Here is a 56,986-nt window from a genome sequence, read left to right as displayed (position 1 = left end):
GCGAGCTCGGCGGTGAGCGTGACCTGCTCGCCGGCGGTGATCTCGACGCCGAGTACGCGGTCGGGATGGCTGACCCAGGTCCGCCGGGTCACCGGGACGTCGCCGATCAGGAAGCGCTCGGTCAGCTCGGCGGTGTCGAGGTCGAGGTCGCGGCCGGTCGCCACCGCCTCGGCGGGCAGGCGCACGAAGACCTCGGCGAACGGCAGAAACTCCTGCGAGTACGGGCCCTCGAAGGTCTTCATGAGGTCAGTCGCGTCGGTGAGGCGGTCCTCGGCGATCGCCCGCCGGGCCTGGGCGAGCCGAGCCGGGCCGGCGCCGCCGCGGACGAGATCGGCCAGTGCCTTGTCCGGACCGGCCGGCTCGCCGGACCAGCCGAAGGCGTCGTTGATCTGGTAGCGGCCGTGCGCTCCGCCGTAGGCGCTCACGCCCATCAGCCCGTTGCCGAGGGGCGTGGACTCGGACCAGTCGCCGGCCGGCTCGGGCCAGTGCAGGACCAGGTGCTCTTCGCTGGATTCCACCGCCCGATCTTAAAAGTTATTTATTCACGACGTCAAAAAATCAGGGGCGAAGTCTTGTGCGCGGCGCTCGGCTTGTGTTTATTAACACAGGAAAAAATCATGACCGTTGCGCGCGCGCTAAGGAGCGATGTTGAGATCGATCAGCAAGCGACGGCGTCTGGCCGTTGCCGCCGGGGCCGTCGCGGCCACGCTGGCCCTCCCGGCCGTAGCCGCCTCGGCGGCCGACCCCGGCCCCGGAGCGACCAGCACCGAGAGCAGCCTGCCGGCGCCCGCGAAGCGCAAGCCGGCCACCGCGGAGGCGCCCGCCCAGCCGGCGCCCGCGCCGGCCGCGGGCGCCACGCCGGACCCGTGGGCGGTCAGCCCGTACATGGGCTGGAGCAGCTACAGCATGCAGGTCTACTCGAACGACGGCGCGAAGTGGATCAACGCGGATCAGCTCATCGCGCAGTCCGACGCCATGCACGCCAAGCTTCAGAAGTACGGCTACAAGTACATCAACGTCGACTCCGGCTGGAACAAGGGGTTCGACGGCAACGGCCGGCCCACGCCCGACGCCACGCTGTACCCGGACGGACTACAGGCGGTCATCGACCACGTGCACGCCAACGGCCAGAAGTTCGGGCTCTACACCATTCCCGGCATCTCCCCGGAGGTGTACGAGGCGAACCTTCCGATCGCCGGCGCGCCGGGCTGCACCACGCACGACATCGTGCAGCAGCCGATCGTCTCGGCCGACTACTGGAAGCTGAACTACAAGCTCGACTTCACCAACCCGTGCGCGGAGAAGTGGGTCGACTCAGTCGGCGACCTCTTCGGGTCCTGGGGTGTCGACTTCCTCAAGTTCGACAGCGTCACGCCCGGGTCCGGCGTCGGCGACCTCTCGCTCGACGCCCGCGACGACGTGGCGGCCTGGTCGAAGACCCTGAAGGAGAACCACATCTGGTTCGAGCTCTCCTGGGACCTCGACCGCAAGTATGCGAGCCTGTGGCGCGAGAAGGCCAACGGCTGGCGCATCGAGTGGGACGTCGAGGCGTACGCCCCCGGTGTTGCCCTGACGCAGTGGGAGAACATCGCCCGGCTCTTCCCGAAGGCCGAGGCGTGGTGGCCCTACACCGGCAACGGCGGCTACGGCGACATGGATTCGCTGAACGTCGGCAACGGCCAGATGGACGGCATGACCAAGGACGAGCGCCGCACGGCCACCACACTGTGGGCGATGCAGGCGGCGCCGATGTACACCGGCAACGACCTCACTCGCCTCGACGCGTACGGCCTGAGCCTGCTCACCAACCCCGAGATCATCGCGATCAACCAGGCCGCCACCCCGGCCCGGCCCGTCTCGACCTCGACCGACAAGCAGGTCTGGTACTCCCGTCAGCCGGACGGCAGCTACGCCGTCGCGCTCTACAACCTCGGCCGCACCGACGCCAACGTCACCGTCAACTGGTCCGACCTCGGCCTGACCGGCGCGGCGACCGTCCGCGATCTGTGGGACCGCAAGAACCTCGGGCCGGCCACCGGCTCCTTCACGGCCGAGGTGCCGATCCACGGCACGCGGGTGTTCAAGATTGCTCCGCAGCGCGGCGGGACCGTCGCGCTCAACGACAACGACAAGGGCGTCGACTACACCGGCGACTGGGCGGTCAGCGGCGGCAAGGAGCTCGCCGCCAGCTCGCAGCCGCTGGCGCTGACGCTCGCCCCCGGCGGCGGGACGCAGCCGCCGGCGACCGGGGACACCAGCGTGGTCACGCTGAACGACACCGACCCGGCCATCAAGTACCAGGGGTCATGGAACCTGAGCAGCGGCCGCGGTCTCGGCGACCACCAGGACGACGTGCACTGGAGCTGGAACGTCGGCGACTCCATCGAGCACACCTTCACCGGCACCGGCATCGCCTACCTCACCGAGACGAACGTCGACGAGGGTGACGTCGACATCTACCTCGACGGTGTTCTGCAGAAGACCGTGAGCCTGCACAGCGACACCCGGCAGGTCCAGCAGAAGGTGTTCGAGGCCCAGGGCCTGCCCAGCGGCGTCCACACCTTCAAGGCGGTGCTCAAGGCGGGTCAGTTCATGCTGGTCGACCGGCTCGACGTCACCCGGCAGAACCTGATCTCGCCGATCGCGGCCGTGGTCGACTCGTCGGCGCCGGCCGACCTGGCCGTCACCGTGCTGCGTGACCCGCGGGAGCTCACCGGCGTCGCCCGCAACGGCGTCGCGCTGCGCAGCGGCCAGGACTACACGGTCGCCGGCTCGAAGGTCACCCTCACGAAGGCCTACCTCGCGTCGCTCGGCGCCGGCCCAGTACAGCTGGACTTCACCTTCCGCGGCGACCGGTTCAACGACGTGCACTGGACGGGCACGAACGGCGCCGCCGTGTCGTACTCGTTCACCGGCGCCGAGGTGAGCTGGCTGACCGCGACCGGTCCGGATCAGGGGCTGGTCGACGTCTACCTCGACGGCAAGAAGGTCAAGACCGTCGACACCCGTACGGATGCCCGGCTGACTCAGCAGAGCGTTTTCAGCTCTGGGAAGCTGACGAACAAGAAGCACACGATCCGGCTCGTGAAGGCCACCGGCGACGTCATGCGTAACGACGTCATCCGTTACACGGTGGGCTGAGCCCGGCGCGGACCGAGCAGGGAGCGGGTGGCGGTGGCAGCCGCCCCCCGCGCCCAGTCCGCGAACGAATGCGGCCGCACGACCAAGCGCACGCGCTCGGCCGATCCGAAGACGTGCTCGTGGTAGGCGGCGTCGAGGGAGCGGCGGTAGAGGTCGAAGTCGGACACGGCCTCGCCGCCGATGATGACCAGCTCCGGCCCGACCAGGTTGACCAGGCTGGCCACGGCCAGGCCGATCACCCGCCCGGCCTCGTCGAACGCCCGTGTCGCGGCCGCGTCGCCCCGGCGGGCCAGGGCGACGACCGCTTCCAGGTCGAGCTCGCGGCCGTGCTCGGTGGCGACCGCGGCGACGATGGCACTCGTCGCGGCGACCGCCTCGACGCAGCCGCGCCGGCCGCACGAGCATCGGCGGTCGGGCGGGGCCAGCGGCAGGTGGCCCAGCTCGCCCATCACGCCGTGCGCGCCGTTCACGACGTCGCCGTTGAGGTGCAGCCCGGCCCCGATGCCGCGGCCGATGGTGACGATCGCGAACGAGTTGGTGCCGAGGCCGACCCCGAACATGTGCTCGCCGACTGCGAGGGCCCGGACGTCGTTCTCGATCACGACCTCGATGCCGAGCCGGGCCGACAGCTCCTCGCCCAGCGCCACGTCACGCCAGCCGAGCTGAGCCGACTCGCGTAGGACGCCGGTCGCGCTGTGGACGTCGCCGGAGAGGGTCACGCCGACCCGGGCCAGCCGCCCGGCCCGGTCGCCGAGCATCTCCGCGAGCTCCCGGTACAGCTTGTCGATCGCGTCGATCACGTCGGCCGGGCTCGGGGAGGCCGGCACGGCCCGGGTGGAGGCCAGGACGGTGGTGGTGAGGTCGGTCGCGACGCCGATGATCTCGTCCCGGTTGATCTTGATTCCGGCCACGAGCAGGGCGTCGGGGATCATCGCGACCGGGTTCGACGGCCGGCCGGGCAGGCCGTTGCGCCCGGAGTCGAGGCTGCCGTCCACGAGCCCGACCCGCACCAGCGGCGTGATCGCTTTGGTGACGGCCGCGAGGGAGACGTCGGCCAGCTGCGCGATGCCCGGACGGTTGATCGGGCTGCGCGTCAGCACCGTGGTCAGCACTCGGGTCGTGGCGTCGGACGACGTCCGAAGCATCTCGATGCGCTCGCGCGCCTTGTCGTCCATGGGATCGGGCCTCCTCCGACTGCTCAAACTAGCGGTCTGGGTGCGGCTTGCGTCATCGGCCACCTTGATGATTAATTTACAGCGTCAAAAATCCGAGACCGGGAGTACGCATGTCCGACGGCAACGCCACCGTGCTGGCCCTGAACGCCGCCGGGGTCTCGTTCGTGCTGGACACCGCCGGCCCCACACCCTCCGTGCTGCACTGGGGCGCCGGCCTGGGGATGGCCGACGGCCTGCGCGCCACTGCGGGCGCCGCGCTCTTGAACAGCTCGCCCGACGCGCCCCGCCGCTTCGGGGTGTGGCCGGGAGAGCACGAGAACTGGGCCGGCACTCCGGCCCAAGCCGGTCACGCCGCCGGTGAAGCCAGCACGCCGCGCCCCCGGATCGTGGGCGTCCACCACGACATCGCTGAGCACGGCGGCGTCATCGCCGTCGAGATGGTCGACGAGATCACGGCTATGCGGTCCACCATCACGTACCGCCTGGACAGCGCCGGGGTGCTCGCCGTCGACCTCGAGGTCCGGCGGTGCGCGGCCTCGGTGCCGTACGCGCTGGACGGCCTTCGAGCGCTTCTCCCACTACCCGATCGGGCGACCGAGCTGATCGACTTCACCGGAGCGTGGTGCCGCGAGCGTTCGCCGCAGCACGCGCCGCTCGGGTTCGGCAGCCACATCCGGCGGGCCCGGCGCGGCAAGCCCGGGCACGACTCGCCCTTCCTGCTCGCCGGCGGCACCGCAGGGTTCGGCTTCGCCGCCGGGGAGGTGTGGGCGGTGCACCTCGCCTGGAGCGGCGACGCCGAATACCTCGCCGAGCGCCTGCCCGAAGGGGCCGGCGCCTTCGCCTCCGTGCTCGGCGCCGGTGAGCTCCTGCGCCCGGGGGAGGTCATGCTCGCCGAGGGCGAGAGCTACACGGCGCCGACCGCGCTGTTCGTCTGGTCCGGCGCGGGACTCGACGGGCTCGCCGAGCGCCTGCACCGGCGCGTGCGCGCGCGTCCCTCGCATCCGTCGTCGCCGCGGCCGCTGACCCTCAACTCGTGGGAGGCGATCTACTTCGACCACGACCTCGGCCACCTGAGCGACCTCGTCGAGCGAGCGTCCCGGGTCGGTGTCGAGCGCGTGGTCCTGGACGACGGCTGGTTCCGCGGGCGCCGCAACGACAGCGCTGGGCTGGGGGACTGGGAGGTCGACGCGGGGGTGTGGCCAGGTGGGCTGGGTCCGCTCGTCGACCTGGTCCGGTCACACGGCATGCAGTTCGGACTCTGGGTCGAGCCCGAGATGACCAACCTCGACTCCGAGCTCGCCCGCGCTCACCCGGACTGGATCCTCGGGCCACGCCAGGGGCTCGGGGACAGCTCCCGCAACCAGTATGCGATCGACATAGCGCGGCCCGAGGTCTACGAGCACATCCTCGAACGCGTGAGCAGCCTCGTGTCGGCGTACGACATCGACTATTTGAAGTGGGACCACAACCGGGACCTCTCCGAGGCCGTCGGGCGCCGGGGGAGCGCCGATCGTCCCGCCGTGCATGAGCAGACCGTGGCGCTGTACCGGATGCTGGACGAGCTCAAGGCGCGGCACCCGGCGCTGGAGATCGAGAGCTGCTCGGCGGGTGGTGCTCGCATTGATCTGGGCATTCTCGATCGTACGGATCGGGTGTGGGCCTCGGATTGCAACGATCCGATCGAGCGCCTCCGAGTGGAGCGGTGGACGCGCATGCTGCTTCCGCCCGAGCTGATCGGCTCCCATGTCGGGGCGGCGCGCTCGCACACCACCTCGCGCATCACCGATCTGTCGTTCCGGCTGGCGGTGGCGCTGACCGCGCACGCCGGCATCGAGTGGGACCTGCGGCAGGCCGACGAGGCCGACCTGATGCGGATCGCGGCCTGGGCCGGGCTGTACCGTGAGCTGCGCGGGCTGATCCACACCGGCCGCGTCGTTAACGCCGACCTCGCCGACGACGCCACGATGCTCACCGGGATCATCGCTCAGGACGGGTCGCGGGCGCTGTTCACCTGGGCCCGCCTCGCCACCTCGGTCGCGGCGCAGCCCGGGCGGGTGCGCTTCCCCGGGCTTGACCCCGCCGTGTGCTACCGGGTGCGCGTGCGCCGCGAGATCGGCGACGCGGCCCGCCACTCCCGCGCCGACCCCGCCTGGGTCGACGCCGCCGCGCTGGGGACGGAGCTGCCGGGTACGGTCCTCGCCACGGCCGGCGTGCCGTTACCGGCGCTCGCCCCGGCCCAGGCGATGCTCTTCGACATTTGCAGGGTGCCATGACTGTCTTCACCGAGCTGCCACTTCCCACGCCGGCCGACTACCGCGACTACTGGGGCGAGGCTCTCGACGAGGCGCGCCGGCACCCCCTCGACCTGCGGCGGGAGCCGGTCGACACCGGGCTCGCCACGGTCGACGTCCACGACCTGTCCTTCGCCGGCGCGGGCGGCCGGCGCGTGCACGCCTGGCTGCGCCTGCCCAAGCACCGGTCCGGGCCGCTGCCGATTGTCGTGCACGCGAACGGATACGGCGCGGGCCGGCTGGCCCCGATCGACGACCTGACCTGGTCCGCGGCCGGATACGCGCACGTGACCCTCGGCACCCACGCCCAGGGCGGCGGCCGCACCGGGCACCTGCTCGAGGGCATCGACACCCCCGAGCGCTCGTACTATCGCGGCGTCTTCGTCGACGGGGCTCGCGCGGTGGAGGCGGCCCGCGAGCTGAGCGAGGTCGACCCGTCGCGGCTGGCCGCGATCGGCAACAGCCAGGGTGGCGGCATCGCCCTCGGCATCGGTGCGCTCGTCCCGGATCTGGTTGCCGTGCTCGCCCAGGCGCCGTTTCTGACCGACGCGCCGCAGGCGTTGCGCCTGGCCACCGACGGCCCCTGGCTCGAGCTCCGCGCCTATCTCCAGGAGAACCCTTCGCGGGCGGAGGCGGTTGCCGCCACCCTGTCGTACGTCGACGGGGTGACCTCGGCCCGGCACGCCACCGCGCCCGGCTGGATCAGCTCGGGCCTGCTGGACGGCATCTGCCCGCCCGAGACCGCCCGCGCGGCCGCCGACGCTTACGCGGCGCCCGTCCAGCTCAAGGAGTGGCCGGGCGCGGGACACGAAGCCGGCGGCACCGCCGACCGGGCTGGAGCGCTCGCCGTGCTGCGCGCCCAATTCGAAGGAAGCTGAGATGCCCTTTTTCGACCTGCCGGCCGAAGAACTACGCGGCTATGCGCCGGCGCTGAGCGAGCCGGACGACCTCGATGCCTTCTGGGCCTCGACCCTCGAGACCGCCCGGACGTACGACGTCGACGTGCGGGCAACAGCGGCAGCGACGCCGTTACGGCTGATCGAGACATGGGATGTGTCCTTCCTCGGATACGGCGGCCAGCCGGTGAAGGCGTGGCTGCATCTGCCCGCCGGAGCCCCGCAGCCGCCGCCCGTCGTCGTGGAGTACATCGGGTACGGGGGTGGCCGGGGCCTGGTGCACGAGCACGTCGGCTGGACCCTGGCCGGCTACGCGCATCTGGTCGTGGACAACCGTGGCCAAGGTTGGGGCGCGGAGGCGGATGCCACCCCCGACGACGATCCGGAGACGGGCACGTCCGGTCCCGCTTTTGTGACGCGTGGGATCCTGGATCCGGCCACCTACTACTACCGGCGGCTGTTCACCGACGGCGTCCGGGCGGTGGATGCCGTACGCGGCCTGCCGTTGGTCGACGGCTCGCGGGTTGTGGTCTCCGGCACGAGCCAGGGTGGCGGGATCGCGATCGCAGTCGCCGCGCTGAGCGCCGGGCTGGCCGGCGCGATGGTGGACGTGCCGTTCCTGTGTCACTTCGAGCGCGCCGTCGGGCTCACCGACAGCGCCCCGTACCAGGAGATCGTCAGTTACCTGCGCAGCAACCGGGGCCACGCGGCGGCCGCGTACTCCACCCTGCGCTACTTCGACGGCGCGATCCTGGCCTCTCGGGCGACCGTTCCCGCCCTGTTCTCGGTGGGCCTGATGGATCCGGTCTGCCCGCCGTCGACGGTCTTCGCCGCCTTCAACCGGTGGGGCAGCGCCGACCGGTCGATCGTCGAGTACCCGTTCAACATGCACGAGGGCGGCGAGGCGTTCCAGCGCGGGCGGCAGTATGCGTGGCTGGCCGAACGCCTGGGCGTTCGCTATAAATGAGATGTCACGTAATGCGGTCCGGCAGCTAGGCGGGGGCTATGTTCACCGAGGTTGATGCCGTCGAGCCCGCGGTCACGGCCGTCTTCGCGGCCGTACTCACCGGGGGCCCGATCAGCCGGGTCACTCTCGCCCGCCACCTCGGCATCTCGTCCGGCGCCGTCACCAAAGCGGCCCGCCCGCTCATCGAGATGGGATATCTCAGCGAGCTGGCCGCGACCGAGCGCACCGGCCCCGGCGCCGGACGGCCCGCCAGCCCTCTGACGATCCGGGCCGACCGCGAGTTCTTCGTCGGCGTGAAGATCGCCGGCGACGAGCTGATCGGCGTCGTCTGCGATCTGCGGGCCCAGATCCACGCCTGGACACACCGGCGGCTGTTCGAGACCAGCGTCGACCACGTGCTCACCCAGCTCGCCGAGCTCGTCGGCGAGCTGCTCGACGGCGCCGGCGGCTACCGATCACGGACCCGGCGGCTCGGCCTGGCCGTCTCGGGCGACGTCGACCCCGCCACCGGCCTGGTGCGCTACTCGCCCTTCCTGCGCTGGCACGACGTGCCCCTGCGGGAACGGGCCGAGGAGATCACCGGCCTCACCGTCACGGTCGAGAACGACGTCAAGGCGCTGACCGTCGCCGAGCACTGGTTCGGCGAGGGCGTTGGCGCCGAGTCGTTCGCGCTGGTCACCGTGGGCGCCGGCATCGGCTGCGGCCTGGTTGTGGGCGGCCGGCTGGTCTCCGGCGCGCGCGGCGTGGCCGGCGAGATCGGCCACATCAGCGTCGACGTGAACGGTCCGGAGTGCCACTGCGGTAGCAGCGGTTGCGTCGAGGCCATCGCCGGCACCGACGCGATCGTCCGGCAGGCGCGCGAGGCCACCGGCCGCTCCGAGCTCACGTTCGACGACGCGGTCGCACTGGCTCGGGCCGGCGACGATGCGTCCGGTGCCGTTTCCGTTCAGGCCGCCGCCGTTCGGGCCGTCTTCGCCCGGGCCGGCGAGGCCATCGGCTCCGGCATCGCCGCCGTGGCCAACCTGGTCGGCCCGTCCCGCATCGTCGTCGCCAGCGAATCGTCCGAGGTCCCCGGCTTGATGGAGGCCCACCTGCGCCGCGGCTTCCAGCGCCAGGCCTTCGGGGCGGCCGCCGACTGCGCGCTGTCGATCCGCCCCCTGCCGTACACGGAGTGGGCTCGTGGCGCCGCCAGCGTGAGCATCAAAGCTCTGGTGACGTCCCGCCTGATCTCGGCTTGAGGCGCACTCCGCTTCTGACCACGCGTCGGCCGCCCATAGGCGGCCGACGCGTGTCTTACTTCCGGTCCGGCGTAGTGGGTGCTACCGCGCAGCGCGGAAGCTGCGACCGGCGAAGGTGGCGAAGCTGTGGATGTCCTCGGCCGGGAAGGTCAGCGCGGGCCCGGTGCAGTCTGCAGTCGAGTAGATCGCGAATGCCGATGTGGTGAGGTTGAGTTCGGCGTGCACCACGAACGGGGCGACGGTGCAGGCAGTTGGGATGCTGGTGTAGACCGCCGCCTGCGCTGGATCGAAGTTGCCGGCGTAGAGGGTCAGGGTGCCCGAGGTGCCGGGTGCGGGCGCGGCGGAGGCCGAGGCGGGGGCCGCGAACAGGGCCAAGCCGGCAACCGCGGTGGCGACCGCGGCCAGGGCTGATTTGCGCATGATGGTGTTTCCCAACGTGTCTGAGAACCTTATGTCCAGATCAGCATCGTCTAAATTACGTGAGATATCAACTAATCTCGTGGAGCGGGAAGCGTCCCGTGGTCGAGGATGTTGGCGTACACCGTTTCGAGGGTCTTGCTCAACGACACCACGTGCTCAGGGGACAGGCCGGCGAAGAAAAGCTGTCGTACCAGCTCGACATGCCCGGGTGCCGCCGCCTCGATCGCCCGCCGGCCTTCGACAGTCAGCGACACCTCGGTCACTCGGCGATCCGAGGCCGCGAGGTCGCTACTGACCAGTCCGCGGCCGGCCATCCGCTTCGTGTGATGCGATACCCGGCTGCGTTCCCAGCCGAGCACCGCGGCCAGCGCCGTGACGCTCAGGCAGCCGCCCGGGGCGTTCGACAGCGCGTTCAGCACGTCGTAGTCCGCCAGCGACAGGCCACTGTCGGCCTGCAACTGCCGGTTCATCTCGAAGTTCAGGCGGAGCTGGACGCGCATGAAGGCCAGCCAGGCTCGCTGCTGGTCGGCGTCGAGCCAGCCGCCCGGCGGAGCGGGTTTGTACGGCATGCCGACCAGTATCGGCCAGGCTGGTCCGGTGCTGGATCATCGGTGCCCGGGCATGCCGACAAGGGCCCGAGCTCGGCTCGGGCCCTTGTCGCATGCAGTCCGGAATCAGCCGATCGACTGGCAGTTCATCGAGGTGCCCTTGGTGACCAGGTACTTGGCGAACTTGTTGAAGTTCATGCCCTTGCGGATCGCGAAGACGCTGAAGTAGACCTCGCTGTTCTTCGGCATCGCCGCCGGCTTGATGACCAGGTTGTACTGGGCCGATCCGTCGGCGCCGGCGACCTGCTTGACCTGGAACACCTGGTCGGACTGGGGCAGTTCGGCTCCGCTGGGCTTGCAGAGCGCTCCCGTCTTAACGACGGCCGGGATGCCCGCGCTGTCCAGGGCCTTCTCCAGGGCGCCGGGGTTCACGAGCTTCTTCGGGTCGAGGCTGACCTTGACCGAGCCGTCCGTCGCCTTGGCCAGCGTGTAGCCGACCGTCTCCATAGCGGGCGCGCTGCTCGCGGTGCCGCCGTCGGCGAGGGGCTGGTTCGTGTCCGGCGTGGTGCCGGACTGACCACCGGCGAATGCCAGCGCGGCCGCGGCCACGACGGCGAGGCCGCCACCAGCCACTGCGCCGGTGAGCTTGCGGTTGCGCCGCCGGGCCCGGCCACGCTCCTCGATCGCCTCGACCGAGCGGTCCATCTGCACATCAGAAAGGGTCTGCTTCACGGCGTCCAACACCTCATCATCGTTCATGATCAATTCCCTAGCTGGCTACGGGCGACAGCTGCGCCCGCAGAGTTGCGATGGCACGAGACAGATGGACGGCTACGGTCGGGGCGGCGATGCCCAGTTCGTCAGCCACCGTTCGAGTGTCGAGGTCCAGCCAGATACGCATGACCACCACCTCACGTTGCCGGCGCGGCAGCCGCCGGACGGCAGCCAACAGTGACGCGTCCGCTTCCGCTTCCGGACCTGCTTCGCCGTGTTGTCGCTGGTCATGATCGTCGAGGGTGACTTCCCGGCGTCGCCGGCGCCACCACGACACCCGCACGTTCAGGGCGGTGCGCACCACCCATGCCGCCGGCGCCGGATGCTGGCTCACCTTCGACCAGGATGACCAGGCTCGGGCAAAGGCCTCCGCGACCAGGTCCTCGGCCAGCGCGCGATCGCCCGTACTAGCGAGTACGGCACGCAGGCAGTTGTCCCTGGAGCGTTGGTAGAAGTCCGCGAAGTCCTTCCGTTCTCGTTCCACACCCCGCTTACGCATGAGCGCCTCGATCCATTTACCGTGCCAGGAAATTTGTTCAGGCACCCAGATCTATCGGCAGTGGTCCACGGTGCTTCAGTCCGCCGTCGCGTCGGACACAGGTGGGGCAGCGCCTAGTGCGCCGTCACGCCGAGGGCTGCGGCAAGTTGCCAGCGGCCGGCGATGCCGAGCTTCGGGTAGACCCGGTAGAGGTGAGTGCTGACCGTCCGGTGCGACAGGTACACCCGATCGGCGATCTCTTTGTTGCTGAGACCCTGCGCAGCCAGCTGGGCCACCTGTAGCTCCTGTGGCGTGAGGCTCTTTCTGGGGCCGGGACCCTCCGAAGCCGGGCGGGGCGGGGTCTCACCGGCCGCCCGCAGCTCACTCGCCGCGCGTTCGCCGAATGTCCGAGCGCCGATGGCGTCGAATCGGCGCAGCGCGTCGGCGAGGTGAGCGCGCGCGTCCACGACCCTTCGCCGGCGCCGCAGCCATTCACCGTAGAGCAGGTGTGTACGGGCCAGTTCGAGTGGTGACCCGCCGGTCGCGCCGGCGTTGAGGGCGCGTTCGAACTCCCCTTCCGGCGAGTCGGCTACGAGCGCCCGGCTACGGGCGACCAGAGCGGTCAGGTACGCCGACCCGAGAATGTGAGCGGTGTCCTCGGTCGTGCGAATGGTCTCCGGCACGGAGTCGAGCCGGTTGGCGCGTACCGCGGCCTCGGTATGGTCCGCGATCGCCCACATCGAGCGCGTCGGATGCACGGCCATGTGGGTGAACTCGATGACCGCCTCCTGCGGCCGGTGCTCGATCATGGCGATGAGGCCGGCCGCCCAATGCGCGTCCGCACTCGCCAGCGCGAGCGGACCGAGCCGGTCCAGCTCGTGGTAGGCGCGTAGCGCCTCCCTCGCCTTGTCCACGTCGCCCAGCAGCGCGTGGGCCCGGGCCACGGTCGCGTGCGCCGTTCCCTGGGTCAGAGGCTGTCCGGTATCGCGGGCCATGCGCACGGCGTACTCGGCATCGGCGAGCCCTTCGGTGACCCGGCCGAGCAGAAGCAGGATGTTGGCCCGGCCGCGCAAGGCTTGGGCCTGGTCGGCGACCTGTCCTTGGTCGTGACAGCGCTCGACACAGAGGTCCCAGCATGTCAGTGCGGTCGCCGGGTCTTGCAGGGACTCCGCCGCGATCGCCAGAGTGAGCAGGCCTTGTGCGTGGTTGCCGAGGGCGGGGATGAGCTCAGGTAGCCGCGCCCGCAGCTCCGCCGCTTCGCCGAGCGGCGCCAGAAGGGCCAGGGCGATCGACTTGAGTGGGCTTGACGTGGTGAGGCTGTCGATTTCCGCCCTCAACCGTCGCCATTCGGCCTGGGGCAGGTTGCGCCCGCGCGCGTTGATCGCCGCACCCCAGAGAATCTTGACCCGGCGGTCGACGTCCTCCGGGCGGCGCGACAGCGCGCGGCTCGTCGCGACGAGTTCGGCGCCGCTGTGGCCCGGCACGCCGACCTGCATGCTGAAGCTCAGCCGCGTTGCCGCGATGTCGGCGATCGTGTCCGGCTCGGTCGCGACCGACTCGGCCTGTTCCAGCAGTTCCGCCGCTTCCTGGTTCATGCCTGTCGTGCGGGCGGCCTCGGCCGCGGCGGCGAGCCGCCGTGCGTACTCGACGGGACCGGGTGATAGGGCGGCCGCCCGCCGGTAGGCGCGCATGGCTTCGGGCTGCGCGCCACGCTGGCGGGCGCCTTGTGCCATTGTGTCGAGTTCGGTTGCCACCGCTTCGTCCCGTTCGAGGGTTGCCGACGCCCGGTGCCAGGCGGCGCGGGCGCGGTCCGGGACCACTGAGGCCAGGGCCAGGTGCGCGCTCGTCCATTCGGCGGTGGTGGCGGCGCCTTCGACGGCGGAACGCACGAGCGGGTGGCGGAACCGCAGCCCGGCCGCGGTCGTGCTGATGAGCCCCGTCGATTCGAGCGGCTCAAGATCTTCGACACCGGCATCCATGGTGCGAGCCGCCGCCATGATGTCGTGGAGTTCTGCGCCGTCGGCGGCAGCGGCCAGGATGAGTAGCCGGCGGCTCGGGGCGGGAATCTCGGCGAGTTGGTCGAGGAAGGCGTGTTCGAGCCGTTTGGTCGTCGGCAGGCGGGAGCCGAGAGCCAGGTGGTCGGACCCGAGCTCGCGCAGCGCCATGGGCAGCTCTCGCAGCGCGAGGGGATTACCCCCGGCCTCCTCGAGAATGCGGGAGCGGGCACCGGGCGGCAGGTCGTGGGCGAGGTGATCGAGGAGGGCCGAGCAGGCCGGCTCGTTCAGCGGCCCTACGGTGAGGCGCTGGGCGGAACCGGCGAACGGGTTGTCACCTTCGGGGCGGGTGGTGGCGATGAGCAGGATCGGTGCTTGCGACAGCCGCCGGGCGACGAACTCGAGTACGGAACGGCTCGAGGTGTCGAGCCACTGAGCGTCCTCCACCGCGACGAGGATCGGGTTGGTGCTGGCGGCCTCTTCCAGGAGGCCGAGGCACGCCAGGCCCACGACGAGGCGATCCGGGGCGGGTCCGTCCTCGAGGGCGAAGGCCACCATCAGCGCGGAGCGCTGCCGGGTCGGCAGCGCGTCGGCGAGGGGGAGGAGCGGGTGCAGCAGTTCGTGGAGTGCCTCGAATCCGACCGGCGCGGCGTTCTGGAGACCGGCGCACCGCAGGACGCGGAACCCCGCTCGCTGCGCTTCGCCGACGGCGTGGTCGAGCAGCACGGTCTTGCCGATGCCCGGGTCACCGGCCAGCACGAGTGCGTGACCGGAATGCCGCGTCCGAGCGATCAGGTCGCGAAGCTCGGTGCGCTCCGTCTCCCGGCCGATCATGGCATCCACGACACCACGTTAAGCAGCGATTGCGGCAGTGTCGACCGTGTGCGGCCAGTCTCACCTGCGGTTGCACAAGTGGTCACAGCATGAGTATGGCTAAAGGTGCCGTAGCCGATTCCCTTTCGCGCACGTACGGTCGTCAACCCTCGAATAGACATATAACCGGGCATAAGTCGTCGCCATACGTCAGCGCGCCAACCCAGATACGTCACCTCACGGATGACCTTGTTCGTCTTGCGGATCAGGCTGAGGAGGCCAGGATCGCCGAAAGGAGCCGCCCAGTGATCGGCCGCCAGCCCGAGTTCGAAGAGCTCCGCCGCGTCGTGGAAGCGGGCTCAGGGTCTCCGCGCGCCCTGTTCCTGTTCGGCGCGGCCGGTATCGGGAAAAGCACGCTGCTCGATGCCGCACGGGCCCACGCCGAGCAGTCGGGGCTCACCGTGCTGAGCTGTGCCGGGTTACAGAGCGACATGCCAGTCGGATACGCGGACCTGCACGCGCTGCTGTACCCCGTGTTGCACCTGACGCCCCGGCTGCCGGACCGTCAGCGTCACGCATTGGCCGGTGCCTTCGGGTGGTCTGAGCTCGGCGGTGATCCACTGCTCATCAGGCTCGCCGTGCTCGGGTTGCTCGAACAGGCCGCGATCGGGCAACGGATCGCGCTTGTCGTCGATGACTGGCAGTGGCTCGATCCCTCGACGCAAGCGGTCTTGAGCTTTGTGGTGAAGCATCTGCTCGGTACGGGGGTGGTCCTGCTCGCCGCCGCGCGGGTGGACGACGGCGAGTTCTTCGCCGCTCCGGGCGGGCGGGCGACGCACGTCCAACCTCTTGGCCGGTCGGACGCCGAGGCTCTCGTCGCCCGCCTCGGCAAGCCCTTGGCTCCCCGCGAGCGCGATCTCGTCGTTCGCTTCGGTCAAGGCAATCCGCTCGCGCTCAACGAGTTCGCCAAAGCCGCGAGAGCCGGTGACCTCAGGGAGAACAGCGTGCTGTTCCCCGAGCGCCTCCCGATCACCGCGCGTCTCGAGCGGGCCTTCGCCTGTGAGGTCGGCTCGCTACCGGAGACCACCAGGCGAGTGCTGCTGCTGGCGGTGGCGGGCGTCGACGTCGGTGTGGCCGAGTTGTTGATGGCCGCTGCGACGGTCGGCGCGGACGCCGCCGACCTCGAAATCCTCGAGAAGACAGGCCTTCTGAGCACGGCCGGAGGACGCCTGAGATTCCGGCACCCGTTGGTACGGTCGACCGTCTACGCCCGGGCATCGACGAACGAGCGGATCACGGCTCACCGAACTCTGGCTACGGTCGTGTCGGATCGCGCTCGGCGCGCCTGGCATCGCGCGGGGGCCGCTGTCGGGCGCGACGACGACATTGCCGAAGAGCTCGCGAACGCCGCCGGCGATCTGGAACGTCGAGGGGCGCTGGCGGAGGCGGCGGCGGCGCTCAGCCGGGCCGCCGAGCTCAGCACCGACGTCGTTCACCGGGCCCGGCGTCTGGTCGCGGCAGCGGAGCAGGCACGCCGGGCTGGGCTCACCAGTTTGGCTGACGCACTGGTCGATCAGGCTCGTCCGCTCACCGACGACCCGGTGGTGCAACTGATCCTGCATACTGTGCACTCGTGGACGGCCACGTTCAGCGCGGCGAGCCGGCCCGACCTGCGGCCTTTCGTCGACTTCGCGCGTGTCCTGGCCGCCCGAGATGTCGATGAGTACGACGAGGAGCAGCTCAAACTGCTGTGGCCGATGGGTCCGCTCGTCTGGCTCTACCACGGCTCCGGACAGGTCGTTCAGGACGCCATCGAGCAGATTCTCGCCATCTCGACGCCGCAGTGGACGCCCTGGAAGGGCCTGCTGTTGCTCATGCTGGATCCGGTGCGGTTCGCCCGGGAAATGCAGCCGAAGGTGGCCGAGCTGCTTGCCGCCTGGGAGCGCGACTCGGCTGCGCTGCCGCTGAACTTCGCGCACGCCTTGTCGGCGATCCAGCGCGTTACCGTCGCGACCGGCATCCACGAACGGACACGCGACATTCTCCGTAACGGCGGAAGCCTGGCGGACGAGGCACGTCATGAAGTGGCTCTGGCTACGGCGCGGGTCGTGACCGGAGAGCCGCGCACCGCCCTGGCCGCCGCCGAGGTGGGTGCCCGGATCAGCGAGGCGCTGGACCTGTCCATGCAGGCGGCCGCCGGCCATGCGGTGCAAGCGCTGGCCCACGCTTGGCTGGGTGATGTGGCCGCGAGCCGCGCGGCCTTCGAAGCCAGCGAACGGGCCGCCCCCGCGGCGTGGCCCATCGTGGAGGCCCATCGTCAATGGGCAGCCGGCCTGCTCGCCCTCGGCGAGCGCCGGTACCGCGACGGCTGGGAGCATCTCGAACAGACGTCCTCGCACCGCACCACCCACCTGTGGGCCATCGCTGACCTCGCTGAGGCCGCCGCCAACGCCGACATGGCCGCCGCCGGGCACGAGGTGCTCAGTGAGTTGGAACGTGATGTCAAGGCCTTCGATTCACCCGAGCTGAATGCCCTGTACCAGCGCGGCCGCGCGCTTCTCGACAATTCGCCCCACGCCGAGTCGCACTTCCAGCGGTCGCTGGCCGAGGGACACCGCAGCGGCGTCCGGCTTCAGCAGGCCCGCACCCATCTCGCTTACGGACGGTGGCTGCGACTCGAACGCCGGATCATCGACTCCCGTGTTCATCTGCGAGAGGCGCGGCGCCTGTTCGACGTCGCCGGAGCATCGCTCTGGTCGGAGCAGGCGGTGAGTGAGCTGAGAGCCTCCGGCATTCTTGCTAACCGCCGGCCGGTGCACGCGAGCGAGGACAACAACCTCGACGCGCTGACCGACCAGGAACGGCGCATCGCCACGCTCGCGGCCCGCGGCCTGTCGAACAAGGAGATCGCCAACCACCTCTTCATGTCGCCGCGCACGGTCGGATCACACCTTTACCGGATCTTCCCGAAGCTTCATGTCACGCGGCGTGCCCAGCTCAGGGATGCCTTGGGCGCCGTCCACCGTGCTGAGCGGGCGGCGGGCTGACTAGACCTGACTGGCGCCGCCGTCGACGTAGATCTCGGCGCCTGTCATGAACGTGCTGGCATCCGAGGCCAGGAAGGCCACCACTTCGGCGATCTCGTCCGGGCGGCCGAGACGGTTCATCGGCACCCCGGATGCGAGGCCGGCGAGCAACTCCGTGGCGGCTTCCGCGTCGGGCGCCAGCGCGTGGAGGCCGGGCGTCGCGATCGGGCCGGGAGCGATGCTGTTGACGCGGATGTCGCGCCCCACCAGCTCGGCCGCCCAGCTCCGGGTGAACGAGCGCAGCGCGGCCTTGCTGGCCGCATAGACGCTGAACGACGCCGCGGCTTTGATGTCGATGTTCGAGCTGGTCACCACCACCGACGCGCCCCGGTTGAGCAGCGGCAGCATGGTTTGCACGGTGAACAGGGTGCCGCCGACGTTGGTGTTGAACGTATCGGCGTAGTGCCGCCAGGTGATCTCGCCGAGCGTCGCGAACTCCCCGCCGCCCGCGTTGGCGAACAGGACGTCCAGGCCAGCGCCACGCGCCTGGATTGCCGCGGCGACCCGCTCGAGGTCGTCGAGGTCGGCCACATCGGCGCGCATACCGGTGGCGTTCGGCCCGATGTTCGCCGCGATCTCATCGAGGGCGTCCTGTCGCCGTCCGGTCACGAACACGTGGGCGCCGTCCGCGGCCAGGCGGCGCGCCGCCGCGAGGCCGATGCCGGAGGTCGCGCCGGTCACAAGCGCGGTCTTGCCCATAGTGTTTCTCCTTGTGGGGTCGGGTCAGCGTTGCCGGTGCGGAGCTGAATCTAGGTCCGGCTCAATCGCGTTCTCGACGATCCGGGCCTGATGCAGTCATTCCGCAGTTATCTGACCCGGGAGGCATCATTGGCGGGCTTTTCCAAGAGTTATCCAACGCCATTTCGTTGGTGATTACCGACACGGTGCATTCCTTGATGAGCCACGTATCGTTCGGCGCATGTCTGTCGAGGTAAAAGCGAGGGCCGGCTGGTCGGCAGTGGCTCCGGTTGCCGCCGCATCCTTCACGCTTGTGCTGTCTGAATTCATTGCCGTCGCTGTTCTGCCCTCGATTGCCTCAGGGCTCGGAGTCACCGACGGTGATGCCGGGCTGGCCGTGGTGCTGCCGGGACTGGTGGCGGCGATAGCCGCCCCGGGAGCCGTCCTCGTCGCCGGCCGGCTGGATCGCCGTACGTTGCTGTGCGGCTTGACCGTTCTGCTGGCCCTCTCGAACATCCTCGCCGGTCTGGCGCCGACCTTCCCGGTTCTGCTGATCGCTCGTGCGTTGCTTGGCGTCGCGGTAGGCGCCTTCTGGACGATCGGGGTGGCGGTGGGGCCGCGGCTGGTGCGGCCGGAACGCGTGGCCACGGCGACCGCACTGATCACCGCCGGGATCTCGGCGGCGACGGTGGTGAGTCTCCCGGTGGGCAGTGTGCTGGCCCAGCACTGGGGATGGCGTTGGGCGTTGCTGCTCGCCGGTGGCCTGGCCGTGGTCGTTACGGGGTGGCAGGCGTTGACGCTGCCGGCGATGCCCGCGACCGAGTCGGCGCCCGGATGGTCTGCCCTGACATCGGTCCTTCGTTCCCGGCGTGATCAGGCGGGCATCGCGGTCGCCGCGCTGCTGTTTTTCGCCCATTTCGGCGCGTACACCTTCATCACGCCCTATCTGACCGGCACGGCGCACTTCTCACCGACCGCCGTGAGCGCGCTGTTGCTCGGCTTCGGCGCGGCCGGCCTGATCGGAAACTTCGCCGCCGGCGCGGCGGTGGGCCGGGCCCTGGCGGCCACGCTGGGAGCCCTGGCGCTGATATTGGCCGGCTCGATCTCACTTCTGATCGCCGTGGCCGACGTTCCGCTGGGGGTGGCTGCCCTAGTCCTGCTGTGGGGGCTGAGCTGGGGTGGAATCCCGCTGGTCGTGCAGACCTACATGATGGGCGGCCGAGCCGCCGAGGGCGGGCTCGCCCTGTTCGTATCCACGACACAGTTGTCGCTGGCGGCGGGATCGGCCGTGGGTGGCCAGATCGTGGACCGCTGGGGCCTGGGACCGGACTACGTCACGTTCGCCGTTCCCGCCCTCATCGCCATGGTGCTGACCGCCACGGCGATCCGGCACTACTCTCAGGCGGGGCAGGCGTGAGTCGCCGACGACAGAGGCCTCCGGCATCGGGTTCCTCGGCTGGCCGGGGAACCGTCTGCCGGAGGCCTCTAGGGCTGCGATCGTTCCGCTCGCTCCAGGAGATCAGCGGAGCCGACGGAAACAGTCACGCATCTCGGTAGTGAAGATCGCCGGTTGCTCGAACGCCGCGAAGTGGCCTCCCCGGGCCGCCGTACGGAAATGAATGAGATCCTTGTAGGTCCGCTCCGCCCATACGCGCGGTGTGCTGATGATCTCCTTCGGGAACACCGTGACCCCGACCGGCAGGTCGTACGTGGTCCAGGTGGTCGTGGGATTCTCCCAGTAGATGCGGCCAGACGACGCCGCTGTATCGGTGAGCCAGTACAGAGTGATGTCATCGAGGATGCGATCCATCCCGATCTCAGCAGCCGGGTTGTAGTCGCTGTCGGTCCAGGAGGCGATCTTCTCGTAGATCCACGCCGCCTGACCCGACGGCGAGTCGGCCAACGCGTAACCGATGGTCTGCGGGCGGGTGGTCTCCAGAGACAGGTACGCCGCGCCGGTGGCCTGGAAGTCGGCGATCTGCTTGAGCGCCTTCTGCTCCTCGGCATCGGGGTTGTCCCCGACCGGCGGCGCGAACAACAGCGTCGGGAAGTTGGTGTGGATGCCAAGCAACGCAGGGGGTTTGAGCCGCGCCAAGGCGTGGGTGACGCCCGAACCCCAGTCGCCGCCCTGAGCGACGTAGTGGCGGTATCCGAGGCGTCTCATCAATTCCTGCCAGGCCCGGGCGATGCGGTCCACGGACCAACCGGTCTCAGCCGGCTTGTCGGAGAACCCGAATCCCGGCAGTGAGGGGATAACCACGTCGAACGCGTCGGCCGCCGTGCCACCATGAGCGGTCGGATTGGTCAGCGGTTCGATGACCTCCAGGAACTCGATGAACGAGCCCGGCCAACCATGCGTGAGCAGGATCGGCAGGGCATTGCGGTGCTTCGACTTCACATGGACGAAGTGGATGCCGACGCCATCGATGAGTGTCCGGTACTGGTCGTACTTGAGCAGCTGCCGTTCGAAGCGGCGCCAGTCGTAGCGGCGCGCCCAGTAGTCCAGCAGTCGCTTCATTTCATCGAGAGGCACGCCCTGGGCCCACCCGCTCACGGTCTGCCGGTCCGGCAGGCGCGTCCTGGTCACCCGGCGGCGCAGTTCGTCGAGGGCAGCGCCGGGCACGGACACCCGGAACGGTTTGATTGCGGTGGTTGCCGCAGGCAGGGCCACCTCAGCGATCGACGCAGCTTGTGCGGGCTCGCTGTGGGCGAGCAGAACCGCCGGAGTGGCCGCGGCCAGGCCTGCCCCGGCGGTCAGTCGCAGTGCTGTGCGTCGCGACAGATGGTTCTCAGTTACTGACAGCAATTCAACGCCTTTCTCGACTTCGGCTTCATTGCCGTTGAGCGGAATTATGTGACGCCACATGCGATGCGGAGTGAATCTATGTCTTATCGCGCACCGTTGATCGATGAACTGGCATTGTTTAAGTCATCCCGCAGTCAGATGACCGGCCAGGGCGGACTCATGCCAAGTTCCGCCATTCCGGCGCCCGATCGGAACGTGTTCGATCTGCGGCGCTCTCCCACGCGTGATCCGTCGGTCACGCGACTCAGGATGACTTAAACGTCCCGGCGAAGCCGTCCGGCCGGTTGTGGCCGATTTACGCTCGGCCGATGACCAGGGCAATCGTTATGGACGACTACGGGTCGCCGGATGTGCTCCGGCTGGTCGAAACCGAGGCTCCGCCGCCGGGCGCGGGGCAGATTCGGGTGGAGGTGCGCTATGCCGGGGTCGGCCCGACCGACCTGGCCATCCGGGCCGGGCACCTCGACGGTGTCTTCCGGGCCGGGCCGGGCCGGGCACCGCGGCCCTGCCGGCTTCGGGCGAGGCAGCCGTACGGGTCCTCGACCAGCTCGCCGTGACGGCGGGGGAGTCCCTGCTGGTGCTGGGCGCCGCGGGCTCGGTCGGCCGGATCGCGACTCAGGTCGCCGTGGCCCGGGGTGTACGGGTACTCGCCGCCGTTCGTCCTTCGGACTTCGATGCTGTACGGAGTCTGGGCGCGGACCCGATCGACTACCACGACCTGTCGGGCCGGGTCGACGCTGCGCTCGACGCCTCGGGCCGCAGTGATCTGTCCCGCGTGATCGAGATGGCGGGCGGCACCTCCCCGGTCATCACGCTCTCCGACCCGCGTGGCCCCGGGCTCGGCGTGCGGCTCTCGAATGTCGTCCCGGCCGGCGTGGTCCCGGCGTTGCGCGAGGCGATGAGCCGGCTCGCCGCCGGTGAGCTGGCGTTGCAGCAGCAGGTCGTCGTCCCCCTGGCCGAGGCCGCGGACGTGCACAGCCGCCTCGAGAAGGGCGAGCTGCGGACCAAGGCCTTGCTGGAGATCTAGGCGGGAACGGCCCGCAACGCGAAGTCGATCGTGGCGTACAGGCTCGCCCGGTCGACTCCGGCCGCGGCGTGCACCGCGTTGCCCTCGCTGACCGTCATGACGTACCGCGCGAGGGCCGCCGGGTCGGTGCCGGCCGGCAGATCGAGTTCGGCCAGGCGCTCGGCCAGGGCGCGCTCGCCGGCCAGCCGGCTGGTGGCCAGGAACTGCGCTATCTCGCCGTCGTCGCTGCCTCCGGCCAGCCCGCCCTGGATCGACAGGCAGCCCGCCGGGCGGTCGGGCCGGGTCAGGGCGTCGGCGTTCGCTGTCAGGAACTTCTCGATGACCTTGTACGCGGTGGGTTCGGCCAGCGCTGCGCGGGCGTACGCCATGTCGTGCTCGGCGTACCGGGCGACCGCGCGGCGGAACAGCTCCTCCTTGTTGCCGTACGCCGCGTACATGCTCGGCCGGTTGATGCCCATCGCGCTCGTGAGGTCGGTGAGCGACGCCCCTTCGTACCCGTGCTCCCAGAACACCTCGATGGCCCGGTCGAGGGCGGCGTCGGCGTCGAAGCCGCGCGGCCGTCCCTTTGTCTTCAGCGTCACAGCAGTGAGTCTACCGCTCGGTACAGAAGTGCGCTATGTTCATTCCATACCGAGCGATACAAAATTGAGGAGGTGACTCATGAAGCAGGTAGGACTCTGGAGCATGCAGTTCCGGGGTGCCGCCCGGCCGCAGGTACGCGACGCCGTGGCCGAGCTGGAGGAGCTCGGCTGGGACACCCTGTGGATGCCCGGCCTCGACGGCGCCGGCGCTCTCGACGACGTGACCCAGCTGGCTGAGGCCGCGCCGCGGAGCACGATCGTCACGGGCGTGCTGAACATCTGGGGTCAGACCCCGCAGGAGCTGTCGAAGCGGCTCGCGCCCTACAGCGACCGGATCCGGCTCGGCCTGGGCGTCGGTAGCAGGCCCGGTGACCCGTTCGCCGCCATGAACGACTACCTCGACGAACTCGACCGGCCGGCCTGGGTGCTCGGCGCGCTGGGCCCCAAAATGGTCGACCTGGCCGTAGCCCGCACCTCGGGCTGGCACCCATTCCTGGTCACGCCCGCCTACGTGGCCCGGGAGCGGGCCCGCGTCGGCGCCGGCCCGGTGATCGCCCCGCACCAGGCAGTCGTCCTCGGAGGTTCCCGCGACGAGGCCCGCGCGGCGGCCCGAGCCGAGATCGGCATGTTCATCGGCTTCCCGGCCTACCGCAACAACCTGCGCCGCCTCGGCTACACCGACGACGACCTCGTGCCCGGCGGCAGCGACCGCCTCATCGAGGACCTCGTCACCCACGGCACGGCCGACGACATCGCTCACCGGGTCAAGGCCCACCTGGACGCCGGCGCCGACCACGTCGCCCTGCACGTCCTCGGCTCTTCTTCTCTCCCTCTCGCGCAATGGCGCGAGCTCGCCTCACTCGCTTCAATCGAAAAGGAAAACTGATCATGGGACAGCTCGACGGCAAGACCGCCCTCGTCACCGGCGCCACCGCGGGCATCGGCCTCGCCTCGGCCCGCCGCCTGGCCGCCGAAGGCGCACACGTGTTCGTCACCGGCCGCCGCAAGGAGGCACTGGACGAGTTCGGCGACGGCTTCACCGCCGTACAGGCCGACGTGTCGAACCCCGACGACCTCGACCGCGTGTACGCGGCCATCGCCGAGCACGGCAAAGGCCTGGACATCCTGTACGCCAACGCGGGCGGCGGCGAGTTCTCGGCCCTGGCCGACATCACCTGGGACCACTACGCCACCACGTTCAACACCAACGTCGGCGGCACCATCTTCACGGTCCAGAAGGCGCTCCCGCACCTGAACCCGGGTGCCTCGGTCATCATCACCAGCTCCAACATCGACGTGAAGGCCGCGCCGGCGTTCAGCGTCTACGCCGCGACCAAGGCCGCCCTGCGCTCCTTCACCCGCAGCTGGGCCGCCGAACTGGTCGACCGCAAGATCCGGGTCAACGCCATCGCCCCCGGCCCGATCAACACCCCCGGCCTGTCCGGCCTGGCCGGCACCCCCGAGGACGCCGCCCAGCTGCTGAAGGGCCTCGCCTCCGGCGTCCCGATGGCCCGCCTCGGCTCGCCCGAGGAGATCGCCGAGACGGTGCTGTTCCTGGCCTCCCCGGCCAGCGCCTACGTGACCGGCTCGGAGATCTACGTGGACGGCGGCGCCAGCCAGGTCTGATCCTCGAGGCCCGGGCTACTTGGCCCGGGCCTCAGGCGGCCGCAACGTTGCACCGCCGGAAACCGCTCGCAACCCATGACGGAGGTCGCCGACGCTGTGACGCCAAGAATTGAGGGAGTGCACCACCTGAAGGTGCCGGTGAGTGATCTCCAAACCTCCCTGGACTTCTACGAACGGGCGCTCGGCGCCCAGCGCATCCCGGAAGCCGACCACATCCGGCCGGACGGCTCCCTGTTCGCCTACATCCTGCGCATCGACAACCTCGGCACCCTGCTGGAGCTTCGGTTGAATCCGGACCGCGCCCGCCTGCACGGCGGGTTCGACCCGATGACCCTCCTGGTCAAGGACCGGACTGCACTACGGGCATGGGATGAGCATCTGTCCCAGCAGGGCATCGCGCATTCCCCCGTGCTGACGGCGATGCAAGCTTGGCTGATGGTCGTACCAGATCCCGACAACACGAGAATCCGCCTCTACACGGCCGAGACGCACGGCCCGGAGCTGCCGCCGGACGCGGCCAGCCCTTGGCTTGACGACTCGGTGCGGCAGACCTGAGCCGATCTCCGGCGCTCGGCTACGTCCGCGTGTCAGATGTCCGTGGTCGAGGTGATGAGTTGCTGTCGCCGGAGCTGCAGCGGTACGCGATCGAGCAGTACGCGGCACGGCATCGGATCACGGTTGTCGAGTGGATCGTCGAACTCGACGCGTCCGGCCGGACGTTCCGGAACCGCCGGATCGACACCATCGCCGATGGCGTCTCGGCCGGGCGGTGGTCGTGTGCGCTGCTCTGGAAGTGGTCGCGGTGGGGCCGCGACCTGCGTGACAGCTTGGTCTACCTCGACCGGATAGAGACGGCCGGCGGCGTCGTACGGGCCGTGACGGAGGACATCGATCAACGCAGTCGCTTCGGCCGGTTCACCCGCGACGAGTTGCTGTCGATTGCTGGGCTGCAATCAGATCTGATCGCGGACGGCTGGAAAGAAGTCCATGCCCGGCGCCGCCGGGCCGGTCTGCCGCACACCGGCGGCCCGCGCTTGGGCTACCACTATCGCAACGGTCGATACGAGATCGACCCGGCCGCCGTGGTGCACACGGTTGATGCCTACACCTGCTACGTCGCGGGTGTGTCTCACCGGGCTCTCGCGGCCCGATGGAATGAGGCCGGCCTGCGAACCGTCGCCGGCAACCTGTGGACCGGCCAGTCGATGGCCCGGATGATGGACACCGGTTTCGCCGCCGGCCTCATCCGCGAACGCGCCGACTTGGGCACGAGCACGGACGCGCGCCGGGGTATCGCCGCGTTCGCCTGGCGGCTCGGAGTGCACGAGCCGATCATCGACCTCGACCTGTGGCAGCGATACCAGCAACGCCGCGCCGCCCGGCCTGCGGTGGCCGCACGGGCCGCCGCGGTGACCTATCCGCTGTCCGAGCTGCTGCGCTGCGGGTTCGACGGATGCGGCACCCGGATGGTCACCACACGCGCGGGCCGCAACAAGATCCACTCGTGGGTGTGCCCCCACGCCCGAGACCAACGGACCCACGCGTTCAACTCGATCTCGAACCGGCGGGCGATGACCGCCGTACGCGCCTGGCTGATCACCCAGCAGAACAGTTCGCTTGGCGTCTACCGAGACGCCGCGACAACCCTGGCCGACCTCGACGCGCAGATCGAGCGGCTCCGACAGGAGCGGTACCGGCTGACTGACGTCTACACCGACGGCCACCTCACCCGAACCGAGTTCCGGGCGATCAAAGACGAGATCGAAGCCGCGATCCAGCACCTCGGCCAGCGCGCGGTCGCCATCCTCGAACAGCAACCAGCCGCCGGTGACAACTTCGACAAGGCACTCATACGGCTGCGCGACGACTGGGACCAGCTGCCACCCGAAGAGCACCGCGACGCCTTGGCCGCCGTGCTGCACCACGTGCTCGTCATGCCCGGCCCGCATGCGCCGGGCAAGATCCAGCCGGTCGGCAGGTGGGCTCAGCCTGAGATCGAGCGGGCGCTCTAACAACGAAGCGTTCGACACCGCGAGACGACCGGTCGCGCGGCACGAGCGCAAGCGGAATATCAGCTGCTAGGAGGCCAAATCGCGGTCTTGTGACCGATATTACCAACCGGGCTTCGGGCGGAAGATCCTGGGCGCCCAGTGGCTTGTCGCAGTTGTGGCCGAAACTCGCACTGTAACCCCGCCCGAAGACGACCTCTCTCCTGGAGAGCTGCTGCCCTCGGGGCGGCGGTTCCGGATTGTTCTCGTGCTCGGATTCCTGACCGCGCTCGGTCCGCTCACCATCGACATGTACCTGCCTGCACTGCCAACCATTACCGACGACTTCGGCGCCACCGCGGCCGCCGTCCAGCTCACCCTGACCGGCACCCTGGTCGGCCTCGCGTTCGGACAGCTTCTGGTCGGCCCGCTCTCGGACGCGGTAGGGCGCAAGGTGCCGCTTCTCGCCGGCGTCGGCGTCCACCTGATCGCCTCCCTGCTGTGCGTCATCGCACCCAACCTGGCAACCCTCGGCACGCTGCGCCTGCTCCAAGGCCTCGGTGCGGCCGCTGCCTCGGTGGTGGCGATGGCGATCGTGCGTGACCTTTTTAGCGGGTTCGCCGCAGCCCGGCTGTTCTCCCGGCTCATGCTGGTGGTCGGCGTCGCCCCGATCCTCGCCCCGACCATCGGCGGCCAGACCCTGCAGTTCACCTCCTGGCGCGGCGTGTTCGTCGTGCTGACCCTCGCCGCGGCCGCGATCATGGCGTCCACCGCGATTGTGCTGCCCGAGACCCTGCCTGCTGAGCGTCGCCGCAGTGGCGGGATCGCAGGCACCGTCCGCGACTACGGGCGCCTGTTCACCGACCGGGTGTACGTCGGCCTGATCCTGGTGGCCGGCCTGGCGATGGCGGCCCTGTTCGCCTACGTCAGCGGCTCCTCCTACGTCCTGCAGGACGACTTCGGCCTCAGCGAACAACAATTCGCGTTCGTCTTCGCCGGCGGCGCGGTCGGTCTGATCGGCGCCACCCAGTTCAACGTCCGGCTGCTGCGCCGGTGGACACCCCAGCAGATCCTGGCCGCATCCCTGCTGGCCGGGCTTGGCTTCGGCCTCGTACTGCTCGTCCTGGCCCTCACCGAGGTCGGCGGCCTGGTCGGCATTCTGATCCCGCTGTGGCTGGTCTTGGCCATGGTTGGCCTTGCCATGCCGAACGCCCCTGCCCTGGCGCTATCCCGTCACGGTGAGGCCGCCGGCACCGCCGCAGCTCTGCTCGGTGCCGTGCAATTCGGCGTCGGCGCCCTGGCCGCGCCCTTGGTCGGCATTCTCGGCGTCGGTGCGGTCGCTATGGCCATCGTGGTCTTCGGCGGCATGCTCGCCGCCACCCTCGTCTGCTTCCTCGTCGTCCAGCCCCACCGTCTTCCCGTCGAGCAGACCGAAACGGTCGTCGCCATCGCGCACTGACTGGCTGAACGGCGGTCGAACGGTAGAGACGGTCGGCCGCCGTTCAGGCTGCTCAAAACAGGGCGCCTCGCGTCGGCGCATGCTGGACTACCACAGGCGAAGTAGCTGTTCGATGGGGCCGTTGCGGTCGTAACGCGAGACTGCCATCACTAGCTTGAGGGCCAATCGGTGGCGATTCTGCCGGGACCGCCCTCTGACAGGGGCGGGGCGTCCCGGCGACACTACTGCCTTCACAGGCCACAGTAGATCGTACACACTGCGTACATGTCGGCGGAATTTGGCTCCGAGAGTCCGGTATCGATCAGGTTGGCGAGACCAGGTCCGGGTGATCGTGGCGTCATCCAGGCGGCGATCGCACTCGGTAACAGGGCCCGTTCGACGCTGGGACACATGCCGTTTTCCGCCTACGACGACGCTGCCGCGAAAAGCACTCTACTGGTGGCTTATGCCGACGACCATGTGGTGGGCTACGCCTTGTACGCCCTCGCGCGTCGTCGTGTCCGGCTGGCTCACCTGTGTGTCGACAAGGCATGGCGTGGCAAAGGCATCGCCCGGCTGATGGTGGAGGACATCAGCGAACGTCACGCCGACCACCTCGGAATCGCCGCCCGCTGCCGCCGCAACTACCGGCTCGGCAAGATGTGGAGCACCCTTGGCTTCGCCCAGCGCGGCGAACGCGCGGGCCGCGGCAGTAGCGCCGAGCCGTTGGTTGACTGGTGGCGCGACCATTTCCACCCCAACCTGCTGTCTTCCGACGCCGACACCGTCCTGGTACGCGCGGCGATCGACATGAACATCCTGCGGGACATAACCGAGCGAGGCCGCACCAATGCCGACGAGTCGCGAGCGTTGCTGGCCCCGCACCTGGTCGGGTTGCTGGAAATAGTTCGCACCCCAGCGTTGAACGTTGAGATCGACCTCACCTTCACGAAGGAGGAGCCGCTGACGTACGCGAAGAGCGCGGAGAACGCGAGCCCGGCGACCAGGATGAGCCCGACGTACGCGCGGTCGGTGAACAGCCGTCCGTAGTCGCGCAGCGTGCCGCCGAGGCCGCCGTTGCGCCGGCGCTCGGCCGGCAGGGTCTCGGGCAGAATCAGCGCGGTGGCCGTCATGATGGCCGCGCTGGCCAGGGTGAGCACGACGAAGACGCCGCGCCACGACGTCCAGTTGAGGACCGTGCCGCCGATGGTCGGGGCGAGGATCGGGGCAACGCCGCTGACCAGCATCAGGCGGGAGAAGAGCTTGGCCGCGGCGAGCCCGGAGAACAGGTCGCGCACGATCGCCATGCCGATCACCGCGGCGGCTGCGGCGCCGAGGCCCTGCAGCACGCGCACGGTGCCGAGGACGGCCAGGTTGGGCGCGACCACGCAGAGCACCGAGGCCAGGATGTGCACCCCGACCCCGGCCAGCAGCGGCAGGCGGCGGCCGATGGCGTCGGAGAGCGGGCCGGCGAGCAGCTGACCCAGCGCCAGCCCGAGCAGCGTGCCGGTCAGCGTGAGCTGCACGGCGGCGTCGGTGGTGTGCAGGTCGGCGGCGATCGTCGGGAGCGACGGCAGGTACATGTCGATGGTCAGCGGCCCGAGCGCGGAGAGGAATCCGAGAACGAGAACGATCCGGAGCCTTCGGCCGGAGGGCAGGAGATCACCAGGAGATTGCATATTCGGTTACGAGTATCTGCCGGCGCTCATTCTTCCGCCCCGTAACAGTGCTCACAGGTCAACCGAATGCTGGAAATCCGGTTGACGTTTGTGCTGGTCACCCGCCCGTGGGACGAGTGACCGTTCACACGTTGTCGCTCGCCGCGTCACGGGGTTGTCTTGAACCCGTACGGATAAGAGTGCGAGTGAAAGGCGGACCATGGCCCTGCGTCCCGGAGCCCGGGCCTGGGCGGTGTGGGCCGTCGGCCTCGCCGCGTACGTCGTCGCGGTCCTGAACCGCACGTCGCTCGGCGTGGCCGGGCTGGACGCGCAGGACCGCTTCCACATCGGCGCCGGCGCCCTCGCCTCGTTCGCCGTGCTGCAGCTTCTCGTCTACGCCGGTCTGCAGGTGCCGGTGGGCCTGCTGCTCGACCGCTTCGGCTCGCTGCGGCTGATCGTCACCGGTGGCGTGCTGATGGCGGCCGGTCAGGCGCTGATGGCCACCACCGACAGCGTGGGCGGGGCGATCGCGGCCCGGGTCCTGGTCGGCGCGGGCGACGCGATGACCTTCATCAGCGTGCTGCGGCTGGTGCCGCAGTGGTTCCCGGCCAAGCGGGTGCCGGTGGTCACCCAGCTCACCGGCATCGTCGGGCAGGCCGGGCAGGTGCTCTCGGCCGTGCCACTGGCCGCCCTGCTGGCCGGGCCGGGCTGGGGCACCGCTTTCCTGTCGGCGGCCGGGCTCGGGGTCTTCGTCTCGGTGGTCGCGTTCGCGGCGCTGCACGACACCCCCGAACGGAAGATCAGCAGCGGCGAGGCGCTCACCTTCGGGCAGCTGCGGGCCGACCTGAGCAGCGCCTGGCGGCACCCGGGGACCCGGCTCGGGCTGTGGACGCACTTCACCACCCAGTTCACCGGCACGGTGTTCGCGCTGATGTGGGGCTTCCCGTTCCTGATCGCCGGGCAGGGCCTGCCCCGCGAGACGGCGAGTGCCCTGCTGACCCTGTTCGTGCTGGTCGGCATGGCGGCCGGGCCGCTGCTGGGCGTGCTGGTGCAGCGCTACCCGCTGCGCCGGTCGAACCTGGTGCTCGGCATCGTGGCCGCCAACGCGGCCGGCTGGGGGCTGGTGCTGGCCTGGCCCGGGCACGCGCCGATGCCCGTGCTGGTGCTGCTCGTGCTGGCCCTGGGCATCGGCGGGCCGGGCTCGATGATCGGGTTCGACTACGCCCGTACGTTCAATCCACCGCACCGGCTCGGAACCGCGACCGGTGTGGTCAATGTCGGCGGCTTCGTCGCCTCTCTGCTCTCGATCGAGCTGATCGGGCTGATCCTGGACGCCCGCACCGGCGGGTCCGCGGACTACGACATCGCGGACTTCAAAATCGCCATGGCGGTGCAGTACGTATTCATGGCCGTCGGTCTCGCCGGAATCCTGCGTACGCGCAGGCTGGCCCGGAACAGGATGGCCGAGGAAGGCATCGTGATCCGTCCGCTCCGTCAGGTGATCGCCGAGCGCCGGGGTTTAGCAATCGGCCGAGAGGTAAAGGCGAAGTCCTGAAAACAGGCACATGACGGACTGAGGAGGACATGACCGAGCACGCACCGGGCCGCTGGTCCGGCATCGACATCACCAAGACCGTCGCCGGCACGCTCGCCGCGGTTTCCGCGGCTTTCCTGGGATCGTTCCTGGGCGTCGCCGGCACTCTGATCGGCGCAGCGGTGGCCAGCATCGTCGGCTCCGTGGGAACGGAGCTCTACAAGCGCTGGCTCGACCGGGGCACCGAGAAGATCAAGTCGACCTTCGTGACGGCGCCGGCCGCTATCGGCACGCCCGAGGTCGCCGCGGCGGCCGAGGAGAAACCGTCCGAGCCGGCCGTGCCGCGGAAGATGCGCTGGGGGCGGATCGCCGCCTTCGCGGGCGCGTTCTTCGTGCTGGCGATGGGATCGCTGACCGCCTTCGAGATGGTCGCTCAGCGCAGCGCCGCGGATCTGGTACAGGACAAGACGAGCTCGAGCTCGACCCTCGGCATCCCGCTGAAGAACAAGAGCAGCCAGAAGGACGAAGCTCCCACGCCGGCCACGTCGACCTCGCCGACCGCCGAGCCCTCGGAGGACCCGAGCGGGGAGCCCACGACGTCGGAGTCACCCGCAGCGGACCGCTCGGCCGAGCCCACGGACTCCGCGGCGCCGACCGAGACCCCGACCGACGCGCCCACCACCGACGCGCCGGCCCCGGCTGACGAACAGCCGCAGGACGGGGAGACTCAGCAGGACGGCTCGACCACCGATGGGCAGACGCCCCAGCAGGACGAGGTCGGCCCCACCGGACAGGCGGGAGAGTAGATGGACGCCAAGGGCATTCTCACCGAGGCTTTCGGCCGGCTGCCGGAGCTCGTCTCCACGGCCGTGCAGGGCCTGACCCCCGAGCAGCTGCGCTGGCAGCCGGGGGAGGGCGCGAACTCGATCGGCTGGCTCGTCTGGCACCTGACCCGGGTCCAGGACGATCACGTGGCCGAGGTGATGGGGGCCGACCAGATCTACGCGACCGGGGGCTGGGCCCCGCGCTTCGGCCTCAAGGACGCGGAGGAGACCGGCTACGGCCACGACGCGGCCCAGGTGGCCGCGGTGGCGCCGGAGAGCGCCCAGGTGCTCGAGGACTACTTCGCCGCGGTGAACGAGCGGACGATCGGCTATCTGGCCGGCCTCGGCGAGGCCGACCTCGACCGGGTGGTCGACGAGCGCTGGGATCCTCCGGTGACCTTGGGCGTACGCCTCGTGAGCGTCTACGACGACGACGCGCAGCACGCGGGGCAGGCCGCCTACGTGCGTGGCCTGATCGAGGGCCGCTAGGCGACGGCTTCGTTCAGGCGCCGGCCGGGGCGAGCTGGCGGCGGCAGCGGCGGGCCGGGGTCGCCGAGCGGGTGACGGGCACGAGGGCCGGGCGGCGGCAGTAGTAGACGAGGGCCGGTGGCAGGTTGGCCCACACGGTCCGGCCGAGCAGGACCTCGTCGAACCAGCTGTCGAGCGCGCCCCGCAGCCGGCGGGCCGGCGCGGCCCAGCGCAGGTGAACATAGGCGAAGGTGGTGAAGGCGCCACCGGGAGCGAGGGCCTGGACGGCGGCGGCCAGGATGTCGCGCTGGCGGTCGGGGGCGAAGGCGGCCCACGGCAGGCCACTGACGATCACGTCGGCGCCGGCCAGGCCCCGCTCGGCCAGCAGGCCGGGCAGGGCGCCGGCGTCGGCCGTGATCACTTCCACGTTGGGGTGGCGGGCGGCCAGCTGCTCGGCCAGGCGCGGGTTGATCTCGATGGCGAGGTGCCGGCCCCGGCCGTCGAGGCGGCGCTGGATGGCCTCGGTGAACGGCCCGGTCCCGGGCCCGAGCTCGACGACGACCGGATCACCCGTGCTGGGGATTGGGGCCACGGCCAGCTCGGAGAGAGCGGCCCCGCTGGGCGCGACGGCGCCGACTTCCCACGGGCGACGGAGAAATTCCGACAGCAAAGACATCGCAACCTGCCTGCTAGGGTAAGTGGAGGATTACTCCGCCTACGATATGGAGGATTCCTCCGTTCCGCAAGCACACCTGAGAGCACCCTCAGCCGGCGGGGCAGGCAGGTCGGGGCGGCGGCGTGGCGGCGCGAGGGCGTGGCGGCGCGAGGGCGTGGCGGCGCGAGGGCGTGGCGGCGCGAGGGCGTGGCGGCGCGAGGGCGTGGCGGCGCGAGGGCGTGGCGGCGTGGCGGCGCGAGGGAATGGTGGCGTGGCGGCGCGAGGGAATGGTGGCGCGAGGGCGTAGCGGTGCAAGTGTGGGCGCGGCGGTGTGAGGGTGTGGGAAGGCGGAGGGCGAGGATGACGCAGGAGAGGCCGATGCGGGCCGATGCGCGGCGCAAGCGGGAGGCGATCATCGCGGCCGCCGTCGAGGTGTTCAGTGAGCGCGGCGTGGACATCGCGCTGGACGAGGTGGCGCGGCGGGCAAATGTCGGCATTGCCACGCTTTACCGGCACTTTCCGACCCGGGAGGCGCTGATCACCGGGGCCTACCTGCACGAGATCGGCCGGCTCTGCACGGGCGCCGATCAGCTTTTGTCGGAAATGCCAGCCGACCAGGCGCTCAAGACGTGGATGATGCGATTTGTCGGTAATGCGCAGGGTAAGCCGGGCCTGGCCATGGCCCTCAAGTCGATCGTGAAAGCTACGGACGCCGAAGGGCTGGCCGCCTCACACGACGAGGTCTACGCGGCGTTGCAGAAGTTCCTCGACGCCGGGCACCGGGACGGGATCTTCGCGTCCCGGATCGAGGCGGCGGTGCTGGCCAACGCCCTCAGCGGCATCAGCCTCGCCAACGACGCGGAGGGCCGGGCGGCGCAGGCCGCGGCGATCATCGATCTGACCGTCAACGGCCTGCGGTATCCGGGCTAGGCGGAGGCGGGCTCCGTCAGGGGGAGCCGGACCTTGAACTTGGTGTCGCCCGGCTGCGATTCCAGGTGGATGTCGCCGCCGTGGCCGTTGACCACGATCCGGAACGAGATGTCCAGGCCGAGGCCCGTGCCCTCGCCTACCGGCTTGGTGGTGAAGAACGGCTCGAAGACCCTCTTCTTGAGCGCCTCGGGCACGCCGGGCCCGGTGTCGCCGACCGAGACGATCACGTAGTTGTCGTCCCGGTAGGTCTTGATGGTGAGCGTGCCGGCGCCGTTCATGGCCTGCACCGCGTTGTCGATCAGGTTGGTCCAGACCTGGTTGAGCTCGGCCGGGTGAGCCGGGATCTGGGGCAGGGAGCGGTCGTAGTCCTTCACGACCTTCACCCCCGTACCGATCTTGTGGGTGAGCATGACCAGGGTGCTGTCGAGGCCGGTGTGCACGTCGATCCACTGGTGGGCCGCGCGGTCCATCTGCGAGTACTGCTTGGCCGAGGCGACCAGCGACGACACCCGGCCGGTGGCGTCCTCGATGTCGGTCATCAGCTGCTCGGTCTCAAGCGCGTAGCCGATCCAGTGGATGGCCTGGTCGAGCAGTTCGGGCGAGCCGACCTTCTGCTCGATCAGGTCGAGGCACTCGAGGTCGAGGCCGCCCTGGGCGAAGACCGCGGCCAGGTCCCAGCCGCCGGTGACGTTGCGCTCCTCCATCCAGTCGCCGAGCTCGTCCTCCCGGTCGGAGATCTGCATGGCGGTCAGGGTGGGGGCCTTGGCCGCCCGCTCGATCACGTCTTCCTGAAGCTCGACCAGCGCCACCAGGCGGTCGGTGGGCACCTTGCCGGCGGCCAGCATGCCCAGCTTGTGGCGCATGCCGGCGACCCGCTGGCGCAGCGAGGCGGTGGCCCGGGAGGCGGCCGCGGCCGGGTTGTTCAGCTCGTGCATCAGGCCGGCGGAGAGCGCGCCGAGGGCGGTGAGCCGCTGGCGTTCGCTGATCGCCGCCTGCGAGCTGCGCATGCCCAGGGTCAGGCCCTCGAGCAGGTGGACGGCCATCGGGAACCACTCGCGCATGATGTGCCCGAAGTCCTCCGCGCTCATCACGAAGAAGTCGGAGTCGTCGAGCGCGCGCATGCTGGCCATGTACTTGCGGGGGACACCGTCGTCGCGCAGGTAGGCGTTGGTGGCGCCCATGTACACGCCGCGCTGTTCGGTGCGGCTGGTCTGCACGTCGTCCTGGCCGACCTTGCGGCTGAGCGCGATCGTTCCGCTGAGCAGCACGAAGAACTTCTCCGCGGGGTCGCCTTCCTGGATCACGACGCCGCCCGCGGGCATGTGCATGGTGCAGCCGTGGTCGGCGATCCACTGCAGCTGCTCGTCGGTCAGCTTCTCGAACAGGAAGAGGGTGCGAAGCTCGTCCGGCGTGAGGGCGCCGGGTTCGCAGGGAACGAGAACGGGGTCGGTCATCTCACTGCGCCTCCAGGTAACGATGGACCAGCGTGACGGCCATCGCGCCCTCGCCGACCGCCGAGGCCACCCGCTTCACCGAGTTGGCCCGGACGTCGCCGGCTGCGAAGATGCCGGGAACACTGCACTCCAAGTAGAACGGATCGCGGTCCCGATCCCATCCCTTCGGACGGGATCCGTTTGAGAGCAGATCCGGGCCGGTGTAGACGAAGCCCTTCTCGTCGCGGGCGACCGAGGTGCCGAGCCAGTCCGTCCGCGGTTCGGCGCCGATGAAGACGAACAGGTAGCCGCACTCGACGGTGGTGCTCAGGCCCTCTTTGCTGTCGCAGATCGTGATCGCCTGCAGGTGGCCGTTGCCCTCGGCCCCGATCACCTCGCAGCGGGTCCGGACGCGGATGTTGTCCACCTGGTTGAGCTGCTGGATCAGGTAGTACGACATCGACGCCTCGAGCGAGTCACCCCGGACGAGCAGGGTCACCGTGCGGGCGTACTTGGAGAAGAAGAGCGCGGCCTGACCGGCCGAGTTGGCCCCGCCGACGATGTAGACGTCGGTGCCGGCGCAGGACGGGCCCTCGGTCGAGGCCGAGCCGTAGTAGACGCCGGAGCCGGTGAACTCGGCGATGCCGTCGGCCACCAGCGGGCGGTAGGCGACGCCGGTGGCCAGCACGATCGAGTGGGCCGAGACCTCGCCGCCGTCGGCGAAGGTCAGGGTGCGGGCCGACCCGTCCGTCCGCAGCCCGGTGACCTCGCGGGTGTTGAGCACCTCGGCGGAGAACTTGCCGGCCTGCCGGCGGGCCCGGTCGGTGAGCTGGGCGCCCGAGATGCCGTCGGGGAAGCCCAGGTAGTTCTCGATGCGCGAGCTCTGGCCGGCCTGGCCGCCCACCGCCTGGCGCTCGACCAGCAGCGTCTTGAGGCCCTCGGAGGCGCCGTAGACCGCGGCGCCGAGCCCGGCCGGGCCGCCGCCGACGATGATCAGGTCGTAGAAGTCCCGCTCGGGTGCGGTCGAGAGCCCGGCCGCCTCGGCCACCTCGGTCGTGGTGGGCTGGGCCAGGGCGCGGCCGTCGGCCGTGACCACCAGCGGGATCGCCTCGGGACCGACCCCGGCCGCCTCGAGCAGCCGGCGGCCCTCGGCCTCGTCGGCGCCGTACCACTTGTAGGGCACGAGGTTGCGGGCCAGGAAGTCGCGCAGTTGGTACGACGGCTCGCTCCAGCGGTGGCCGACGACCCGGATGTCCTCGATCTCGCGGTCGCCGGTGGCCTGCCACGCGTCGAGCAGCGCGTCGATCACCGGGTAGAGCTTCTCCTCCGGCGGGTCCCACGGCTTGAGCAGGTAGTGGTCGACGTCGACGACGTTGATGGCCGAGATGGCGGCGTCGGTGTCGGCGTACGCCGTCAGCAGCGCCCGCCGCGCGTTCGGGAACAGGTCCATCGCCTGCTCCAGGAACTCGATGCCGTTGATCTGCGGCATCCGGTAGTCGGCGAGCATCACGGCGACCCGGCCGCCGCGCAGCTTGAGCTCCTTGAGCGCGTCCAGGGCGTCCGAGGCCGAGGAGGCGCGCACGATCCGGTACTGGTCGCCGTAGCGGCGGCGCAGGTCCCGGGCGATGGCCCGGGAGACCGAGGGATCGTCGTCGACGGTGAGGATCGCGGGATGGCCCATGTGTCGTACCTCAGCTCCGGCTAAGAAGGTCGGCGTATTCGGGGTGACGGTCCAGGTATCCGATGACGAAGGGGCAGGAGACGACGACCGGGGTGGCCCGGCCGCGGGCGTCCTCCAGGGCGGCCGCGGCGAGCCGGCTGGCCAGGCCGCGGCCGGAGAACGTCTGCTCGATCTCGGTGTGCATCAGCTCGATCTTCTCCCCGTGGCGGCGGTAGTTGAGCACGCCGGCCACCTCGCCTCCCAGCAGCACCTCGTAGCGCTGGCGCTCGAAGCTGTCGACCACGACGGCGTCGGCCGAGTCGGGCACGCCGACCTGGGCGCTGCCCTCGACCCGCAGCTTGCGCCGGGCCCGCTCGTAGAACGAGGTGCCGCCGAGGCGGATCACGTTGGCCGCGGCCGGGATGGGCTCGATGGCCAGCTTGTCGTCGGGGCGGGCGTAGCCCTCGATGATGCCGTCGACCTCGATGGCCAGCCGGCCGCTGGTCGGCAGCACGTCGAACTCGAGCCGCTCGGAGAGGGCCAGCATCAGCGGCCGGTTGAACGACGAGTGGGCGGCCGAGGCGGTGACGATGATGCCCTCGACGTTGGGGGAGACGATCGGGCCGCCGGCCGAGAAGCTGTACGCGGTGGAGCCGGTCGGTGTGGAGACGATGACCGCGTCGGCCGCGTAGTTGACGAAGTTCTTGCCCTCGACCGAGATGCCGACCGCGGCCAGGCCGTCGCCGGGCACCCGGACCATCGCGATGTCGTTGAACGCGGAGACCCGGTTGCCGTCGGGCAGCACGGTCTGCAGGGCGGTGCGCGACTCGACGGTGAACTTGTGCTCGTCGATCGCCGACAGCGCGGCCGGCAGATCGGGCAGGTCGACCTCGGCCAGGAAGCCCAGCCGGCCCACGTTGACCCCGAGCACGGGCGTCTTGCGCCCCTCGACCAGCCGCATCGTGCGCAGCATGGTGCCGTCGCCGCCCAGGCTGACCAGCAGGCCGGCCCGCTCGACCATCTCCTCCGGGCTGACCGCCTCGGCCTGGCAGTCGATCCGGTCGATCTCCTCATGCAGGCCCAGCACCTGGACGTTGCGCCGCTGCGCCCACCGGGTGATCGCGTCGATCGCGGACCCGCAGTCACGCCGTGGGTGCAGCACCAGGCCGACCACCTTGACCATGCCCATTTGCCCGTACACCCCGTCTGCTGCGAACGACTTGTGAAGAACACAGCCTTGCACGATCGGGGCGGAGTCGGCGAGAGGAGGCGACGGAGGCCACGTGGTTCATACGGGCAGGTTTCTTCTTTGTTTCTTGACAGCGTTGTCACACATCGACAGCCTCCGATCTATCCCCACTGGAAAGGAAGTTGGCTATGCGTAAGCGCTGGCTCGCTGTCGCCGCTTCGGCGGTCACCCTTCTCACCCCCGTACCGGCCCAGGCCGCCCCCGGCGACGGCCCGGACCTGGCCCCCGACATGATCGCCGCGATGAAGCGCGACCTGAAGCTCGACGACGCCGGTGTCGCCGTCCGCCTGCGCACCGAGGCGGCCGCGCCGGTGGTCGAGCGCCGGCTGAGGACCAAGCTCGGCTCCGCCTTCGCCGGGGCCTGGATCCCCTCCGGGGCCTCCCGTCTGACCGTCGCCGTGACCGATTCCTCCGCTTTCCCGGCCGTACGGGCGGAGGGCGCCACCCCCACGCTGGTCGCGCGCAGCGCCGCTGACCTGGCCAAATCGCGCGACGCCCTGGACCGGCACGCGTCCGCGGCGGCTGCATCGTCGGTCCGGGGCTGGTACGTCGACACGACCGCGAACCGCGTCGTCGTCATGGCCGCGCCCGGGGCGTCCGCTCAGGCTTCGCGGTTCGCTCAAGCCAGCGGGGCCGGCGAGGTCACCGTGGTCGCCGCCGAACAACCGCGGCCGCTCTACGACACCCGCGGCGGCGACCAGTACGTGATCAACGGGAACACGCTCTGCTCGGTCGGCTTCGCGGTCGCCGGCGGCTTCGTCAGCGCCGGCCACTGCGGCGGAACGGGCAGCCCGACCCTCGGCTACAACAACGTCGCCCAGGGCACGTTCGCCGGTTCGTCGTTCCCGGGCAACGACTACTCGTGGATCCGTACGAACGGGAACTGGACCTCCCAGCCGTGGGTCAACAACTATTCCGGCGGCAACGTGACCGTGGCCGGCTCGCAGGAGGCCGCGATCGGCAGCTCGGTGTGCCGCTCCGGGCGTACCACCGGGTGGCGGTGCGGCACGATCCTCGGCCGCAACGAGACGATCGTGTACGCCCAGGGTTCCGTCTCCGGGCTGGCCCGCAGCAACGCGTGCGCCGAGCCGGGCGACTCCGGCGGCTCGTGGATCTCGGGCAACCAGGCCCAGGGCGTCACCTCCGGCGGCACGGGCAACTGCTCCAGCGGCGGCACGATGTGGTTCCAGCCGGTCAACGAGATCCTGTCGGTGTACGGGTTGTCGCTGACCACGACCGGCGGCGGCAGCTCGGGTTCCGCGCTGATCAGCAGCCTCAACAACAAGTGCCTGGACGTGCCGAACAGCAACTTCTCCGACGGCGTACCGGTGCAGATGTGGGGTTGCAACGGCACCGGCGCCCAGCAGTGGAACTTCGTGAACGGCACCCTGCAGACGTCGAACAACAAGTGCCTCGACGTGGCGTGGGGCTCGACGGCCAACGGCGCGGTCATCCAGATCGCCAACTGCAGCGGCAACGCGGCCCAGCAGTTCGTCCTGTCCGCGGCCGGTGACCTGGTCAACCCGCAGGCCAACAAGTGCGTCGACATCGACGCCTGGAACGCCAACGACGGCGCCCGGCTGGTCCTCTGGGACTGCACCGGCGGGGCCAACCAGAAGTGGCGTCGCGGGTAACCCGGCCGCGAGAAAAGGGCAGAAGACCCTTAAAGGAACCATAAAGATCTTGGCCGTACGGGCGGATCGCCGCCCCCGTTCCGAGGATGGGCAACGTCCCCATCCCCGAACCGGAGGCAAGCACCACGATGCGCCGTACAAGAACGATCATCCTGTCCACCGTCGCCGTGGTGGCGGCCACGGCGACGGCCTGGTTCGCGCTGCCGGCCTCGGCAGCCGCACCGACGGCCTCGGTGAAGACGGTCTCCGACTGGGGGAGCGGCTGGCAGAACGAAGTCACCATCAGCAACACCGGGGCGTCCGCCATGACGTCCTGGAAGGTGGAGTTCGATCTGCCGGCCGGGACGTCCATCGGCAGCTTCTGGGACTCGGCCATGACCGGCGAGGGGGCGCACCGGACATTCTCGAACCGGGATTGGAACGGCGCCGTGGCCGTGGGGGCCTCGGTGACGTTCGGGTTCGTCGGATCCGGGGCCAAGCCGGTCAACTGCAAGCTGAACGGGGTGGCTTGCGGGGGCAGCGGCGGCGCGGTGGTCACCACCGCGCCGACCGCTGCTCCGACGACGGTGCCGACTGTCGCGCCCACCACTGCACCCACGACCAAGGCGCCGACCACGGCTCCCCCCACTCCCAAAGCGGACGAAACGACCGCTGTGCCGCCGGTCAGCAACGTTCTGCCGGTCACGGTGAGCAACAAGACCGGGCGCGGTGACTCGGTGTTCCTGTACGTGCTCGGCGTGAACCTGACGACCGGCAAGCTCGGCTACGTCAACTCGGCCGGCGCGTTCACCGCGTGGACCGGCGGCGGGTCCGTGCCGGTGCCCGCGCCCGACGTGTCGATCACCGGCCCGGCCAACGGGGCCAGCACCACGATCAAGGTCCCTCGTAATCTGTCCGGCCGGCTCTACATGTCGTTCGGGCAGAAGCTCGACTTCCGGCTCACCACCGACGGCCTCGTCCAACCGGCGCCGTGGGCGGGCGGCGACGCCAACCACGACATCCTGTTCGACTGGAGCGAGTTCACCCTCAACGACTCCGGGCTGTGGCTCAACAGCTCCCAGGTGGACATGTTCGCCGTCCCGCACATCGTCAGCGTCACCGGCGGCAACGGCGTGACGTCGAAGACCGGCGAGCTGAAGAGTGGCGGCCGGCAGGCCGTCATCAACGCGATCAAGGCGTCCCCCGACTTCGCCAAGAGCGTGGTCACCCGGGCCGACGGCACCGTGCTGCGCGTGCTCGCCCCGGGCAAGGCCGCCGACGCCGGCCTGATGAGCCCCACGTACCTGGACTCCTACATTTCGGGCGCTTGGAACGCGTACAGCTCGAAGAACCTGACCGTGGTCCCCTTCACCGACCAGCCGTCGGTCCGCTACACGGGCCGGACCAGCGGCAACGTCATGAACTTTACCGACTCCAGCGGCAAGACGGTCGCCTCGTTCACCAAGCCCTCCACCGCCAACGTGTGGGGCTGCGACGGCGCCCTGGCCGCCCCGAACGACCAGGTCGTCGGCCCGATCGCCCGCACCCTGTGCGCAGCCCTGACCCGTACCACTCTCGGCCGCCTCGACACCCAGCCCAGCGGCACCGCGGCCGACTTCTACCAGGGCAACCCGGCCAACCTGTACGCCAAGGCCGTCCACGAGAACATGGTCGACGGCAAGGCCTACGCCTTCGCCTTCGACGACGTCCAGAACCAGGAGTCCCTCGTCCACGACGGCGACCCCCGCCAGGCAGGCATCACCCTCACCCCGTTCTGACCGGCCCCGGCGGCGCGGCAATCCATTGGGCTGCCGCGCCGCCTCGGGTGGCTCCAAGCGCCGGAGGTGGAGGTCGCTGTGCGGGATGCTGTCGCGGCCCTCGACCTGAGCCGGGCCGAGTTGCCGGGCGCGGCCCGGGTGCTGGAGCTCATGCGCCAGGTCGTTCAGGCCGTGCTTGAGCAGGCCGGCTTTCCGGTCCGGGACGCTTCGTAGATCAATGGGGCGCAGGCCTTCATCCCGCGGTGAGACGTGGGTCACCTTATTAGGTACAGTCACCGTCCTACTCGGTAGTAACCAAGGACGGGGGGCTGGTGTGGAGGACAAAAAAGCGCCGCCGCCGGCTTCGGGGTGGCGTCGGTTGGCGGGGCGGTTGCCGGACGGGCTTGTGGAGGCTGGGCGGCGTGTTGCGGCGTCCGGGGCGGTGCGGGCGGCGGGGCGGCTGTGGGCCAGCCCGCCGCGGTGGATCATTCCGGCTGTGGCGGTCGCTGTGGTGCTGGTGGCCGTGCTGGCCGGCTACCAGGTATTCGGCGGAAACAGTGGTCAGGCGCCCTTGGCGGCCTGGGCCAGCCCGTCGGCGGGGCCGCCGGCCGCCTCCGCGCCGGCCGGGCCGCGGCCCAGCGCCTCCCCGGTCAAGGCGACGGACGACCTGGCGCTGGTCTGCGACGGCCTGTACTACCCGAAGTCGCCCCGCTACGCCGGTCGGGCCCCGCACCAGATCAGCATCGGGGTCGCCGACACGCTCCCGAACCGGGCGCATCGCATCCGGGCCGCCTTCGACGTCCCGTACAACCTCAGCAAGCCCACCCGGGACGCCTGGCTGCCCAGTGACCCCGCCAAGTCCCAGCTCGTCGCCTGCGTGACCCTCACCAGGAACGGCACCCCGCTGAAGAAGTGCGACACCCACGAGCTCGCCCGCGGCGTCTACTCCCTCGCCCTGTACGAGGTCGCCACCGGCCGCCGCCTCCTGCAGAAGCAGCTCTTCGGCGACACCACCACCTGCCCGAACGTCGCCCCGGTCGGCTCGGGCCCGACGATCGCCACGACTGTGTCGGACAAGGTGCTTTATCAGCAGCTGCAGGCCTACGTCATCAAGAAGTGAGTCAGGGCTTCATCACCTCCTCGTAGTAGCGGGGAAAGTCGGGGCGGCGACCGTCGACGTCGGTGAGGTCGTAGTGGACGGCCAGGTCGGCGCTGGACAGGGTCTGGCCGCCGAACCGGCCGGCCCCGGGGTCGGCGGCCAGGGCAGCGACGCCGCGACCGACGTACCGCGGTGACTCGGACATCAGGAAGTGCGGGTCCTTGGCGGCGCCGGCCCGCCAGCCGGCCTCGGTGACGCCGAACTTGTCGAGCATGCGCTCGGAGCGCAGCCACCCGGGGGTGACGGCCACGGCGTCGCCGCCGAAGGGGCGGAGCTCGAAGCTCTGGGCCTGGGCGAGACGGATCACCGAGGCTTTGACGAGGTCGTAGTAGATGGACTCGCGGTAGTCGCCGGACTTGCCGTCGGTCATCTCGACGACGAGGCCGCCCGGCCGTCGAATCAGCAGCGGCAAGGCGTGATGGCTGGTGATCAGATGCGTGTCGACGCCCTGATGGAGCATGCGCAGGCCGCGATCGAGGTCGTGCTCCCACACCGTCTTGCCCCACTCGGTGAACATGTCACCGCCCCACACGTTGTCGACCAGCAGATCGAGCCGCCCCTGCTCCTCGTCGACGCGAGCGATCAGCGCCGCCACCTCGGCCGGCCGGCTGTGGTCGACCCGTACCGCAACCCCGGCCCCACCCGCGGCGGTGACAGCAGCCGCGGTCTCCTCGATCGTCTCCGGCCGGTCCATCTCGGACCGCCCCGCGGCCGTGCTCCGCCCGGTCGCGTAGACCGTCGCCCCCAGCGCCCCCAGCTCCACGGCAATGCCCCGCCCGGCCGCCCGCGTCGCCCCGGCGACGAGTGCAACCTTGCCCACCAGCGACCTCATCCCGGCATCGTCCCAGCCGGGTACGACAGTTTCCGCGCTGAGCTCCCGACCTGCCACCGGCCTTCGTCAGCGATGCGCCGTCATCGGTACAGCTGTGATTCACACGTCCGTACTTGGCTAATCCTCTGTTGCCCGGCCCGCTCGCCACTGCTCGACGCTCTCGGCAAGCCACGTGGCGTTCGCGGGTGAGGAAAGCAAGTAGTTGGTCTCCACCATCGCATCCCAGTCTTCTTGGCTGACCAGGATGGCGTTACCCCGCCGGGAGACGATCTCGATGGGGGCGTGGTCGGCGTTGACGCGTTCAATCAGGAAAAACAGATTCTTGCGGGCCTCGCCGGCGCTGATTGCGGCAGTCACAATGCCTCTCGAAAGTCGTGCCGAATACGGTACCGCCCGCGCGATGCTCGTCCGAGCATTGAGGACATGGTCGACGAGGAAGCGGCGGGCCGGTTCCTCGTCAACCAAGGAGGACTCGTCAGCTGGCTGGTTGCAGGGAGACCTCGCTGGGGACGGGGGCTGCCGTGCCGGTGGTTTCGTCGACGGTGTGCATGCGGGCCTCAGCGAGGTCGAAGTACAAGCCTGTGAGGGTGAGGCGGCCGGCGGCTTCGGCCTCGCGGACGGTGGGGTAGGTGCGCAGGTTGGCCAGCTGCTGGGCGACGTTCGTGGTGACGCAGTGCTGCTCGCCGTCGCAGGTGGTGAAGTCGGTGCCGGACTGGCGCAGCCAGCGGCCCAGGGCGCTGTCGGGGGCGAAGCCGCCGGTCGTCAGGGCGCGGACGGCGCCGCAGCCGGAGTGGCCGCAGACGGTGATGGTGCGGACGTTGAGGGCCTGCACGGCGAACTCGATGGCCGCGCCGACCGACGAGTCGCCCTCGCCGTGTCTGGGGACGATGTTGCCGACATTGCGGACGCAGAAGAGGTCGCCCGGGCCGCTGGTGGTGATCAGGTTGGGCACGAGGCGGGAGTCGGCGCAGGTGATGAAGAGCTGCTCCGGGTCCTGGCCGTCGCGGGCCAGGCCGGCCAGCTGCGGGCGGACGAGCGGGGCCACGCTGCGTTCGAACTCCTGGATGCCGGCGGCCATGGCGTCGCGTTTCTGCCGGTCCCGGTCCTGCCATTGCGACCAGGAGCCGAAGCGCCGCGGCGTCGTCTTGCCGTCGCCCAGCCGTCCACGGGTCGCTTTGTGGAACCACCCGTCGTGGGTCTCTCTGATCGCGACGGTTCCGCCGGCCTTGCTGTACGCCTCGCGCCAGTCGTCGATGATCTGGAAGGCGCCGTGGTCGAGATAGTCGAGGTGCAGCTCGACGGCGACGGACCGGCCGGCCGGGATGGCGGCGAGCGTGCGGGCCACCCGGCCGGAGCCGACGAACGCCAGTGTCCCGGTGAGACTGACGACCCACTCGTCCGATTCGCCTGATGCGAAGGACCGGATCTCGCATCGCGCGACGCGCCACAACATCACCACGACCGCGGCCGCCAACCCCAAGGCCACTCCGGTGAGCAGGTCGGTCGCGACAACCCCGACGGCGGTGATCAAATAGGTCGGCAGCTCGCGGTGACGGGCGTACGTCCGGATCTGAGCCAGGCTGATCAGCCGCAGCCCGACCACCACCAGCACGGCCGCCAGTGCGGCCATCGGAATCATCTCGAGCATGCTCGCGGCGAGCAGCACGCAGAGCGCGACCCACACGCCGTGCAGGATGGCCGAGGCGCGGGTGCGGGCTCCGGCGCCGACGTTGGTCGAGCTGCGGACGATGACGCCGGTGATGGGCAGGCCGCCGAGCAGGCCGGAGGCGGTGTTGCCGGCGCCCTGGGCGATCAGTTCCCGGTTGAGGTCGGCCCGCGGCCCGTCGTGCATGCGGTCCACGGCGACGGCCGAGAGCAGCGATTCGACGCTGGCGACGAGGGCGATGGTCAGCACGGCAAGGGCGATCTCGCCGATCCCGGCGTCGGGCCAGCGCGGGAACACCAGCTCGGAGAGGGGGTGGTCGGGCAGTTCGACCCGTTGCACGTCGGCCCCGATGACCGAGGCCACCACGGTGGTGACGACGACCGCGATCAGCGCGGCCGGCAGCAGGGACGTACGGACCAGGCGCGGCCAGAGCAGCAGCAGGCCGATGGTGAGCAGGCCGAGCAGCACCGACGCGCCGTGTATGCCGGCGATCTGGGCCGGCAGCTCGCGCAGGTTGTGCCAGGCGTCGCTCTGCGGGGCGCCGCCGAGGACCACGTGGATCTGGCTGAGCGCGATGACCAGGCCGATGCCGGCGAGCATGCCGTGCACCACGGCCGGGGACAGCGCGAGGGCGGCTCGGCCCAGACGGGCCAGACCCAGCAGGATCTGTACGCCGCCGGCCAGCGCGACGATCGCCGCGGTGGCCGCGAATCCGTAGTCGGCGATGGTGCCGGCGACGATGACGGTGAGTCCCGCGGCGGGCCCACTGACTTGCAACGGCGCCCCACCGAGGGCGCCGACCACGATCCCGCCCACCACCGCGGCCACCAGCCCGGCGAGCAGCGGCGCACCGGAGGCTGCGGCGATACCCAGGGACAGCGGAATCGCGATCAGGAACACCACGATCGACGCCGGCACGTCATGACGGAATACCTTCAAGACGGACATGCCGGAAATGTACCGGTGGCGGGTTAACCAGCCGTTACGGCACGAGCACCCCCAGGTAAGCCACAGGATGTTGCCTGCCGACGCTCAGCTGGCCGGCCGGTTATCCACAGTGCGTCCCGTTGTCCACAGGCCGCCCGCACGATCTTGCGTTTTTGCGGCAGGCTGTGTGGTAGGACGGGGGCCCCCTTGGGAGGGCGGGCCCTGCGGGTGGGGGTGCTCGCGGGTGATTGTGCTGGTCAGGCGGTGGGCTTCCAGACGTCCTGGTTGGCCTCGTACATCTCGCGCAGGATGGCCGGGACGTCGTAGGTCAGCTTCCAGTCCGGGTAGTGCTCCTCGAAGCGGGCCGTGCTGCTGATCCACCACTGGTGGTCGCCGGTGCGGGCCTGGTCGACGTAATCGGTCTTGGCCTCGAGGCCGGTGATCTCGGAGGCGATCTGGAAGGCCTCGATGTGTGAGCAGTTGGAGAAGCGGCCGCCGCCCATGTTGTAGACCTCGGCCACCCGGGGGGCCTTGTGGAACGCCTCGAACGCGGTGACCAGGTCGTGCGAGTGGATGGCGTCGCGGACCATCTTCCCCTTGTAGCCGTAGATGTGGTAAGTCCGCTGCTCCATCACGCAGCGCATCACGTAGGCCAGGAAGCCGTGCAGCTCGGCCGCCGAGTGGCCGGGGCCGGTCAGCGTGCCGCCGCGGAAGATGGCGGTCGGCAGGTCGAAGTAGCGGCCGTACTCCTGCACCATCACGTCGGCCGCGACCTTGGAGGCGCCGAAGACCGAGTGCAGGGTCTGGTCGATCGACATCTGTTCGGTGATGCCGCCGTAGAACTCGTGGTCTTCAGGAAGTTCATAGCGAGACGAATGCTCGACCAGGGGCAGGCGGTTGGGCGTGTCGCCGTACACCTTGTTGGTCGAGGTGAAGATGAACGGCGCCGTGGGCGCGTGCTGGCGGACCGCCTCGAGCATGTTGAGGGTGCCGCCCGCGTTGACGTCGAAGTCGGTGAACGGCTCCTTGGCGGCCCAGTCGTGGCTGGGCTGGGCGGCGGCGTGGATGACGAGCCCGATGTTCTTGCCGTAGCGGGCCAGCAAGGAAGAAACGCCCTCGCGGTCGCGGATGTCGAGGGTGTGGTGCGTGTAGCGGTCGCCGACCTCCTTGACCAGGCGATCCAGGTTCCACCGGGTGGAGCCGTCGGCGCCGAAGAAGTACTGGCGCATGTCGTTGTCGATGCCGACCACGTCCATGCCGAGACCGGCGAAATGCCGGACGGACTCGGAGCCGATCAGGCCGGCGGACCCTGTGACCACGACGACGCTGCTCATCACAAACCTCCCGGTTAGAGAACGCGGCCGAGGTTACAGGGTGTGTGCATCAACGCAGGGGACCGGGGGAAACGTCTTTAGTCCGATTAAGGGTGGCGGCGGGGTGGTTGGACGGGGAATGTTCGGCGCGAGCTGGAAATGGGCACGGAACAGGATCGGTACATGTGATGGCGAGGCTCGGAGCGAAGTCGGGCTAGGAACAAGGCGGTCTCATGACAGAATCTCTGAGCGTCACGGCAAGCGAGGCGCCCCGGGCCGAGGAGCTCACCCTCGGCGCCGAGGAGGAGCTGCACGTCGTCGACCTGGTCACCCGGGAGCTGGTGCCACGGGCCCAGGAGGTGCTCGACCAGCTCGACCCGGCCGGTTTCTCGGCCGAGCTGCACCGCTCCGTGGTCGAGACGAACACCCCGGTCAGCCACACCCTGGACGATCTGCGCGAGGGCATCGCGGGCCGCCGGCGCGAGGCGATCACGGTCGCCGAGTCGCTCGGGCTGGGCCTGGTCGCCGCGGGCACGGTCCCGCTGGTCGACCTGGAGTCACTGCCCGTGACGCCGACCTCGCGCTACCGGCGGATGCTCGACGACTACCAGCTGCTGGCCCGCGAGCAGTTGATCTGCGGGGCCCAGGTGCATGTCGGCGTGCCCGACCGGGACGAGGCGGTCGCCGTGACCCAGCGGGTCACCTCGGCTCTGCCCACCCTGCTGGCGTTGTCGACCAGCTCGCCGTACTGGATGGGTGAGGACTCCGGCTACGCGAGCGTGCGCTCGCTGGTCTGGCTGCGCTGGCCGACGGCCGGCGACCCCGGTGTGATCAATTCGGCCGCCGAGCACGACCAGCTCGTGGCCGATCTGATCGCCTCGGGCACGATCACCGACCCCAAGATGGTCTATTTCGACGTACGCCCGTCGGCCCACGTGCCGACCGTGGAGCTGCGCGTCACCGACTCCAGCCCGGACGTGGACACGGTCGTGCTGCTGGCCGGGCTGTTCCGCGGCCTCGTGCTGCGGGCCCAGCAGGACTACCGCGCCGGGCGGCCTTTCGAGCGGGTGCGGCCGCCGCTGCACCGGGCCGCGATGTGGCGGGCCGCCCGTTCCGGCCTGGAGGGCGACCTGCTCGACCTGCCCCGCTCGCCCGAGCCGGTCGCGGCCGCGCTCGCGGTCGAGCGGCTGGTCGGCGACCTGCGCCCCCAGCTGGAGGAGCTGGGCGACTGGGAGCAGGTCTTCGACCTGTCGGTGCGGGCGCTCAGCCGAGGCAGCTCGGCCGCCCGCCAGCGCCGGGCCATGTCCCGCCGGGGCCGGATCTCCGACGTGGTCGACCTGCTCGTGGCCGACACGCGGGGCGGCGCCACCGGCATCGGACCGGAGGGCCAGTCGGTGCCGGCGGGGCTGTTCCCGTACGCGCGAAGCGGCGACGAGGCGTTCACGGACGGGGAGCCCACGGAGGCGTACGCCGGGGTGGTCAATGTCCTGAAGGCCCTGGGCTCGGCCGGCCTGCGCCGCCGCGAGGACGCGCGCGACGACGAGCAGCGGCAGCGCGGCATCACGTTCAGCGTGGCCGGCGAGGCCGCCACCCGGCTGTTCCCGTTCGACCTGGTGCCGCGGATCGTGCCGGCCGAGGACTGGAACGGGCTGCGGGGCGGGCTGGTCCAGCGGGTGCGCGCGCTCGACCTGTTCATCCAGGACGTGTACGGGGACCGGGAAGTGGTCCGCGACGGCGTCGTGCCCGAATGGGTGATCGACGGGTCGCCGGAGCTGCGGCCGAGCGGCGCGCTGGTGAACCACGAGGGCGTCCGGGCCCAGGTGGCCGGCGTCGACCTCGTACGGAACCAGGCGGGTGACTGGTGTGTGCTCGAGGACAACCTGCGGGTGCCGTCCGGCATCGCCTACGCCATGCAGAACCGCCGGCTCACCCACGCCGTGCTGCCGGAGCTGCCCGAGCCGCCCGGCCTGATCTCCGTCGAGGACACTCCGGCCCTGCTCAAGCGGGCCCTGATCGAGTCGGCCCGGCCGGCCGCCGGGGACGATCCGAAGATCGTCGTGCTGAGCCAGGGGCCGGACGACTCGGCCTGGTTCGAGCACAAGATGCTGGCCGACGAGATGGGCGTGCCGATCGTGCGCAGCACCGAGCTGTTCGTGGACGACGACGTCGTCTACCGGATGCGCGGCGGCAAGCGCTACCGGGTGGACGTCGTCTACCTGCGGATGGGCGAGGACAGCCTGGTCCACTCGCCCGGCGCGGACGGCATGCCGCTGGGCCCGAGCCTGGTCATGGCGCTGCACGCGGACACGGTGGTGCTGGCCAACGCGCTCGGCAACGGCATCGGCGACGACAAGGCCGTGTACGCGTACGTGCCCAAGCTGATCGAGTACTACCTGGGCGAGAAGCCGCTGCTGGCCGACGTGCCGACCTATCTCTGCGGCATCCCGGAGCAGCGGGCCGAGGTCCTCGACCGGCTCGACCAGCTGGTCTGCAAGCCGGTGGACGGCTACGGCGGTGACCGGATCGTCATCGGTCCCCATGCCACTGCGGAAGATCTGGCGGCGGTACGGCGTCAGATCCGTACCGCGCCGCACCGATGGGTGGCCCAGGAGGTCGTACAGCTCTCCACCCACCCGGTCTTCGACGGCCACCAGCTCGCCCCGCGCCACGTCGACCTGCGGGCCTTCGTCTTCACCGGGCGGGAGTCGGTGGTCGCGCCGGCCGGGCTGACCCGGGTCGCCCCGGCCGGCAGCATGATCGTCAACTCGTCGCGGGGCGGCGGCTCCAAGGACACGTGGCTGCTCTCATAAGGAGGTTGTTGTATGTGTGGGATCGCCGGTGAAATCCGGTACGACAGTCGTGCGGCCGATCACGAGGCCGTCCGGCGGATGCTGCCGTGCTTGGAGTCGCGCGGTCCGGACGGTGAGGGGCTCTGGCACCGGGGGCCGGTCGCCTTCGGTCACCGCCGTTTGAAGATCATCGACCTGTCCGAGGCCGGTGGGCAGCCGATGACCGACGAGGACCTGGGCCTCACCCTGGTCTTCAACGGGTGCATCTACAACTACAAGGACTTGCGCGCTTCTCTTGTCGCCGAGGGCTACAAGTTCTTCTCCACCTCGGACACCGAGGTGATCATCAAGGCGTACCACCGGTGGGGCGCCGACTGTGTCAGCCACTTCCTCGGCATGTTCGCCTTCGCGATCGTCGAGCACGACACCGGCACGGTCACGCTGGCCCGCGACCGGCTCGGGATCAAGCCGCTCTACCTGGCCGAGACGCCGGGCCGGCTGCGCTTCGCCTCGACGCTGCCGGCGCTGCTGGCCGCGGGCGACGTCGACAAGTCGATCGACAAGGTCGCGCTCCAGCACTACATGACCTTCCACTCCGTGGTGCCGGCCCCCAGGACCATCATCGCGGGCGTACGGAAACTGCCGCCGGCCACCGTGCGGACCATCCGGACCGACGGGTCGTCGACCGACCGGGTCTACTGGGAGGCCTCGCACACGCGCCGGCCCGACATCGCCGACGCCGAATGGCCCGAGCTCATCCACGAGAAGCTCAAGGTCGCCGTCGAGCGCCGGATGGTGGCCGACGTGCCGGTCGGGGTGCTGCTCTCCGGTGGCATCGACTCCAGCTACATCGTGGCCCTGCTGGCCGAGCAGGGTCAGCGCGGCCTGACCACGTTCAGCATCGGCTTCGAGGCGGCCGGCGGTGAGACCGGCGACGAGTTCGCCTACTCCGACATCGTGGCCAAAGAGTTCGACACCGTGCACCACCAGATCCGGATCGGCAAGGACCGGTTCCTGCCCGCGGTCGACCGGACGGTGGCGGCGATGGCCGAGCCGATGGTCAGCCACGACTGCATCGCCTTCAACCTGCTCAGCGAGGACGTCTCCAAGCACGTCAAGGTCGTGCAGTCGGGGCAGGGCGCGGACGAGATCCTGGCCGGCTACAGCTGGTATCCGCCGCTGGACGGCATACCTTACGACCAGGCCGTCTCCGCGTACGCCCGGGAGTTCTTCGACCGCCCGTACAGCCGCCTGGCCCAGCAGCTGAACCCGGACTGGCTGCTCGACCACGACGTGAGCCGGGAGTTCGTGGCCGCCAGCTTCGGCCGGCCCGGGGCCGACACCGCGGTCGACGCGGCCCTGCGCCTCGACTCTCAGGTCATGCTGGTCGACGACCCGGTCAAACGGGTCGACAACATGACTATGGCGTGGGGACTGGAAGCTCGCGTACCGTTCCTCGACCATGAGTTGGTCGAGCTGGCCGCGGCCTGCCCGCCCGCACTGAAACTCGCGCACGGAGGCAAGGGGGTTCTGAAGCAAGCGGCCCGCGGGGTCGTGCCCGACGAGGTGATCGACCGCACGAAGGGATACTTCCCGGTCCCGGGCATCCGGCACCTCGAAGGGGCGATGCTGGACAAGGTCCGCGACGCGCTGCACGCGCCGGCCGCGCGGGAGCGGGCGCTGTTCCGGCCGGAGTACGTCGACGCGTTGCTGGCCGACCCGAACACCCCGCGCACGACACTCGGCGCCAACCAGCTGTGGCAGCTGGCGCTGCTGGAGATGTGGCTCCAGGACAAGGGAGTCTAGCCATCGAGGGAGGAACCGTATGACCGACGTAGCTGTGCTGCCCCTAGGGTTTTCTCCCCTCGCGAAACCGATCCCCCCGGAATTCTCCGGGAGCTGGTCGCCCACCCTGTCACCGGACGGGCGGCACTGCGCGTACGTCTCGGACCGCAGTGGCCGCCCCCAGGTGTGGGTCCAGCCGGTCGGCAGCGACCTGGCGTTCCTCGTCGACACCGGCGAGGCGCCGGTCGCGGCGGTCCAGTGGTCGACCGGGGGCGGCTGGCTCGCCTGCTCGGTCGCGCCGGGCGGGGCGCCCCGGCACGAGGTGTGGCTGGTCCGGCCGGACGGCTCCGCGCTGCACCAGGTGGCCGGCTTCGGCGCCGACACGGCCGACAACATGCGCTGGCTGCCGGGCCGGTCGCTGCTGGCGCTCACCGAGAACCTGACGACGGCGCTGCTCATCGACCCGGTCAGCGGCGACCGCACGATCGTCGGCACGGGCGAGCTGATCTCCCTCCTGGACGTGGCGGAGGGCCGCGCACTGATCCGGGTGGGGCCGCGCGGCAGCCGCCACATCGCGATCCGCGACCTGGCCACCGGGGTCGACTCCTACGTGACCGCGGGCGAGCAGGCAGTCTTCGGGCCGGACGGCACGACCGTCTACGCGCGCAGCGAGACCGGCGAGTTCCCGGTGCTCGTCCGGGTCCGCTCCTCCTCGGCCGAGATCGTCGCCACCTCCGAGAACGCCGAGGCCGAGTCCTTCACCCTCACCTCCGACGGACGTCGCGCGGCGGTGCTCTGGAACGTGCGCGGCGGCGAGTCCGAGGTCTCCCTGATCGACCTGGACGGCGACGAGATCGCCTGGCGCCGGCTCGCCCCGCTGCCCGGGACGGTGGTCAGCGGGCTCGCCTGGAGCCACGACGGGTCGGCCCTCGCCTTCACCGCCGAGGGCCCGGGCCAGCCGCACGGCGTGTGGGTCGCCACGGACGACGGCCTGGTGCCGGTGTCGGCCGAACCGGCCGGGCCGGGCTCGGTCACCCCGACCCTGGAGACGTTCCAGGCCCACGACGGGCTCACCCTCACCGGATGGCTGTTCCGGCCGGACAGCCCGGGGCCGCACCCCACAGTGATGTGGTTCCACGGCGGTCCCGAGGCGCAGGAGCGACCCGGTCACGGGCCGCTCTTCCAGTCACTGGTGGCCCGCGGCATCGCGGTCTTCGCCCCGAACGTGCGCGGCTCGTCCGGCTTCGGGCGCGGCTTCGTCAACGCGGACAACGTCGAGCTGCGCTACGGGGCGATCGAGGACGTGCGTACGGCCGCGCATTTCCTGATGGGGACCGGGATCGCCTCGCGGCTGGGGATCATGGGGCGGTCGTACGGGGGCTATCTCACCCTGGCCGCCCTGGTGACCTATCCGGACCTGTTCGACGTGGGCATCGACGTGTGCGGGATGTCGAACTTCGCGACGTTCTACGAGCACACCGAGCCGTGGATCGCCGCCGCGGCCGTGTCCAAGTACGGCGACCCGGTGACCGACCGTGAGCTGCTGGCCGACCTGTCCCCGATGACGCGGATCGACCGCCTGCGGGCGCCGCTGATGGTCGTGCACGGCGAGAACGACAGCAACGTGCCCCTCATCGAGGCCGAGCAGGTGGTGGCCTACCTGGCGGCTCATGATCGGCCGCACAAGTTCCTGCTCTTCCCGGACGAGGGGCACGAGTTGCTGCACCGATCGTCCCGGGCCGAGTACATGCGCGAGACGGTCGACTGGCTTACTACGTACCTGCTCTGACCCCTCGACCTGCCGCCCCTCCACCCTCAATCCCCAGCCCGCAACCCCGAACCCGCAACCCGGGCTCCCAACCTCGCGACATTTCGGGCATTAGGGCGGCGTGGCCTCGATTCCACGCCGCCCTTGCTTGTCCTACCGGCCCCTGGCCGTTTACCGGCCTCTTGCCCAGTCGCGGGCGCCGCGGGCGGCCGAGCCGACCAAATCGGCCGCGCCGCCGGCGGCTTTGCGGGCGAAGGTCACCAGCGGGTCGCTCGTGTCGCGCAGGTCGTCGCGGTAGCTGGCCGCGGCCGCCTTGACGTCCGCGGTCACCGACGCATCCCGGTCGTCCTCCCGGCGCGGGTAGTCGCCGCCCAGAATCCGGGCGTACTCCCCGGAGTCCACCCACTTCTGCAGCTCGGCGGCCCGGGCCACCGGCACCGGCTCGCCGCTGAACGCCGTCATCCCGATCTTGTGAATGCTGTCCCGCAGATCGCCGCCACCCTCGTACTCGGCCGCCTGCTCCAGGAAGGTCGCCGTGTCGATCTGCGACAGGTCCCCACCACCGGCCAGCTTCATGAACAGCCGCAGCGACGCCGCCGGATCCTGCGCGGCCAGCAGCCCCGCCCGGTCGGCCGACAGCTCCGCCTTACGCCACCACTCGTACATGGCCGCGATGATCGCCCGAAGCCCGATCACCCCGATCGGCATCCAGCTGACGTTGGTCACCCACCGCGTCAAAATCGTCATGATCGTCTGGTAGACCGCGTGCCCGCTGCGCACATGCCCGAGCTCCCGCCCCAGCAGCGTCCGCAGCTCATCGTCGTCCAGCTTCTCCACCGCCGCCGACGTGATCACGACGAACGGCCGGTCCATGCCGATCGCCTTGCCCCCGATGATCGGCGCCTGGTTGACGTACACCTCAGGCAGCTCGGCGATGTCCAGCGCCGCCGCCGCCTCTTTGTACAGCACATCCACCCGCGGGTATTGCCGCTCGCCGACCCGGATCGCCCCGGCCAGGTACGACAGGCGGAACCCCCGCTCGTTCCACATGCCGAACAGCCCACGAACCACATCGTCGAACCCCCGCAGCTCCCGCAGCGCGGTCAACGCCCCCCGATCCGCCGGATGCTCCCAGGCCCGCGAACTGATCCCGGTCAGCGTGATGCGGGTCCGCGCCGGCGGGTTCCCATCGTCGATAGTCATGTGATCGAGAGTCCCGGATCCGGCCGTTCACCACATCGGCTCCGGGCCGGAAAGCGCACATACCGACTACGACTTTCGGCCGACCGGTGACGCTCACCCGGCTTGCAGATCTTCCTCCTCGTCCTGAGGCTCGGTGATCTCCACCGCGGGCGCCGGGGGCTCGCCGGCCGGGACGACCGCGTCCAGCCGAGCGAAGATCGCCTCTATCTGACGTCGCAGGTCGGACACCATCTCGGCCTCGCCGGCGTACGTCGGTAGATGGACTGGAACGAGAAAGCCGCTGTCGGCTTCGTCGAAGAGCCCCGGCTGGCCGGGCTCGTTGAGGGCGCCGAGCGCTTGCAGCCAGCGTTCGCGGTGCCAGAGCCTCGTGGTCTGAAGCCACAGCGGGCTCAATCCATACCTGGCCCAGGCTCGGGGGAGAAACCCGAACCACATCTGGACGTTGCTGTGCCGGCTTCGTAGGTAGCACCCGTAGTAGAAGCGACCGTGCGACACCTTGCCCGCTGTGGCCACGCGCGAGCCCGATACGGTGGTCAGGCCGTTCTTCGTCGAGTCGATCAGGCGCCGCAGTTGGTTGACCTGCTGCCCGGTGCGCTGATTGAGATCCTGCGAGCGGAGAGGGGCGAATGCGGTGCTGTCCATCGTCTCGGTGAGAGACAGAAGTTGCTCGGCGTCCGCTGCGAGCGTCCGCTCGTCGGCGGCTCGCAGCGCCTCCAGAAGATGTTTGACCACGTATCGCCAACTCGTCAAGATCAGGACGCGATGGTCGTCGATGGCAGTCGAAAAGATGCTTTCCGAGCCGATCGATGAGGGCGCTGGGATCAAGCCGGAGAATTCTGGCAACGCACGGAGCAGTTCGAACCACAACGTCGGCAGGCGAACGCTGGGAGCGACGACCAGGAGCGCCCCGTCCTTGTCGGCGGGCAGCCGCTCGAGATATCCCCACGGCTGCTGGTCAGTAAGACCGGCGGCGAACTTTCCCTCGATCAATAACCGTTCGACGTGATCGCCGTCGTAGGCCATGACGTCCGGCCGGCCCTGATCCTGGCGGCCCGCCTGGCCTACGTACGCCAGGCCCTCGGGCAGTTCGTAGCCGGTCGTCCGGATGAGGCTCGACATTGCGGCTCTGGCGGCAGCGGACCGCATCAGGTAGGCCAACGATTCGGTGGCGATGTTCTCCTCGCTGAAGGCGAATCGCCCTGCGAGGTGACCAAGAAGCCGGCTTTCTGACATGTCTGCAGTATCGCCTGGCTCACTGATGGGTGAGGAGGGTGGCCAGGGAGGTGGCGGGGTGGCCGGTCAGGGTGGGGATGTCGGGGGTGACCTCGGCCAGGTCGCCGGCGGCGATGGCGGTGTAGGTGCTGATCCAGGCGTCGAGCTGCCAGTCGGGGGCGTTGTACTTGCGCCTCGACTCGTAGGCCTCGGGGACGGTCTCGTTCTGGAAGCGTGCGGGGTGGCCGGCGGCGGTGAGGATCTCCGCGGCTTCCGTCAGGGTCAGGGCGGCCGGGCCGGTCAGGGTGTAGGTGTGGCCGGCGTGCGGGGCCGGGTCGGCCAGGACGGCCGCGGCGGCGTCGGCGATGTCGTCCTGGGCGACCACCGCCGCGCGGCCGTCGGCGGCGGGGCCGCGGATGACGCCGTCGTCGCCGACCATGAAGGGCAGGAAGTCGGCGTACAGGTTGTCGCGCAGGAAGGTGAAGGGCAGGCCGGAGGCGCGGATGTGCTGCTCGGTCGCCCAGTGATCGCGGGCCAGGGTGAACGTGGCGTCGGGAGAGGCGCCGGCGAAGGAGATGTAGACGAG

General features: G+C 70.0%; 47 protein-coding genes and 1 pseudogene (2 of these 48 cut by a window edge). 26 read left to right on the top strand and 22 right to left on the bottom strand.

The window, feature by feature from the left end:
* Positions 1–518, bottom strand: partial view of a glycoside hydrolase N-terminal domain-containing protein gene (locus AB0J66_RS17060; protein ID WP_364660923.1) — the 5' portion only. It extends 1,849 nt beyond the left edge of the window; the window shows 518 of its 2,367 coding nt (coding positions 1–518); it begins with the start codon at positions 516–518; its stop codon lies beyond the left edge, outside the window.
* A gap of 127 nt (positions 519–645) precedes the next feature.
* Between AB0J66_RS17060 and AB0J66_RS17055 the strand changes: the two genes are divergently transcribed.
* Positions 646–3,141, top strand: a complete 2,496-nt coding sequence (locus AB0J66_RS17055) for a X2-like carbohydrate binding domain-containing protein (protein WP_364660920.1) — start codon at positions 646–648, stop codon at positions 3,139–3,141.
* On the opposite strand, the gene AB0J66_RS17050 is transcribed toward AB0J66_RS17055, so the two are convergent.
* Positions 3,126–4,316, bottom strand: a complete 1,191-nt coding sequence (locus AB0J66_RS17050; RefSeq protein WP_364660918.1) for an ROK family protein — start codon at positions 4,314–4,316, stop codon at positions 3,126–3,128. The two genes, AB0J66_RS17055 and AB0J66_RS17050, sit on opposite strands and share 16 nt — an antisense overlap.
* A gap of 110 nt (positions 4,317–4,426) precedes the next feature.
* On the opposite strand from AB0J66_RS17050, the gene AB0J66_RS17045 reads away from it, so the two are divergent.
* The 4 genes from AB0J66_RS17045 to AB0J66_RS17030 are packed head-to-tail and all read left to right on the top strand — an operon-like array spanning position 4,427 to position 9,708.
* On the top strand, positions 4,427–6,589 hold the full coding sequence (locus tag AB0J66_RS17045) for an alpha-galactosidase (RefSeq protein WP_364660915.1): 2,163 nt from the start codon (positions 4,427–4,429) through the stop codon (positions 6,587–6,589).
* Complete coding sequence (locus tag AB0J66_RS17040; protein WP_364660913.1) at positions 6,586–7,485, top strand: acetylxylan esterase; 900 nt, start codon at positions 6,586–6,588, stop codon at positions 7,483–7,485. Before AB0J66_RS17045 ends, AB0J66_RS17040 begins: the two co-directional genes overlap by 4 nt.
* Position 7,486: 1 nt before the next feature.
* A complete protein-coding gene (locus tag AB0J66_RS17035; RefSeq protein WP_364660911.1) occupies positions 7,487–8,470 on the top strand; it encodes an acetylxylan esterase in 984 nt (327 codons plus the stop codon).
* Between the two features lie 38 nt (positions 8,471–8,508).
* Positions 8,509–9,708: an ROK family protein gene (locus AB0J66_RS17030; protein WP_364660909.1), complete on the top strand. Its 1,200-nt coding sequence runs from the start codon at positions 8,509–8,511 to the stop codon at positions 9,706–9,708.
* An 81-nt stretch (positions 9,709–9,789) separates the two neighbouring features.
* On the opposite strand, the gene AB0J66_RS17025 is transcribed toward AB0J66_RS17030, so the two are convergent.
* The 5 genes from AB0J66_RS17025 to AB0J66_RS17005 form a co-directional block, all read right to left on the bottom strand.
* Positions 9,790–10,128, bottom strand: coding sequence for a hypothetical protein (locus AB0J66_RS17025; RefSeq protein WP_364660906.1), 339 nt, complete (start codon positions 10,126–10,128; stop codon positions 9,790–9,792).
* A 71-nt stretch (positions 10,129–10,199) separates the two neighbouring features.
* A complete protein-coding gene (locus AB0J66_RS17020; protein ID WP_364660904.1) occupies positions 10,200–10,697 on the bottom strand; it encodes a MarR family transcriptional regulator in 498 nt (165 codons plus the stop codon).
* Between the two features lie 105 nt (positions 10,698–10,802).
* Positions 10,803–11,435 carry a hypothetical protein gene (locus tag AB0J66_RS17015; RefSeq protein WP_364660901.1) on the bottom strand — a complete coding sequence of 211 codons (633 nt, stop codon included), beginning with the start codon at positions 11,433–11,435 and terminating at the stop codon, positions 10,803–10,805.
* Between the two features lie 10 nt (positions 11,436–11,445).
* Complete coding sequence (locus AB0J66_RS17010) at positions 11,446–11,994, bottom strand: sigma-70 family RNA polymerase sigma factor (protein WP_364660898.1); 549 nt, start codon at positions 11,992–11,994, stop codon at positions 11,446–11,448.
* A 68-nt stretch (positions 11,995–12,062) separates the two neighbouring features.
* Complete coding sequence (locus AB0J66_RS17005) at positions 12,063–14,756, bottom strand: AAA family ATPase (protein WP_364661212.1); 2,694 nt, start codon at positions 14,754–14,756, stop codon at positions 12,063–12,065.
* 284 nt (positions 14,757–15,040) lie between these two features.
* Between AB0J66_RS17005 and AB0J66_RS17000 the strand changes: the two genes are divergently transcribed.
* Positions 15,041–17,782 carry an AAA family ATPase gene (locus AB0J66_RS17000; RefSeq protein ID WP_364660895.1) on the top strand — a complete coding sequence of 914 codons (2,742 nt, stop codon included), beginning with the start codon at positions 15,041–15,043 and terminating at the stop codon, positions 17,780–17,782.
* Here AB0J66_RS17000 and AB0J66_RS16995 read toward each other — a convergent pair whose 3' ends face one another.
* Positions 17,783–18,520, bottom strand: a complete 738-nt coding sequence (locus AB0J66_RS16995; RefSeq protein ID WP_364660892.1) for an SDR family oxidoreductase — start codon at positions 18,518–18,520, stop codon at positions 17,783–17,785.
* 220 nt (positions 18,521–18,740) lie between these two features.
* On the opposite strand from AB0J66_RS16995, the gene AB0J66_RS16990 reads away from it, so the two are divergent.
* A complete protein-coding gene (locus AB0J66_RS16990) occupies positions 18,741–19,916 on the top strand; it encodes an MFS transporter (RefSeq protein WP_364660890.1) in 1,176 nt (391 codons plus the stop codon).
* Between the two features lie 102 nt (positions 19,917–20,018).
* Here AB0J66_RS16990 and AB0J66_RS16985 read toward each other — a convergent pair whose 3' ends face one another.
* Positions 20,019–21,365: an epoxide hydrolase gene (locus AB0J66_RS16985; protein WP_364660887.1), complete on the bottom strand. Its 1,347-nt coding sequence runs from the start codon at positions 21,363–21,365 to the stop codon at positions 20,019–20,021.
* A 248-nt stretch (positions 21,366–21,613) separates the two neighbouring features.
* Between AB0J66_RS16985 and AB0J66_RS16980 the strand changes: the two genes are divergently transcribed.
* On the top strand, positions 21,614–21,862 hold the full coding sequence (locus AB0J66_RS16980) for a hypothetical protein (RefSeq protein ID WP_364660884.1): 249 nt from the start codon (positions 21,614–21,616) through the stop codon (positions 21,860–21,862).
* Positions 21,859–22,332, top strand: a complete 474-nt coding sequence (locus AB0J66_RS16975; protein ID WP_364660883.1) for a hypothetical protein — start codon at positions 21,859–21,861, stop codon at positions 22,330–22,332. The genes AB0J66_RS16980 and AB0J66_RS16975 overlap by 4 nt, the downstream gene beginning before the upstream one ends.
* Here the strand turns inward: AB0J66_RS16975 and AB0J66_RS16970 are convergent.
* Positions 22,329–22,913: a TetR/AcrR family transcriptional regulator gene (locus AB0J66_RS16970; protein ID WP_364660880.1), complete on the bottom strand. Its 585-nt coding sequence runs from the start codon at positions 22,911–22,913 to the stop codon at positions 22,329–22,331. The two genes, AB0J66_RS16975 and AB0J66_RS16970, sit on opposite strands and share 4 nt — an antisense overlap.
* A gap of 79 nt (positions 22,914–22,992) precedes the next feature.
* Here AB0J66_RS16970 and AB0J66_RS16965 point away from each other — a divergent pair, with 79 nt between their 5' ends.
* The 6 genes and pseudogenes from AB0J66_RS16965 to AB0J66_RS16940 form a co-directional block, all read left to right on the top strand.
* On the top strand, positions 22,993–23,799 hold the full coding sequence (locus AB0J66_RS16965) for a TIGR03620 family F420-dependent LLM class oxidoreductase (protein ID WP_364660878.1): 807 nt from the start codon (positions 22,993–22,995) through the stop codon (positions 23,797–23,799).
* A 2-nt stretch (positions 23,800–23,801) separates the two neighbouring features.
* Complete coding sequence (locus AB0J66_RS16960) at positions 23,802–24,539, top strand: SDR family oxidoreductase (protein ID WP_364660875.1); 738 nt, start codon at positions 23,802–23,804, stop codon at positions 24,537–24,539.
* Between the two features lie 75 nt (positions 24,540–24,614).
* Positions 24,615–25,094 (top strand): VOC family protein, encoded by a 480-nt coding sequence (locus AB0J66_RS16955; protein ID WP_364660872.1) that lies wholly within the window; start codon positions 24,615–24,617, stop codon positions 25,092–25,094.
* Positions 25,091–26,551, top strand: a complete 1,461-nt coding sequence (locus tag AB0J66_RS16950; RefSeq protein WP_364661210.1) for a recombinase family protein — start codon at positions 25,091–25,093, stop codon at positions 26,549–26,551. The genes AB0J66_RS16955 and AB0J66_RS16950 overlap by 4 nt, the downstream gene beginning before the upstream one ends.
* 154 nt (positions 26,552–26,705) lie before the next feature.
* Entirely contained in the window at positions 26,706–27,986 is a 1,281-nt protein-coding gene (locus AB0J66_RS16945; RefSeq protein ID WP_364660869.1) for a multidrug effflux MFS transporter, read from the top strand.
* Between the two features lie 264 nt (positions 27,987–28,250).
* Positions 28,251–28,598 (top strand): annotated as a pseudogene (locus tag AB0J66_RS16940) (GNAT family N-acetyltransferase); the annotation flags it as partial.
* An 11-nt stretch (positions 28,599–28,609) separates the two neighbouring features.
* Here the strand turns inward: AB0J66_RS16940 and AB0J66_RS16935 are convergent.
* A complete protein-coding gene (locus AB0J66_RS16935) occupies positions 28,610–29,644 on the bottom strand; it encodes a Bcr/CflA family efflux MFS transporter (RefSeq protein ID WP_364660867.1) in 1,035 nt (344 codons plus the stop codon).
* Between the two features lie 199 nt (positions 29,645–29,843).
* Between AB0J66_RS16935 and AB0J66_RS16930 the strand changes: the two genes are divergently transcribed.
* Genes AB0J66_RS16930 through AB0J66_RS16920 form a run of 3 tightly spaced genes read left to right on the top strand, consistent with a single transcriptional unit; the run spans position 29,844 to position 32,470 of the window.
* Positions 29,844–31,178, top strand: a complete 1,335-nt coding sequence (locus AB0J66_RS16930; protein WP_364660864.1) for an MFS transporter — start codon at positions 29,844–29,846, stop codon at positions 31,176–31,178.
* 29 nt (positions 31,179–31,207) lie between these two features.
* Positions 31,208–31,963: a hypothetical protein gene (locus AB0J66_RS16925; RefSeq protein WP_364660861.1), complete on the top strand. Its 756-nt coding sequence runs from the start codon at positions 31,208–31,210 to the stop codon at positions 31,961–31,963.
* A complete protein-coding gene (locus AB0J66_RS16920; RefSeq protein WP_364660858.1) occupies positions 31,964–32,470 on the top strand; it encodes a DinB family protein in 507 nt (168 codons plus the stop codon).
* A 13-nt stretch (positions 32,471–32,483) separates the two neighbouring features.
* Here the strand turns inward: AB0J66_RS16920 and AB0J66_RS16915 are convergent, their stop codons facing one another.
* The gene (locus AB0J66_RS16915) at positions 32,484–33,125 is read right to left on the bottom strand and encodes a methyltransferase domain-containing protein (RefSeq protein WP_364660856.1); all 642 of its coding nucleotides are present in this window, start codon (positions 33,123–33,125) and stop codon (positions 32,484–32,486) included.
* A gap of 339 nt (positions 33,126–33,464) precedes the next feature.
* Between AB0J66_RS16915 and AB0J66_RS16910 the strand changes: the two genes are divergently transcribed.
* Positions 33,465–34,034: a TetR/AcrR family transcriptional regulator gene (locus tag AB0J66_RS16910; RefSeq protein ID WP_364660853.1), complete on the top strand. Its 570-nt coding sequence runs from the start codon at positions 33,465–33,467 to the stop codon at positions 34,032–34,034.
* Here the strand turns inward: AB0J66_RS16910 and AB0J66_RS16905 are convergent.
* From AB0J66_RS16905 to AB0J66_RS16895, 3 genes are read right to left on the bottom strand one after another with little or no spacing between them, the layout of a single operon-like run.
* Complete coding sequence (locus AB0J66_RS16905; protein ID WP_364660851.1) at positions 34,031–35,488, bottom strand: ATP-binding protein; 1,458 nt, start codon at positions 35,486–35,488, stop codon at positions 34,031–34,033. The two genes, AB0J66_RS16910 and AB0J66_RS16905, sit on opposite strands and share 4 nt — an antisense overlap.
* Before the next feature lies 1 nt (position 35,489).
* Positions 35,490–37,148, bottom strand: a complete 1,659-nt coding sequence (locus tag AB0J66_RS16900) for an FAD-dependent oxidoreductase (RefSeq protein ID WP_364660848.1) — start codon at positions 37,146–37,148, stop codon at positions 35,490–35,492.
* A gap of 10 nt (positions 37,149–37,158) precedes the next feature.
* Positions 37,159–38,316 (bottom strand): NAD(+)/NADH kinase, encoded by a 1,158-nt coding sequence (locus tag AB0J66_RS16895; protein WP_364660845.1) that lies wholly within the window; start codon positions 38,314–38,316, stop codon positions 37,159–37,161.
* A 188-nt stretch (positions 38,317–38,504) separates the two neighbouring features.
* On the opposite strand from AB0J66_RS16895, the gene AB0J66_RS16890 reads away from it, so the two are divergent.
* The 4 genes from AB0J66_RS16890 (at position 38,505) to AB0J66_RS16875 (ending at position 42,866) form a co-directional block, all read left to right on the top strand.
* Positions 38,505–40,010, top strand: coding sequence for a ricin-type beta-trefoil lectin domain protein (locus AB0J66_RS16890; RefSeq protein WP_364660843.1), 1,506 nt, complete (start codon positions 38,505–38,507; stop codon positions 40,008–40,010).
* Between the two features lie 86 nt (positions 40,011–40,096).
* A complete protein-coding gene (locus AB0J66_RS16885; protein WP_364660841.1) occupies positions 40,097–41,767 on the top strand; it encodes a beta-1,3-glucanase family protein in 1,671 nt (556 codons plus the stop codon).
* Between the two features lie 78 nt (positions 41,768–41,845).
* A complete protein-coding gene (locus AB0J66_RS16880; protein ID WP_364660839.1) occupies positions 41,846–41,980 on the top strand; it encodes a hypothetical protein in 135 nt (44 codons plus the stop codon).
* Between the two features lie 262 nt (positions 41,981–42,242).
* Positions 42,243–42,866, top strand: a complete 624-nt coding sequence (locus AB0J66_RS16875) for a hypothetical protein (RefSeq protein ID WP_364660836.1) — start codon at positions 42,243–42,245, stop codon at positions 42,864–42,866.
* A gap of 1 nt (position 42,867) precedes the next feature.
* On the opposite strand, the gene AB0J66_RS16870 is transcribed toward AB0J66_RS16875, so the two are convergent.
* From AB0J66_RS16870 to AB0J66_RS16855, 4 genes are all read right to left on the bottom strand, one after another.
* Positions 42,868–43,737, bottom strand: a complete 870-nt coding sequence (locus tag AB0J66_RS16870; protein WP_364660833.1) for an SDR family oxidoreductase — start codon at positions 43,735–43,737, stop codon at positions 42,868–42,870.
* A 117-nt stretch (positions 43,738–43,854) separates the two neighbouring features.
* Positions 43,855–44,202, bottom strand: a complete 348-nt coding sequence (locus tag AB0J66_RS16865) for a type II toxin-antitoxin system prevent-host-death family antitoxin (protein WP_364660830.1) — start codon at positions 44,200–44,202, stop codon at positions 43,855–43,857.
* A 10-nt stretch (positions 44,203–44,212) separates the two neighbouring features.
* Positions 44,213–46,351, bottom strand: a complete 2,139-nt coding sequence (locus tag AB0J66_RS16860; RefSeq protein WP_364660827.1) for a SulP family inorganic anion transporter — start codon at positions 46,349–46,351, stop codon at positions 44,213–44,215.
* A 236-nt stretch (positions 46,352–46,587) separates the two neighbouring features.
* Complete coding sequence (locus AB0J66_RS16855) at positions 46,588–47,664, bottom strand: NAD-dependent epimerase/dehydratase family protein (protein ID WP_364660825.1); 1,077 nt, start codon at positions 47,662–47,664, stop codon at positions 46,588–46,590.
* Between the two features lie 212 nt (positions 47,665–47,876).
* On the opposite strand from AB0J66_RS16855, the gene AB0J66_RS16850 reads away from it, so the two are divergent.
* Genes AB0J66_RS16850 through AB0J66_RS16840 form a run of 3 tightly spaced genes read left to right on the top strand, consistent with a single transcriptional unit; the run spans position 47,877 to position 54,006 of the window.
* A complete protein-coding gene (locus tag AB0J66_RS16850) occupies positions 47,877–50,453 on the top strand; it encodes a carboxylate--amine ligase/circularly permuted type 2 ATP-grasp protein (protein ID WP_364660822.1) in 2,577 nt (858 codons plus the stop codon).
* Between the two features lie 12 nt (positions 50,454–50,465).
* The gene (locus tag AB0J66_RS16845; RefSeq protein WP_364660819.1) at positions 50,466–52,238 is read left to right on the top strand and encodes an N-acetylglutaminylglutamine amidotransferase; all 1,773 of its coding nucleotides are present in this window, start codon (positions 50,466–50,468) and stop codon (positions 52,236–52,238) included.
* Between the two features lie 19 nt (positions 52,239–52,257).
* The gene (locus AB0J66_RS16840; protein WP_364660816.1) at positions 52,258–54,006 is read left to right on the top strand and encodes a prolyl oligopeptidase family serine peptidase; all 1,749 of its coding nucleotides are present in this window, start codon (positions 52,258–52,260) and stop codon (positions 54,004–54,006) included.
* 150 nt (positions 54,007–54,156) lie between these two features.
* Here the strand turns inward: AB0J66_RS16840 and AB0J66_RS16835 are convergent, their stop codons facing one another.
* The 3 genes from AB0J66_RS16835 to AB0J66_RS16825 all read right to left on the bottom strand — a co-directional run.
* Positions 54,157–55,188: a M48 family metallopeptidase gene (locus tag AB0J66_RS16835; protein WP_364660813.1), complete on the bottom strand. Its 1,032-nt coding sequence runs from the start codon at positions 55,186–55,188 to the stop codon at positions 54,157–54,159.
* A 93-nt stretch (positions 55,189–55,281) separates the two neighbouring features.
* Entirely contained in the window at positions 55,282–56,421 is a 1,140-nt protein-coding gene (locus AB0J66_RS16830) for a hypothetical protein (protein WP_364660810.1), read from the bottom strand.
* Between the two features lie 19 nt (positions 56,422–56,440).
* Positions 56,441–56,986, bottom strand: partial view of an NAD(P)H-binding protein gene (locus AB0J66_RS16825; protein WP_364660807.1) — the 3' portion only. It continues 267 nt past the right edge of the window; 546 of the gene's 813 nt are visible here — the last part of the coding sequence; its start codon lies off the right edge, out of view; it ends in the stop codon at positions 56,441–56,443.

This window comes from Actinoplanes sp. NPDC049598 (genome assembly GCF_040675435.1).
In the GTDB taxonomy this organism is placed as follows: Bacteria; Actinomycetota; Actinomycetes; order Mycobacteriales; family Micromonosporaceae; genus Actinoplanes.
This window is presented reverse-complemented; position numbering and strand designations above follow the sequence as displayed.

What these genes read in the sequence shown, in the direction of transcription:
- AB0J66_RS17005 (WP_364661212.1), bottom strand. Translation starts at nt 14,756, where the DNA reads ATGATCGGCCGGGAGACGGAGCGCACCGAGCTTCGCGACCTGATCGCT.
- AB0J66_RS16890 (WP_364660843.1), top strand. Translation starts at nt 38,505, where the DNA reads ATGCGTAAGCGCTGGCTCGCTGTCGCCGCTTCGGCGGTCACCCTTCTC.
- AB0J66_RS16900 (WP_364660848.1), bottom strand. Translation starts at nt 37,148, where the DNA reads ATGGGCCATCCCGCGATCCTCACCGTCGACGACGATCCCTCGGTCTCC.
- AB0J66_RS16850 (WP_364660822.1), top strand. Translation starts at nt 47,877, where the DNA reads ATGACAGAATCTCTGAGCGTCACGGCAAGCGAGGCGCCCCGGGCCGAG.
- AB0J66_RS17025 (WP_364660906.1), bottom strand. Translation starts at nt 10,128, where the DNA reads ATGCGCAAATCAGCCCTGGCCGCGGTCGCCACCGCGGTTGCCGGCTTG.
- AB0J66_RS16925 (WP_364660861.1), top strand. Translation starts at nt 31,208, where the DNA reads ATGACCGAGCACGCACCGGGCCGCTGGTCCGGCATCGACATCACCAAG.
- AB0J66_RS16835 (WP_364660813.1), bottom strand. Translation starts at nt 55,188, where the DNA reads ATGACTATCGACGATGGGAACCCGCCGGCGCGGACCCGCATCACGCTG.
- AB0J66_RS16830 (WP_364660810.1), bottom strand. Translation starts at nt 56,421, where the DNA reads ATGTCAGAAAGCCGGCTTCTTGGTCACCTCGCAGGGCGATTCGCCTTC.
- AB0J66_RS17040 (WP_364660913.1), top strand. Translation starts at nt 6,586, where the DNA reads ATGACTGTCTTCACCGAGCTGCCACTTCCCACGCCGGCCGACTACCGC.
- AB0J66_RS17045 (WP_364660915.1), top strand. Translation starts at nt 4,427, where the DNA reads ATGTCCGACGGCAACGCCACCGTGCTGGCCCTGAACGCCGCCGGGGTC.
- AB0J66_RS17055 (WP_364660920.1), top strand. Translation starts at nt 646, where the DNA reads ATGTTGAGATCGATCAGCAAGCGACGGCGTCTGGCCGTTGCCGCCGGG.
- AB0J66_RS16885 (WP_364660841.1), top strand. Translation starts at nt 40,097, where the DNA reads ATGGGCAACGTCCCCATCCCCGAACCGGAGGCAAGCACCACGATGCGC.
- AB0J66_RS16935 (WP_364660867.1), bottom strand. Translation starts at nt 29,644, where the DNA reads ATGCAATCTCCTGGTGATCTCCTGCCCTCCGGCCGAAGGCTCCGGATC.
- AB0J66_RS16855 (WP_364660825.1), bottom strand. Translation starts at nt 47,664, where the DNA reads ATGAGCAGCGTCGTCGTGGTCACAGGGTCCGCCGGCCTGATCGGCTCC.
- AB0J66_RS17020 (WP_364660904.1), bottom strand. Translation starts at nt 10,697, where the DNA reads ATGCCGTACAAACCCGCTCCGCCGGGCGGCTGGCTCGACGCCGACCAG.
- AB0J66_RS16895 (WP_364660845.1), bottom strand. Translation starts at nt 38,316, where the DNA reads ATGGGCATGGTCAAGGTGGTCGGCCTGGTGCTGCACCCACGGCGTGAC.
- AB0J66_RS16845 (WP_364660819.1), top strand. Translation starts at nt 50,466, where the DNA reads ATGTGTGGGATCGCCGGTGAAATCCGGTACGACAGTCGTGCGGCCGAT.
- AB0J66_RS17030 (WP_364660909.1), top strand. Translation starts at nt 8,509, where the DNA reads ATGTTCACCGAGGTTGATGCCGTCGAGCCCGCGGTCACGGCCGTCTTC.
- AB0J66_RS16985 (WP_364660887.1), bottom strand. Translation starts at nt 21,365, where the DNA reads ATGTGGCGTCACATAATTCCGCTCAACGGCAATGAAGCCGAAGTCGAG.
- AB0J66_RS16910 (WP_364660853.1), top strand. Translation starts at nt 33,465, where the DNA reads ATGACGCAGGAGAGGCCGATGCGGGCCGATGCGCGGCGCAAGCGGGAG.
- AB0J66_RS16915 (WP_364660856.1), bottom strand. Translation starts at nt 33,125, where the DNA reads ATGTCTTTGCTGTCGGAATTTCTCCGTCGCCCGTGGGAAGTCGGCGCC.
- AB0J66_RS16965 (WP_364660878.1), top strand. Translation starts at nt 22,993, where the DNA reads ATGAAGCAGGTAGGACTCTGGAGCATGCAGTTCCGGGGTGCCGCCCGG.
- AB0J66_RS16960 (WP_364660875.1), top strand. Translation starts at nt 23,802, where the DNA reads ATGGGACAGCTCGACGGCAAGACCGCCCTCGTCACCGGCGCCACCGCG.
- AB0J66_RS16955 (WP_364660872.1), top strand. Translation starts at nt 24,615, where the DNA reads ATGACGGAGGTCGCCGACGCTGTGACGCCAAGAATTGAGGGAGTGCAC.
- AB0J66_RS16860 (WP_364660827.1), bottom strand. Translation starts at nt 46,351, where the DNA reads ATGTCCGTCTTGAAGGTATTCCGTCATGACGTGCCGGCGTCGATCGTG.
- AB0J66_RS16990 (WP_364660890.1), top strand. Translation starts at nt 18,741, where the DNA reads ATGTCTGTCGAGGTAAAAGCGAGGGCCGGCTGGTCGGCAGTGGCTCCG.
- AB0J66_RS17015 (WP_364660901.1), bottom strand. Translation starts at nt 11,435, where the DNA reads ATGAACGATGATGAGGTGTTGGACGCCGTGAAGCAGACCCTTTCTGAT.
- AB0J66_RS16995 (WP_364660892.1), bottom strand. Translation starts at nt 18,520, where the DNA reads ATGGGCAAGACCGCGCTTGTGACCGGCGCGACCTCCGGCATCGGCCTC.
- AB0J66_RS16840 (WP_364660816.1), top strand. Translation starts at nt 52,258, where the DNA reads ATGACCGACGTAGCTGTGCTGCCCCTAGGGTTTTCTCCCCTCGCGAAA.
- AB0J66_RS17035 (WP_364660911.1), top strand. Translation starts at nt 7,487, where the DNA reads ATGCCCTTTTTCGACCTGCCGGCCGAAGAACTACGCGGCTATGCGCCG.
- AB0J66_RS16930 (WP_364660864.1), top strand. Translation starts at nt 29,844, where the DNA reads ATGGCCCTGCGTCCCGGAGCCCGGGCCTGGGCGGTGTGGGCCGTCGGC.
- AB0J66_RS17050 (WP_364660918.1), bottom strand. Translation starts at nt 4,316, where the DNA reads ATGGACGACAAGGCGCGCGAGCGCATCGAGATGCTTCGGACGTCGTCC.
- AB0J66_RS16905 (WP_364660851.1), bottom strand. Translation starts at nt 35,488, where the DNA reads ATGACCGACCCCGTTCTCGTTCCCTGCGAACCCGGCGCCCTCACGCCG.
- AB0J66_RS16920 (WP_364660858.1), top strand. Translation starts at nt 31,964, where the DNA reads ATGGACGCCAAGGGCATTCTCACCGAGGCTTTCGGCCGGCTGCCGGAG.
- AB0J66_RS16870 (WP_364660833.1), bottom strand. Translation starts at nt 43,737, where the DNA reads ATGAGGTCGCTGGTGGGCAAGGTTGCACTCGTCGCCGGGGCGACGCGG.
- AB0J66_RS16980 (WP_364660884.1), top strand. Translation starts at nt 21,614, where the DNA reads ATGACCAGGGCAATCGTTATGGACGACTACGGGTCGCCGGATGTGCTC.